A 57,671-nucleotide genomic window follows, 5' to 3' on the forward strand; every position below is an offset into this window, starting at 1 on the left:
ATCGCCGGATCCGCGAGCAGGAGCGGGGAGCCGGCACGGTCCATGATCTGCTGCATCCGCTCCAACGGGTAGGCGTCGTGCAGCGGCAGGTAGAAGGCGCCGACCTTGAGCGCGGCCAGCATGGAGACCACGACGTCGGGAGAGCGCTCCATCAGGACCGCGACCGGATCCCCGGGCCGGACCCCGGCCCGCAGGAGGCCGCGGGCGAACCGGTTGGCCCGCTGGTCGAGCTGGCGGTAGGTCAGCGTGGTGTCGCCCGACGCCACCGCCACCGCGTCCGGCGTCCGGCGCGCCTGGTCGGCGAAGCGTGCGTGAATCGAGGTGGAGACCAAGGTGTTGTCCAATCGCTCGTCCCTGCCGACTCGTAGCCGCACGGAACGGTCAGGTCTGCCGGAACGCTCACACAGCCCGATCGGGCCCTGCATCTCTTGGATTGCCGTCGTCGCGTGCCACGTCCCCGGCCTTGTGCGCGCACGCAGAGGACGCTTCCCAACACCGCACGGCAGAAGATGGCACGGCAAATGAGCCACGCCCATCCTGAACGAGCCACCGAGACGTAGAGGAGCTCTCCGCAGTGAATGCCAAGCGGGCCGCGGAACCGGCCCACCAGACCCAGCGCGTCGGAGGACTCGACGGTGTTCGCGCGCTGTGTGCCCTCGGGGTGGCCGGCGTGCACACGTCGTTCGCCGCCGGAGTCATGGGCGCCTACGTCATGCCGCCGGGCAATGAGGCACTCGCCACCCTGCTGGCCGGCCTGAGGCCGCTGGCGCTGGGCCCGTTCTTCGTCCTGTCCGGAATGCTGCTCTACAAGCCGTTCGCCCGCTGGACCCTCACCGGGAGCAAGCGTCCTCAGATCGGCCCGTTCCTCGCCAAGCGTCTCGCGCGGCTGTGGCCGGCGTACGTGCTGCTCGCACTGGTCTGCGTCTTCCTGCTCAACTTCGACGCCATCGACGGCCCCTGGTACGTGCTGCGGCCGATCCTGATGCTCCAGGTGTACGACTACACGTGGATCGCCGGCATGGACCCGGCGTGGACCGTCCCGGCCGAAATGCAGTACTACCTCGCCCTACCCCTACTCGCAGGGATCATGCACTGGCTCGCCAAGGGCGTGAGCGACCCGGTGAGCAAGGCACGCCGCATGATGATCCCCCTCGGGCTCATCACCATCGGTTCCGCCGTGTGGACCTACTACATCCACCGCCCGGAGATGGGCATCTACCCGCAGGAGTACTGGTGGCCGCTGGCCGTGGGCGGCGCCTTCGCCCTCGGCATGGCGATGGCCGTCCTCCACGTCCTCGCGGAGATCAAGCCGGACCACAAGCCCGCCCTCTACCGGATCGCCGGCGACCACCCGCTCCTGTTCTGGATCGGCGCCCTGGCCATCTACGCCTTCAACTGCTCCCAGCCGTTCGGCCGTCCCGGATACGGCGACTACGAGGGCGTCGGCCTGGCCCTCACCCAGTACTTCCTGCTGCTGGCCTTCTCCTACCTGACGGTCATGCCGCTCTCCATCCCCGGCTCCAAGTCCCGGGTCGTCGACGCGATCGTCGCCAACCCGGTCTCCCGCTACCTCGGCCGGATCTCGTACGGCATCTACCTCTGGCACTTCGCGATCATGTACTTCTGGTTCGAGACGGGCAGCGTGTTCGGCACCGAGCCGGCTCTCATGAACCAGCTCCGCGGCACGATCGGCTTCCCCGAGCTGATGACGGCGGTCCTCGTCGGCAGCATCCTCGCGGCGACCGTCAGCCACTACCTCGTCGAGCGTCCGATCGTGAACGCCGTCGGCCGGTGGGCCGCCCGCAAGGAGCGCGCGACGGCCGCGCACGCCGCCGCCTCGCAGGACTCGTACACGGTCGCCGGACCGCGCTGACCCGAACGACACCCGACACGGAAGAGCCCGAAGGCCAGGACGGCCTTCGGGTTCTTCCCGCGTGCGCGGTCCGGACGTAGCAATTCCGAAGATGCGTCCGCCGCCCCGCCGTCCTCAGGCTGGACCAGGCACACCCCACACCCCATCGGTCCTCCGCCCGACCGCGGACCCGAGACCCAGGAGAACAATGAACACGGTTCAGTCCGCCGACGGCACCACGATCGCCTACGACCGCTCCGGCGAGGGCGAACCCCTCATCCTCATCGGCGGTTCCTTCAGCGAGCGCGCGCACCCGGTCATGACGCAGCTGGCCGGCGAACTCGCCCCCCACTTCACCGTCTACAACTACGACCGCCGTGGTCGCGGCGACAGCGGCGACGCCGCCGAGTACGCGGTGGAGCACGAGATCGAGGACCTTGCCGCGCTGATCGCGGAGGCCGGCGGCTCGGCCAAGGTGTTCGGCATGTCGGTCGGCGGTGCCCTGGCGCTGAAGGCTGCGGCCGCCGGTCTGAACATCACGCAGATCGCCCTCTACGATCCGCCGTACGTCGTCGAGGAGACCGGCCCGCGTCCTCCGGCCGACTTCACCGGGAAGCTCGCCGAGCTCAGCGCGTCGGACCGGCGCGGCGAGGCCGTCGAGTTCTTCATGGTCGAGGGTATGGGCGCGCCGGCCGAAGCGGTCGCCGGCATGAAGTTCGCCCCGTTCTGGCCCGGCCTGGAGGCCCTCGCGCACACCCTGCCGTACGACACCACGATCCTCGGCGAGGACTTCGCCCTGCCGACCGAGGAGCTGGGCTCCGTCACCGTCCCGGTGCACGTGGTCCACGGCGGTGAAGCGGACGCCTGGCTGCAGGCCTCTGCCAAGGCGGTCGAGGAAGTCGTTCCGGCGGCTTCGCGGCACTCCCTGGTCGGTCAGGGGATCGCCGTCGACCCGGTCGTCCTCGCGCCCGAGCTAAAGAACTTCTTCGCCAACTGAGTCACGACGCCCGCCCGGTGCCGGGCCGGCGTACCGCCGGCATCGCATCCGGACAGCGCCCGTGGAGCCACGCTCCACGGGCGCTGACGCGCGCGCGGAACTGCGCAATCCCGAAGATGCCCGCGCGGTTGAACACCCGCCACGATGAACCGTCCCCCGCCGCGCGGCCGCTCCGCGTGAGGCCGCGGAACATCCCCCGAAGGAGATCCCTCATGCGAGCATGGCTCGAGCGAGGCGCCGCCGTGCCCGGCGGCCGCCGCGGAAAATGGCTGGTCCTCGCGATCTGGCTGATCGCAGTCATGGCGCTCGGCGCGCTGGCCGGAAAGCTCGGCGAGGTCCAGGACACCAGCTCCAACGCGTTCCTGCCGCGCGGCGCGGAATCCGCCCGTGTCAACACGGAACTGGAGAAGTTCCGTACCGACGAACTGATGCCGGCCGTCGTCGTCTACAGCGGCCAGGAGGCGCTCGGCGAAGCGGCCCGCGCCAAGGTGGAGGCCGACCGCACCGCCTTCGCCAAGCTCGCCGCCCACGGAGAGCAGGTGTCGCCCGCGATCGCGTCGAAGGACCGCAAGGCCCTCATGGTCGTCGTGCCCCTGCTCGGCGAGGAGCAGGCCGACGTCGCCGACACGATCGACAGGATGCGCGACGTCGCGGACGCCCACGCGCCGCCGGGGCTGGACACCCAGGTCGGCGGCCCCGCGGCCTCCATCGCCGACGCCTTCACGGTCTTCGGCACCCTCGACGGCACCCTGATGATGGCCACCGGCCTCATCGTCGTCATCCTGCTCCTGCTCACCTACCGCAGCCCCGTCCTGTGGCTCTTCCCCACCCTCGCCGTCGCCTTCGCCTCGGTGCTCACCCAGGCCGGCACCTATCTGTTCGCGAAGTACGCCGGTCTCCCGGTCGACCCGCAGAGCTCGGGTGTCCTGATGGTGCTCGTCTTCGGTGTGGGAACGGACTACGCGCTGCTGCTCATCGCGCGCTACCGCGAGGAGCTGCACCGCCACGAGGACCGCCACGAAGCGATGCAGGCCGCCCTGCGCCGCTCCGGCCCGGCGATCCTCGCCTCCGCCGGCACCGTCGCCGTCGGCCTCGCCTGCCTCGGCTTCGCCACCATCAACTCCTCGCGCTCCATGGGTCTGGTCGGCGTGATCGGTGTGATCTTCGGTTTCCTCGCGATGATCACGATCCTGCCGGCGCTGCTCGTCATCGCGGGCCGCTGGGTGTTCTGGCCGCTCGTGCCGCGCCACGGCGCCGCCGTCCGCACCTCCCGCCCGTTCTGGGAGCGCGTCGGCAAGTCCGTCGCCGCCCGACCGCGCCGCTCGTGGATCGCGTCCCTCGCGGTCACCGGAGCCCTCGCCCTGTGCTCGCTCGGGCTCGACATGGGCCTGGGCCAGACCGACTGGTTCCAGACCAAGCCGGAGTCGGTCGTCGCCCAGGAGAAGCTCTCGGCGCACTTCCCGTCGGGCGCTGCCGACCCGGCGACGATCATCGTCAGGACGTCGGACGCGGACCGGGCCACCCGAGCCGCCGAGGCCACGGAGGGGGTCGTCGAGGTCAGGACCGTCGCCAAGACGCCGAACGGCGAACTCACCCAGCTCGCTGCCGTCCTGGCGGGGACCCCCGACAGCGCGCAGGCCAAGAACACGGTCGAGGCCCTCCGCGAAAAGACCGACGGACTCGTCGGCGGCACGGCGGCGCAGGCCCTGGACAAGGAGACCGCCACCGCACGCGACCTCAAGGTCGTCGTTCCGCTCGTCCTGCTCGTCGTCCTGCTCGTCCTCATCTGGCTGCTGCGGTCGTTCGTCGCACCGCTCGTCCTCCTGGCCACGGTCGTCGTGTCCTACTTCGCCGCGCTCGGCACCTCGAACCTGATCTTCGAGAACGTCATGCACTACTCCGGCGTCGACTGGTCGATCCCGCTCCTGGGCTTCGTCTTCCTCGTCGCACTCGGCATCGACTACAACATCTTCCTCATGCATCGCGTGAAGGAGGAGGCCGCCGTCCACGGTCACGACAAGGGAGTTCTGACCGGTCTGATCAGCACCGGCGGCGTGATCACCTCAGCCGGTCTGGTGCTGGCCGCGACCTTCGCGGTCTTCGCCGGACTGCCGCTGGTCGCCATGGCCCAGATGGGCTTCGTCGTCTGCATCGGCGTCCTGATCGACACCTTCCTGGTCCGCACGGTCCTGGTGCCCGCGCTCGCGCTCGACCTCGGCCCGCGCTTCTGGGCGCCGGGCGCCCTGTCCAAGGCCGGCGCGTCCGGCCCGGCAGCGGAGCCTTCCGGCGCCGTGAAGGAGCGTGAGCTCGAGAGCGTCTGACGACCCGTCGCCCGTCCGGCGCCGCCGCCGTCCCCGCCCGGGGACGGCCGCGGCGCCGCGGCGTGAGCGGTCCAAGCCAGCAGCGCAATAAGGGAGATGGGACGCACGTGCCCATACGCGACGATGAAGGACGCGGGCTCGCTAGGAGCCCTCTGACGAGGGAGGACATGCCGTGTTGGGTGACGAGGACGGCTCGGCCGCCAAGCTGTGGGCCATGGCGAGCCTGGGCACGCCGATGGCGATACGGACCGCAGCGACGCTGCGCGTCGCCGACCACATCGCCGCCGGCCGCCGCACCGCGGCGGAGCTGGCGGAGACCGTCGGCGCGCACCCCGGGGCGCTCGAACGACTGCTGCGGTACCTGGCGGTCCGGGGGGTCCTGGACGTCGACGACGCCGGGCGCTACACCCTGACGCCACTGGGCGAACCCCTGCGTGAGGACCACCCCGCCGGAATCCGCGCCTGGTTCGACACCGAGGGCGCGGGCCGCGGCGAGCTGTCGTTCGTCGAGCTGCCGCACAGCGTCCGCACCGGCGAGGCTGCCTTTCCGGTCCGCTACGGACGCGAGTACTGGGAGGATCTGACCGCCGACGCCGACCGAGCGGCCTCCTTCAACGAGCTCCTCGGTGCCGACGTGGCCGTACGGGCGCCCGGTGTCGTCTCCGGATTCGACTGGGCATCGGTGGGTCACGTCGTCGATGTCGGCGGCGGCAACGGCTCCCTGCTGGCCGAGCTGCTGAAGGCGAACCCGACGCTGCGTGGCACCGTCGTCGACCTGCCCGACGCCGCGCTGGCCGCCAAGGAGCGGTTCGCCGACGAGGGAATCGGCGACCGCGCTGACGCCGTGGCCGGCAGCTTCTTCGACGCGCTGCCCGCGGGTGCGGGCGGGTACGTCCTCTCGCTGGTCCTGCACGATTGGGACGACGAGGCCGCCACCGCCATCCTGCGGCGCTGCGCCGAGGCCGCCGGGGACGCCGGCTCGGTCTTCGTGATCGAGTCGATCGGCGCGACCGGCGAGGCGCCGCACACCGGAATGGACCTGCGCATGCTCTGTGTCTACGGGGCCAAGGAGCGCGGCGTCGCCGAATTCTCCGCTCTGGCCGCGGCCGCGGGACTCGACGTCGCCGCGGTGCACCCCGCCGGGCCCTCGGCGATCATCGAGCTCACCGCCGCCCGATGAGCCGTCCCACATCCGTCGGCAGGGCGTCAGTGAAGGAGGCGTTCGCCGAGCTGGGCACAGTCCGGGGCCGCCAGCACCCCTATCCCCTGTACGAGGTGATCCGGTCCCACGGCGCCACGGCCTGGCTCAAGCCGGGCCGGCTCGTCGTCACCGGATACGAGGAGTGCGACCGCGCCCTGCGGGACACGCGTCTGCACGTCCAGGACGCCGCGGGCTACGACGCGACCTCGCCCGGATGGCGGGACCACTCCTCGCTGCGCGCCTTCACGAGCTCGATGCTGTACAGCAACCCGCCGGACCACACCCGGCTGCGTGCAGTGGCCGGTTTCGCGTTCACGCCACCGAAGATCCGCCGGCTCCGGTCCGTCGTCGTGGAGATGGCCGACCGGCTGCTGGACCGCATGGCCCGCCTCGGCGCCGGCGGGGCGCCCGTGGACCTGATCGCCGAGTACGCGTCCCGCCTCCCGGTCGCCGTGATCAGCACCATGCTCGGATTCCCGGAAGAGGACCAGGTGTGGTTCCGCGACATGGCCTCCACCGTCGCCGTCTCCACCGACGGCTTCGGGGACCCCGCTGCCCTGGAACGGGCCGACCGGGCGATGGACGACTTGACCGCGTACTTCACCGACCTCGTCGACCGTCGCCGCCGCGACCCGCGCGACGACCTCGTCACCCTTCTCACACGGACGCACGACGACGACCCGCGACGCCTCGGCCACGACGAGCTGATGGGCACTCTCATGGTGCTGCTCACCGCCGGCTTCGAGACGACGAGTTTCCTCATCGGCCACGGTGCGATGCTCGCCATGGAGCGGGCCTCCCTCGCCGGACGGTTGCGCACCGAGCCGGACTTCGCCCCGGCCTATGTCGAGGAGATCCTCCGCTTCGAACCTCCCGTGCACGTCACCAGCCGCTGGGCCGCCGCCGACACCGAGCTGCTCGGCACCCCCGTCCCTGCCGGGAGCCGGCTGACTCTGATCCTGGCCGCCGCCAACCGTGACCCGCGGCGCTTCGCCGACCCCGCCCGCTTCGACCCGGACCGCCCCGACAACCGCCCCCTGAGCTTCGGGGCCGGCGGGCACTTCTGCCTGGGCGCCCCGCTGGCCCGTCTGGAGGCCGCGCTCGCGCTGCCCCGACTGTTCGCCCGGTTCCCCGGCCTGACCGCGACCGAGCCGCCCGTGTACCGCGACCGCTGGGTCGTCCGCGGCCTCGACACCTTCCCCGTCGCGGTCGCCGCGTGAGGAGAGGGAGCCAGTACCAGGTTCCGGCCCGCAGATCCATCAAGCATTTACGAAGATGCTTCGATCGGCGGCGGGACACGACGATTTAGGGGAGTCAACGGGCCGAGAGGGCGGCTGGGGAACGCGCCGCGCCGGATCCCGGTGGCGTCGGCCGGATCCTTCCTAAGGAGACACCTCGTGACAGCACGTCTGAAGATCCTCGCCATCAACGGGTCGGAACGCGACGGCAACACCGCCGACGTCCTCCGGCACGCGGCCGAGACCGCAGAGCAGCGCGGTGTCGACTTCGAGGTCGTGGACCTGCGCAACACCTGGATGGAGCGCTGCGGACCCTGCGGTGACTGCAACGACCGCACGATCGCCTGCGAGCTGGGCGACGGAGTGTCCGGCGTCGTGCGGAAGATGATCGAGGCGGACGGGATCGTCTTCGCCGCCCCCGTGCACGGCTTCGGCACCGCGAGCCTCATGCAGACGTTCATCGAGCGGGCCGGCGTCGGCTATCTCCGCTTCGACAGGCCGCTGAGCAACAAGGTCGCGGGCATCATCTCTGTCGCCCGCCGCTACAGCGCCGGCGAGGTATGGGCACAGCTCACCGTCAACGCCCTGCTCAACCGGATGATCGTGGTCGGCAGCGGGTTCCCCGCGACGGTCCACGCGCTGCACCGGGGTGACGCGCTCAAGGACGACGAGGGCATCAAGAACGTCACGCGCATGATCGACCGCATGGTCGACATGATCCAGCTGCTCGACGAGCACCGTCGGCTCACCGGCCGGGACGACCTGCTGCCGTCCGGCGACGTCAACGAGCGAGTGGGCCTGGCCCTGAACGAGATGACGGTGTCGGCGTGACCACTGCACCGGTCGCCCCTGCCTGCGGCCGCCGGGCTCAGGACGACTTCCTCGACGTGTACGAGGAGGTCAGCAACGCCTTCTACGCCTCGACCCTGTCCGACACCGAACTGGCCCGCTGGCGACGCGAGAAGCTGACCGGAGTCCTGCGCCACGTCACCGAGCGCTCACCGTTCTACCGCCGCCACCTGGCGGGAGCGGACATCGAGGCCGTCACCCCCGGGGACCTATCGTCGCTTCCCTTCACCACCAAGGACGACCTGCGCCGCGAGATGCACGACGTCTTGTCGGGCCCGCTGTCCGAGGCGAGCATCTACTACGAGACCAACGGGACCACCGGCGCCGCCACCCCCTGCCCGCGCGGGGCCAAGGACATCGTCACCTCCAACGCCGCCGTCGAGGAGTCCTGGCGGCGCATGTTCCGCGCTCACTTCGGCGACCGAATGCCGGTGGTCGGTCTCATGGGCCCCTCCGAGCTGTACGCGTTCGGCGACGTGTTCACCGCCGTCGCAGGCTCCCTGGGCGCCTGTCACGTCAAGATCTGGCCCGAGTCGCCCCGTGTGGGCTTCCGCAAGGCGCTGCGTCTGATCGAGGAGCTCGGCGTCGAGGTCGTCGTGTGCGCGCCCGCGCTGTGCCTGAGCCTCGCCAAGGCGGCGCTGCACTACGGCTACGACCTCGCCCGGCTCCCCGTGAAGCTGTTCCTCGTGCTCGGCGAGATCTGCACCCCGGAGTTCGCCGCCAACGTCTCGACCGTGTGGCCGCACGCCGTGGTCCGTCCCGCGCTGTACGGCTCCCAGGAGGCGCTGTGCATCGCCACCGGGGGCGACAACGGCCGGCTCCACCTGTCGGTGCCCAACTACCTGGCCGAAGTGATCGACCCGGAGACAGGAGCCGTCCTCGGTGACACAGGCGAGGGCGAACTCACCCTGACCATGCTGGTAGACGGCATCAAGCCGCTGATCCGGTACCGCACCGGCGACCTGGTCCGCATCACTCCGGCACCGCCGGGTTCGCCGCTGCCCGGACCGGTCGTCGACGTCGTCGGCCGGGTCGCGGACCGGATCCCGCTGGGCGGAGCCCTGCTGTACCCCGGTGAGCTGGAGGCCGCGATCCTCGACGGCGTCCGCGGCTGCCTGGGGTACCAGGTGGTCGTCGACCACACACTCGACGGTGTCGACGAGGTCACCGTACGCATGGATCTGCTGCCCGGATCCGCCGACCCGGACGCCACCGGCACGGCCGTGGCCTCGCGACTGCGGGCGCTCACCGGAGCCGTCGTCCGGGTCGTCGTCGACAGCGACCTCGACCCGGTGACACACACCGGCTCGTTCGTGAGCTGGAAGGCGGCCCGGGTGCTCGACCTGCGATCGGGCCCCGACAGCGCGGTCGAGACCGCCCGGCAGGTCGCGCACCGCTACGCGATCACCACCTGAGCCCGAAGGACCCCCGATGACCGACCCGCACCCGGCACCTGCCGTGATCCGTGTGACCACCCGGACGCACGCGCTGCCCCCGGTGCCGATGCTGCCCGCCTACCGCGCCCTGGCCGGACGCTTCGGACCCGACGAGGTCTACCTGCTCGAATCCGCCGGGGGACCGATCCGCGACCGCCGCTACCAGGTCGTGGGCTTCGGAGCGCTGTTGTCCGTGGCGGTCGCCGACGGCGTCGTCCGCGTCGACGGCGTTCCCGCGCTGCGCCTGCCCCTGCTGGAACGTATCCGGCCGTTGCTCACCGAGGACGCCGACGGCACCCTCCGGCTGCGGACCTTTACGGACCTCTGGCCGCTGCTGCGCGCCACCCGCGCGCTGTTCGACGCCGAGGGGTCGCCGACCAGCTTCCGGTTCGGGTTCCTGAGCTACTTCGGCTACGACACCGTGCGCTACGTGGAGGAACTGCCGTACCTCATCGAGCAGCGGCCCGATCTGCCCGACGTCCAGCTCGTCCTCCATCAGGGCTGCGTCGTCCGCGACCTCGCCGACGGACGGACCGAACTCCTGCTCCACGAGTCCGACGCCTGGCCCGCCCTGGCCGCGCCGGAGATCGAGGCTCTCCTGGAGCGCGCCGAGGACACCCACCCCGAACCCGCCGCGGACACCATCCCCGAGTCGACCGTGAGCGACGACACCGCCCCCGAGGCCTTCCACCGCGATGTGGAACGCTGCCTGGAGCACATCGCGGTCGGCGACATCTACCAGGTGCAGATCGGTCACGAGCTGACCATGCGCTCCGACGCCGACCCCGTCGACGTCTACCAGCGGCTGCGTCGGCGCAACGCCTCCCCGTACATGTACCTGGCGAGCGTCGGCGGCCAGTGCGTCATCGGCGCGAGCCCCGAGCTGTTCGTACGTATCGAGGATGGCGCCATCACCATGCGGCCGATCGCCGGGACGCTGCCGCGCACCGGCGACGACGAGGCAGGCGCGAAGCGGCTGAGCTCCGACCCGAAGGAGATCGCCGAACACACCATGCTGGTGGACCTGTGCCGCAACGACATCGGCCGGATCGCCCGTGCGGACACCCTCGCCGTGCCGGACGAGTTCGTCGTCGAGCGGTACTCCCACGTCCTGCACCTCGTGTCGACCGTCACCGGTGAGGCCGAACCCGACAAGGACGCGTTCGACGCCGTCGCCGCCCTGTTCCCCGCCGGCACCATGACCGGCACGCCCAAGATCCGGGCCATGGAGATCATCGAGTCCCTCGAGCACAGCCGCCGGGGCCTTTACGCCGGTGCGCTCGGCCTGATCGACGTCGGCGGATACACCAATCTCGCGCTGTGCATCCGCACCCTCTTCCACCACGCCGGCGTCTACCGCACGCGCGCCTCCGCCGGAATCGTCGCCGACTCCGAACCCGCGAGCGAGTGGCGCGAGACGCTTGCCAAGATGAGTGCCGCCCACTGGGCGGTCACCGGTAAGGAGCTGTTGTGACGCCCTTCCTCGCCGACGCGACCGCGGCGCGGCCCCGCGTCCTGGTCGTCGACGCCTTCGACAGCTTCGTCGACATCCTCCGGCAGTACCTGATGTCGGCCGGAGCCGATCCGGTCATGGTGCGCTCCACCGCAGTGCGTCTGACGGACGTCGAACGGGACCTCCCCGACGCGATCCTGCTGGGCCCGGGCCCCGGCCACCCGGACGAGTCGGGCCATGTCGAGATCGTGCAGGCCTTCGGTGGACGTCTGCCGCTGCTCGGCGTCTGCCTCGGCCACCAGGCCATCGGCCGCGCGTACGGTGCCGAAGTGGTGCCGGCGCGTCGGCTGATGCACGGCAAGGCCAGCCCGATCGACCACGACGGACGGGGCCTGTTCACCGGGCTGCCCGCCGGTTTCTCAGCGACCCGGTACCACTCCCTCGTCGTGCCGGAGTCCACGGTCCCGGACTGCCTGGAGGTCACGGCGCGCTCCGCCGACGACGCCTACGTGATGGGGCTGCGCCACCGGACCCTGCCCGTCGAGTCCGTCCAGTTCCACCCGGAAAGCTTCCGCACCGACCACGGGATGCGCATGATCTCCAACTTCCTCGAGGGCGTACGCCTGTTCTCCGCCGTGGCCGCTCCCGCCCGGGCGGCCGCCTGAGCAGGGGCGCCACGACGGGACGCGGGAAGACCGCACGCGGCGAGATGCGCGGCCGACGGCGGGCGTGATGGGCTCGCTCGCGTCGGCGTCGCGCAGCACGGAGGCGTAGTGGAGTACTGGAACGTCACAGCGGAGACCATGCCCCGCGAGGAGCTGGAGCAATGGCAGTGGCGCAGGCTGAGCCGCGCCCTGGACCACGCCCGGCGGAACTCGCCGTTCTGGGCGGAGCGGATCCCGGACGGCATCACCTCGATGGCCGCGTACACGGAGCGGATGCCGCTGCTGTACAAGGCGGACCTGCTCGCCTCGCAGCAGGCCGCACCGCCGTACGGAACGTGGCCCTCGCTCGACCCGGCGTTCGGCGTACGCCACCACCAGACCAGCGGTACCAGCGGCAACCCTCCGGTCCGTACGTTCGACACCGAACGCGACTGGAAATGGATCACAGACACCTTCTGCACGGCCCTGTACGCCAACGGGGTGCGCTCGCACCACAAGGCCCTGGTGTCCTTCGGCTACGGCCTGTTCGCCGGGTTCTGGGGCATGCACTACGCCCTGGAGCGCATGGGGTGCACCGTCGTCCCGGCCGGCGGTCTCGACTCCAAGACGGTGGTCCGTCTGCTCGTCGACTACCGGATCGAGGTCCTCGGCCTCACCCCGAGCTACGCGATGCGGCTCATCGAGACGGCCGCCGAGATGGGCGTCGACCTCGCCCGCGACGCCAACGTCCAGGTCATGCTGGCCGGCGCGGAGCCGCGCTCCGACTTCACTACCCGGACCATCGAAGAGGCCTTCGGAGCCCGCGTCTTCAACGCCGCCGGGACCACCGAGTTCGGCGGGGTCTTCATGTTCGAATGCCCCACGCGACGCAATGCCTGCCACATCAACGAGCCGACGGTCATAGAGGAGGTCCTGCACCCCGAGACGAAGGAACCGGTCGGCTACGGCGAGGAGGGCGTCCGCGTCACCACCGGCCTGTATCGCGAGGGCATGCAGCTCTTCCGCCACTGGACCGAGGACATCGTCGTCAAGCGGCCGTACACCGACTGCGGGTGCGGCCGGACCTGGGACTTCCTGGACGGCGGCATCCTGCGGCGTTACGACGACATGCGCAAGATCCGCGGGGTCTCGGTCACCCCGGTGATGATCGAGGACGTACTGCGTGGGTTCACCGAAGTCAGCGAGTTCCGCTCCTCCATCCGCACAGTCCGCGGGCTCGACACCATCCACGTCCAGGCCGAGGCGGCTGACGTCACGGGCGCGGCCGCGCCTGTCCTGTGTGCCCGGATCGCCGAGGAGTTCAAGCGCGAGATCGGCATCCGGCCCCAGGTGGAACTCGTCCCCGCGGGCAGTCTGCCCCGCACGAAATGGAAGGCGGCACGGCTTCATGACGAACGACAGCTCGCTCGCGCCTGAGCAGCAGGGTCGGCTCCTGGAGAGCTACCGCACCCTCGTGGACCTGGCCGAGGGCTGCCGCGTGCCGGCGGTGTCCGCCGCCCTGCGCGGCGCCCTCGCCGAACTGCGCGTCGCGCTCGACGGGCAGGCGGTGGAACTGGAGGACTACTACCGGCCGGTCGGCGCAGGCGCGAGGAACTGAGCCGCAGGCGTACACCCGGCCACAGACGGCGAAGGGGCGGGACCGACAGGTCCCGCCCCTTCGCCGTCTGTGGGCTACTCCTTCGAGGCCCCCTTGACCGCCTCCTCCAACTGGGCGCCGGTGTAGGCCTCCGCGTCGCGGAAGTACTCCACCCGCAGGCTCTCGGGCCTGCGCACGCCGTTGTCGACGCGGTCCTTCTCGTACGCGTCGAGCAGCGCCTGCGCCTCGGCCGTGGCGTCGGCGAACCGCTCGGCGGGCAGGTCGCCGCGGCTCAGCACGTCGTCCATGGCCCGGGTCATGACGTCCTGGGCGCCGGCGAAGTCGCCGAAGAGGGCCCCGCGGCACGGCGGCACGCCGTCGCCCTGGCCCTCGTCGTACGAGCTGAGCTGGGCGCTCGCAAGGCGGTGGTACGGGTTCGCCTCGAACCAGCCCTCGTCCTCCAGGAGGCGGTACGAGGAGCGGGTGACCGGGACGAAGCTGCTGGCGATGTGCCGGTCCGCGGCGTTCCGCGGGTTGTTGAGGAACTGCATGAAGGCGAGTGCGCCGTCCTGCGTGACCTCGTCCAGGCCGTCGGCCAGCCACAGCGAGGTGCCCGCGATGATGTTGCCGCCGTAGGGCACGCCGTCCCGCTGCGGGAAGCGGCCGACGGACATCTCGAAGCCGGCGTTCTCGGCCGCCATCGCCATGTAGTTGAGGTCGTTGGACGAGGTGACGCGGATCGCCACGTCCTGGTCGGCGAAGGCCTTGATGTTGCCCTCCCAGTCCGGGATCTTCCCGGTGTAGAGGTAGTGGCCCTTGCGGTGCAGCTCACGCCACCACTCCGCCCAGGTCAGCATCGCCTCCGAGGACAGATCCAGGCGGGTCGCCCGGCCTTCGCGGCCGTTGGCGTTGTCGGCGAGCTCACCCCCCTGGACCGCGAGCGCCTGCTGGAAGAACAGCCCGTGGTTGGCCCACGTGACACCGTGGGACGGGCCGCCCTCCAGGGCCGCCACGGCTTCGCAGGCCGCCTCGATCTCGGCCCAGGTCGTGGGCAGGGAGGTGACCCCGGCCCTGTCCAGCGCCGTCTTGTTGCCGTAGATCAGCATGGCGGTGACCACGGCCGGCATTGAGGCGAGGTCGCCGTCCACCGAGTAGTACTCGCGTACCGAGGGGATGAGGTCGTCGAGGACGACCGGCTCGCCGAGGATCTCCGTACGGCCCGCAATCGCCTTCTGCACCGAGGTGAACAGCGGCTTCCCTTCGCGGGTGCGCGAGTCCCTGGCGGCCTGGGTGACCGCGAAGTAGTACTCAGCGACGGCCGGGGGACGGCCCGCGTCGGCGGCCTCGGCGATCTGCTGGGACAGCAGCCGGAAGTCACGGCCCTCGATGTTGATCTCGTACTCGGGGTGCGCCTTCTCGAACTCCGCCCCGAGCCGGTGGAGCCGGTCCATGTAGCCGGGGAACGTCAGGTCGGCCACCCAGACGTCGATCACGGTCTTGGCCGTCATGCCATGCCTCATCTCTCTCGTAGAAGTGCGAACGGTTCGGCGACGCGCGTCAGGCGGCGGCGGGGACGGGCCGGAGAGCCCGCGCGAAGGCGCGGATGTCCCCGGTCAGCGCGGCCGGCTGCTCCAGAGCCGCGAAGTGACCGCCCTGCTCGAATTCGGTCCAGTGCGCGATGTTCGGAAGGTCGCGGTCGGCGAAGCGGCGGATCGGCACGAAGATGTCGTCCGGGAACACGGCGACGCCGACCGGCACGGTCACCGGCGGCGGCACGGCGCCGCTCGCCGCGGCCCGGACCCCGGCGGCACCCTCGTAGTAGAACTGCGCGGACGAACCGGCGGTCGCCGTCAGCCAGTAGATCGTCACGTTCGTCAGCAGCCGGTCGCGGTCGACCGCGTCCTCCGGCAGGTCCGTCGCACCGGTCCAGTCGAGGAACTTCTCGACGATCCAGGCGAGCTGGCCGACGGGGGAGTCGGTGAGCCCGTACGCGAGGGTCTGCGGGCGGGTCTGCTGGAGCTTCATGTATCCGGAGAGCTCCGCGTCGAACCGGGCCAGCTTGCCCAGGCGTGCCTGGTCACGCTCGTCGAGGCCCTCGAACTCGGCGGGGTCCCCGGACGGGAAGGTCATCAGCATGTTCACGTGCACGCCGAGGACGTGTTCGGGGTCGATGCGGCCGAGTTCCAGGGAGATCACCGCTCCTGCGTCGCCGCCCTGCGCGATGTACTTCCCGTAGCCCAGGCGGGCCATGAGCTCGGCCCAGGCGCGGGCGATCCGCGCGGTGTCCCAGCCGGGCTCGGTCAGCGTCGAGAAGCCGTATCCGGGAATCGACGGAATCACCAGGTGGAACGCCTCCGCCGGGTCGCCGCCGTGCGCACGCGGGTCGGTCAGCGGACCGATCACGTCCAGGAACTCGGCGACCGAGCCCGGCCAGCCGTGCGTGAGGAGGAGCGGGGTCGCGTCCGGCTCGGGGGAGGTGACGTGCAGGAAGTGCACCTGCGCGCCGTCGATCTCCTCCACGAACTGCGGGTGCGCGTTCAGCTGGGCCTCGGCCGCCCGCCAGTCGAACGAGGTCCGCCAGTACTGGGCGAGCTCCTTGAGGTAGCCGACCGGAACACCCCGGTCCCAGCCGACGCCCGGCAGCTCGTCCGGCCAGCGCGTCGCGTCGAGACGGCGGTGCAGGTCGTCGAGCTGGGCCTGCGGGATGTCGATGCGGAAGGGATGCATGAGGCGCTCCGGAGAAGGCTGACCGCCGGTGGCGGGTCATCGGTCGAAGGGTGGCGGGCTCGCGGAGCCGGGACCCGTCCCGGAACACCCGGGGCGCCCAGCCGTATCGTCCGCCGCCGCCGAAACCGCACGCATCTTGCGGATTGCTCCACCTGCGCCGATTGCGGCTACGCCAGCAGAAGGGCAGCCAGGAAGATGCGGCAGTCTCCCGGCCGCTGGCAGCGTGACGGTCGCCCGTGGCGCTGGCGACCGCCGCACAGACCCTGGAAGGACACGGAGATGAACGTTTCCACCGCCCCTGCTGCTGTCGGCCTCGCCGACGCCCTCGTCGAGGCCGCGCCCGACGGCGTGGCCGGGGAGTTCCGCGCGCTGGTGGACGCCCTGTGGGAGGACGGCAGGGCCGACGGGCAGGCCCTGGCGGCCGTGCCCGTGCTCGTGGCGGCCCTCGAGCGGGCCGGAACCGACCGCAAGGGGCACCTCGCCGTCCTCCTGGGCCTGCTGTCCGAGACGGAGTACCCGAACCTGGACGGCCCGCTCGCGGGTGCCGTCCGCGGACACCTCGACACCTACCTGGAGCTGCTTGCCGACCCGGGCATCGGTAAGCCGCTCACCCTCGCCCTGCTCTACCTGCTCGCGCACTTCCCCGGCGAGCGGGAGCGGATCCTCGGCGCGGTCGCCGGCATGGAGCTGGAGGCCGAGGACCTCTCCCGCCTGGACCGAGCGCTCAGCACGCTCGACCCGGAGCGCCCTGACCTCGGCCGGGTGTGGCCCTCGCCTTCGGCGTGGACCCTGAACGAGGACGAGCGCGCCTTCGACCAGGGGTGGATCAAGGAGCTGGCACCCGAGCAGCTTGTGGCGAACTGGGAGAACGACACCCGCACCGTCCTCGGCTGCACCGGTGCCCGCGCCTACTGGGCCGTGTGCAACGGCGACCCCCGCAACCTGCCCGCCGCTCCGGTCCCCGAGCGTCGTGAGGTCACCGCCCCGGTCGCCGACGCCGCTCTCTTCGCCCCGCACATCGGCGCGCTGCGCTGCCCTTCCTGCCAGGGATCGCTGGAGTCCCAGGACGGCGTCGTGCTCTGCGGCGGCTGCCAGGCGCGCTACCCGGTCGCCGGCGGCATCCTCGACCTGACCGCGACGGCGGCCGAAGGGGACGACGCCGCGGCCGATTTCCTGGAGAAGCTGTCCCGCGTACCCAGCATGGGCCTGTTCTACGAGGCCGTGGCCCGCCCGGCCTTCCTGCGGGTCTCCGGCTCGGACTGGGGCGGCGCGGTCGCTCCCGAGGACGAGGACCGGTACATCGCCGAGCAGGTACGGCCCGTCGAAGGGCCCGTCCTCGACCTGGGGGCCGGGGCCGGCCGGTGGACCGCTGTCATCGCCGAGACGGTCGGAGCCGAGCGCCTCATCGCCCTCGACGCGGCGCTGCCGATGCTCAACGTGCTGCGCGGGCGACTGCCCGAAGTTCCCTCCGTCCTCGCCTCCGCCGCCGAACTGCCCTTCGACGACGCCTCGCTGGGCGCCGTCGTGTGCTGGAACGCGCTCCAGGCCTTCTACGCCGACGCCGGCGCGGCGATCGCCGAGGTCGGCCGCGTCCTGCGGCCCGGCGGCACCTTCACGCTGATGACGTTCCGCCGCTCCGAGGACCCCGTCTACCGCTACTTCCAGTCCGCCCACCGCTTCCCGCAGCACCAGGGCGGCCTCCAGCTCTTCGACCTCGACGACCTGAAGCGCTGGCTCGCGGACGCCGGCCTGACGATCCGCGAGGAGAGCGGCCCGGGGACGTTCGTGTTCCTCACGGCCGTGCGCGAGCACTGACACAGACAAGGAAGAACCGCTGACATGAACCAGCACGACGTCCTCCAGGAGTCCTTCGCGGCGCCCGGCTCCCCGGAGTACGACGAGGCCACGGCCGTCTTCAACCTCGCCGCCCCGGTGCGCCCCGACGAGGCCGTGACCGTCCGCACCGTCGACGAGGTCCGCGCCGCCGTGCGGGAGGCGGGCACGGGGGACCTGCCCGTACGGGTCCACACCACCGGTCACGCCTCCGGCGCGAGACCGCCCGTCGACCGCGGCCTTCTCATCCGCACCCGCCTCGACGGCGGCGTCGAGGTCGACGCCGAGCGCCGTGTCGCCCGCGTTCCGGCCGGTACGACCTGGGGCGAGGTCGTCGCGGCGGCAGCGCCGCACGGCCTGGCCGCCCCGCACGGCTCGGCGGCCCACGTCGGCGTCGTCGGCTACCTGCTCGGCGGCGGCGTCAGCTTCTACGGTCGGCACACCGGACTCGCCGCCAACAGCGTGCGCGCGGTCGAACTCGTGACCGCCGACGGCGAGCTGGTACGCACCGACGCCGAGAACGACCCCGAGCTGTTCTGGGCGCTGCGCGGCGGAGGCGGCGGATTCGGTGTCGTCACCGCCGTTGAGGTCGGGCTCTTCCCCGTGGCGAAGGTGATCACCGGAGCCACCTACTGGTCCGCGGCCCATGCCCGCCCGCTGCTCGCCGCCTGGCGCGACTGGGCCCGCACGGCACCGCGCTGTGCGACGACCTCGCTGCGTGTGATGAACCTGCCGCCCGTCCCGGGAGTGCCGCCCGCCCTGGCGGCCGGTCCCGTGCTGTGTGTCGACGGCGCGGTGTTCGCCGCGACGCCGGACGAGGTGCCCGCTGCGGAACGTGACGCCGAGGGGCTGCTGGGGCCGCTGCGCGCGCTCGCCGAACCGCTCCTCGACACCTGGGCGCTGACGGACGGCGCCGGGGTGCTCGACGCCCACATGGACCCCGCCGACCCGGTTCCGTTTATCGGCGACCACCTGCTGATCTCGGAGCTCTCCGACGAGGCGGCGGAGACGTTCCTGTCGGTCGTCGGCGAGGGTTCCGGGTCGCCGCTGGTCGTCGCCACCCTCCGTCAGCTCGGCGGGGCGTTCGCGGACCCCGATCCGCGGGGCGGTGTGCTGAACCGGGTGGACGCGGCCTTCGCGTACATGGGGTCCGGCCCTCCGTTCGGACCGGTCACCGTCGAGGACCTCGAAGCCCACTGCGTCAGGGTCCGTGCCGCGCTGGAACCCTGGGACACCGGGACCACCGTGCCCTCCCTGGTCGAGGGGTCGGACCGGCCGCAGCGTCACCTCGACGCGGATGCGGTGGCCGCCGTGGACCGGGTCCGGGCACGGATCGACCCGCGTGGCCGTTTCGCCGGGGACATCGCTCCCCGAGCGACCGCGGCGGGCTGAGCCCACCGCCACCACACGCCGGACGGCGCGACCCTCTCGGGGCCGCGCCGTCCGGCGTTCCTGCTCCCGTCCGCGACGCGATACGCCGAGCCCCCGGCCGTCGGCTGGCGGCCGACGTGCCGGGGGCTCCGGAGGGGGGACGTCCTTGCGGGACGGGCTTACTTGAAGGTGACCAGCTGGCCGCCGCCCTCGCCGGCGTCGCTGCCCAGGCCCACCTGGGTCTGGACGGCCTTGGCGTCGACGGTGCCCCAGACGGTGCGGTCGGCGCCGACGACGGCCTGGAAGGAGCTGTGCACGACGATGGTCGTGTTGATCTTGCCGGTCGCGTCCGAGACGACGTCCTTGGCGGTGGTCGCGTCACAGCCGTACTTGCCCGGCTCCACGAACGCGCACTGACCCAGGTGGAAGACCGTGTTCGGGGTCAGGCCCGAGGCGGTGACCGTGACCTGCTGGCCGTCCGAGAGGGACGACGCCGGCGAGACCGACACGACCGGCGCGGTGGCGGCGGCCATCGCGGACGGCTGCAGGGTCAGGGCCAGACCGGCGGCGACTGCGGTGGCGGCGGCGACGCGGGTGGCGAGGACGAGCTTCTTCTTGACGATCATTTGTTACTCCATGTCATGTGTGAGGGGATCTCAGGACCTGGGGACCCGGCGTGCTTCCGTGGGGCCGTTTCCCCCTGTCCGCCAACGACATTAGAAGTCGAAGATCATCGTCCGCATCTTCGAGGTTGCTTCATGAAACTCACTCCCGTGCCCCGTCAGGACGGCATTCTGCGAGATGCGTCCGCGGTTCCGGCCGGGAGACCCTCGGGGGCGGGCGCGCGCGGCCATCGGCAGAGGCGCGGAAAGCCCCTCCACACACGACGATGGGAAGAACAAGCACATGACTGCAGGCGGTGCTCCCAAGGCCGGGCGGAAGGAGTGGATCGGGCTGGGAATCCTCGCCCTTCCCACTTTGCTCGTGGCCCTTGACGTTTTCGTACTCCTCCTCGCGCTGCCGCATCTGAGTGCGGACCTCGGCGCGGACAGCAACCAGCAGCTGTGGATCATGGACATCTACGGCTTCCTGGTCGCCGGCTTCCTGGTCCCCATGGGCACGCTCGGCGACCGCATCGGCCGCCGCAAGCTGCTGCTCATCGGCGGCGCGGCCTTCGGCGCCGCCTCGCTGCTGGCCGCGTTCGCCACCAGCCCGGGCATGCTGATCGCCGCCCGCGTGCTGCTGGGCATCGCCGGCGCGGCAATCAGCCCGTCCACGCTGGCGCTGATCTCCACGATGTTCCAGGACGCCAAGCAGCGGGCCGCCGCGATCGGCATGTGGGCCAGCTGCTTCACCCTCGGCGCCATCATCGGCCCGATGCTCGGCGGCGTCATGCTCGAGCACTTCTGGTGGGGCTCGCTCTTCCTCCTCGGCGTCCCGGTCATGGTCCTGCTGCTGATCGCGGGCCCCAAGGTGCTGCCCGAATCCGCCAACCCCGAGGCCGGCCGCATCGACCTGCCCAGCGTCGCCCTCAACCTGGGCACCACCCTCCCGGTCATCTACGGAATCAAGGAGACCGCCCGCAACGGCTGGAGCCCGCTGTCCGCTGCCGCCATCGTCGTCGGCGTCGTCCTTGGCGTGCTGTTCGTCCGCCGCCAGCGGGCCCTCACCGCCCCGCTCCTCGACGTGACGCTCTTCCGCCACGGCCGGTTCAGCGCCTCACTGCTCGGCCTGCTCGCCTACAGCCTCATCGGCGGCACGGTCATGCTCCTCATGACCCAGTACTTCCAGGCCGCCCAGGGTATGACCCCGATCGAGGCCGGCCTCGGCCTGCTCCCGGGCATGGCTGCCGCGACCGTCTCCTTCATGGTCTGCCCGATCATCGCCCGCAAGGTCCGTCCGGCGTACGTCATCGGCGCGGGCATCGCCGGCGTCGTCGCCGTCCTGCTCGCCTTCTCGCAGCTGAGCGCCGACAGCGGCACCGCCACCCTGATCGCGGGCTTCGCCGTCTTCTCCTTCTGCGGCGCCCCGATCGTCGCGCTCGGCACGAACATGGTCGTCGGCGCCGTCCCGCCGGAGAAGGCCGGTTCCGCTGGCGCGCTCTCCCAGATCAGCAACGAGTTCGGCTCCGCCCTCGGCGTCGCCACGCTTGGCACTCTCGGCCTTGCCGTCTACCGCGACCAGGTGGAGGGCGCCGTCCCGGCGACCGTCCCGGCCGGCGCGGCCGACGCCGCCCGCGACAGCGTCTCCGGCGCCGCCTCCGCCGCGCAGGGCCTGCCCCAGCAGGTCGCCGACGCGCTGATGGAACCGGTCCGCGTCGCGTTCACCGGTGGCATCCACACGGTCGCCACCGTCAGCGCGATCCTGATCGCCGTCGCGGGAGCCTTCTTCGTCGCGCTGATGCGCCACGTCCCGCCGATCGGCCAGGAGGAGGCCCCGGCCGACGCCACGTCCTCCGACGAGCAGGCCCTCGCGGCCTGATCTCCGCCTGTACGCGGAAGAGCCCCCACCCGGTCGGGTGGGGGCTCTTCCGCGTACAGGCGGAGATCAGCGCAGCTCGACGTCCGTGTACTTGGCGAGCGCGGTGAGGAACTCACCGCGCGACAGGGCAGCCGCGACGAGTTCGATGTCGTCGGCCATGTAGCGGTCCACGCCCAGCGCCGGCACCAGGGAGCGCACGGCGTCGTACGTCGCCTTGGAGGCGGGGCTCAGGTCCTCGTAGCGGCGCGACACGTCGACGGCCTGGGCTGCGGCGAGGAACTCCACGGCGAGGATCCGGTTGTTGTTGCCGAGCACCCGACGGGCGTTGCGGCCGGCGATCAGGCCCATGCTGACGACGTCCTGATTGTCGCCGTTGGACGGGACGGACTGCGTGGAGGCCGGACCGATGGTGCGGTTCTCGGCGACCAGCGCGGTCGCCGGGTACTGGGCTCCGGCGAAACCGCAGTTCAGGCCGGGCTCGGTGGCCACGAGGAACTCCGGAAGTCCGTAGCTGAGGTGACGGTTCAGCAGACGGTTGAGCTGCCGCTCGGCGAGGACGCCGAGCTGCGTCAGGGCGATCGTCACGAAGTCCAGGACGAAGGCGATCGGCTGACCGTGGAAGTTCGCGCCGTGGAAGATCTCCTTGCCCTCGAAGAACAGCGGGTTGTCGTTGGCGGAGTTGAGCTCGATCTCCAGCTTGTCCTGGGCGTGGTAGAGGGTGTCGCGCACCGCGCCGAGGATCTGCGGGACGGCCCGCAGCGTGTAGGCCTTCTGGAGGTAGGTCTCGGTGCGCTGGACCTCCTTGCCTTCCTCCTTCACATCCTGCACCTGACGGCGCAGCTCCGCGTGTTCGGCGATGAGATTGCTGCCGGCCAGCAGGGCCCGCATGTTGGCGGCCGAGTCGATCTGGCCCCGGTGCGGCCGGGCCACGTCGTGGCCCTCGGCCCCGAAGGGGCTGGCGGAGCCGCGCAGCACGTCGTTGAGCAGGGCGGAGACCAGCTCGGCCTGCCGGGTCTGGGCCAGCGCGCGTTCCACGACGAGCGAACCGAGACCGGTCATCGCCGACGTGCCGTTGATGAGCGCGAGACCCTCCTTGAACCGCAGCTGGAGCGGCTCTATGCCGTGCTCCCGCAGGACCGTGGCGGTCTCCACCGGCCTGCCGTCGCGCAGCACGTAGCCCTCGCCGATCAGCGTGCTCGCGATGTGCGAGAGCGGGACGAGGTCACCGCTGGCGCCCAGCGAGCCGATCTCGGGGATCGCAGGGATGATGCCCAGGTTCAGGTAGAGCGCGAGGCGCTCCAGGATCTCCGGGCGCACCGCGGAGTGCCCCTTGGCGAGGGTGTTGAGACGCGCTGCCACGATGGCCCTCGCCTCGTCCTCGGCGAACAGCGGCCCCACGCCGGAGCTGTGGCTGCGCACCAGGTTGGTCTGCAGCTCGACTTCCTTGGACTTGTCGACCTGCATGTAGATCATCTCGCCGTACCCGGTGGTCACGCCGTAGATGGGGACGTTCTGCTCGGCCAGATCCTCCAGCATCGCCCGGCTGCGCAGCGTCTTGGCGACCGACTCGGGTGCGACGTCGGCGTGCGCCCCCTCCTCGGCGATGCGCCGGACGGCGTCGAGGGTGAGGGTCTGGCCGTCGAAGGAGACGGGGGCGGTGGCGGTCTCGACTGAGGTCAACGCTTTCACTCCAGGGCGTAGATGCGGTGCGGGGCAGAGACGAGCGGGCGAGTGGGAGGCGGGCGCCGTCCCCGTTCAGTGCAGGGCGTCGTCGGCGGCAAGCGCGCGGATGGTGCGGCGCAGCAGCTTGCCCGTCGGATTGCGAGGCAGCCGGGTGACGAAGGTGACGTCTTCCGGCACCTTGTACCAGGTCAGGGACGAGCGGCAGGAGTCGAGCAGTTCGTCGCGCAGCGCCTGGGCGGTGGCTTCGTCCACAGAATGACGTAGGACGGCGTAGGCGCGCAGCACGGAGATGCCCGAGTCGCGCCGCACCGCGCACACCGCTGCCTCTTCGACGGAAGAGTGCGCCATGAGACGGTCTTCGATCTCCGTCGGGTGGACGTTGATGCCCGCCACGATCTCGATGTCGTCGAGGCGTCCGTGGACCCGGACGAACCCGTCGGCGTCCATGACCGCGGCGTCGCTCGTGGCGTACCACGCGTCGGGGGTCAGCCTTATCGGCTCGTCGTCGCCGCTGGGGACACCGAGGCCGATGGTCGGACCCGACACCTCCAGGCGCCCCTCGACGCCGGCCGCGACCGGCTCGCCCCGGTCGTCGACGACCCGCAGGCGATAGGGGGCGAGCACCCGGCCGAGGGTGAACTCGCGCATCCGGACCGGCCCGTTGGCGAGCAGGGCGTGCCCGATCTCCGTCGTGCCGTACACGTTCAGGAGCCGGGGCCCGAGGACTCCGCGCAGCTCACGCTCCAGCGACTCGGGCAGGACCTCGCCGGCCACGACGGCCACCCGCAGCCCGTTCAGCACCCGATGGGCGTCCGGGTGGCCGAGCATGTGGGCGAAGAAGGTCGGCTGGCTGTAGAAGACGGTGACGCCGTACTTCTCCAGAACGGCCAGCGAGTCGCCCGGCGCGAGCCGCCGGGGTGTGAGCACTGCGGAGCCGCCGGTCAGCAGCGGGAAGAAGAGGGAGTTGCCCAGGCCGTACGCGAAGTTCATGCGCGGAACGGAATAGCTCACGTCGTCGGCGGTGACGCCCACGGCCGCACCGGCCGCCCGGGTGAGGATCTCCGGGTCTCCATGGGTGTGGAAGCAGAGCTTCGGCCCGCCGGTCGTGCCGGAGGTGAACGCTGCGAACGCCGGGCTGTCGTCCGTCACGGGAGCGTACGGAGGAACGAGGGTGTCGTTGCCCCGCAGTGCGTCCGGAGTGAGGACGGGCACCGTGAAGCGGTCCGCGAACTCGGGGTCCGACACCACGGCCGCGGGCCGGGCGATGTCGGCGGCTCGGCACATCTCGTCCGGGTGGAACATGGAGTTCACCGGAACGGCCACCGCCCCGATGCGAAGGGCGCCGAGGAAGGCCCAGACGAACTCGATGCCGTCGGGCAGGGCGATCAGGATGCGCGCGCCCTGTCCCAGACCGTGGGAGGCGAACGCGGCCGCCGCGCGGTCCGCGCCCGCGAACACGTCCTCGAATCGGTAGACGCTCTCGTCCACGAAGTACGCGGGGCGTTCCAGCCAGCCCCGGGACAGGGCGGTCTCCGCCAGGTGCCGGACGAAGTTGGTCATCTGCAGATCCCCTCGATCTCCACCAGCAGGTCGGGACGGCAGACGTCCACGTTGAAGAAGGCGAGGTCCGCTTCGGACCGGAACGCCTCGGCGCACCGGGCGCGGACCGCCGGCAGGTGCTCGGCATCGCGGACGTAGACCTTGACGCAGTCGAGGTTCGCCAGGCTGAAGCCGCCCGTGAGCCCGTGGCGTCGCAGGTTCTCCGACGAGATCAGCGCCTCGATGTTGTTGAGGGTGACGTCGCACTGCCGCTCGACGTTGTCGTGGTGGACCGTGTCGTCGCCGATGATGCTGGCCGTCCCCGAGACGTACAGCGCCGACCGGGCACCCGAGCCTGACTCCAGGACCGTGGCGCGCGCGAAGCTCGGCGACTTGGGGCCGTACTGCGTCGGGTACTGATGCGCCGGAGTCTGGCGCGGGTTCTCCAGGTGGCGGGCCCGACCGGGGCGGCAGGCCAGGAAGTACAGATCGATGCCGGGGCGCAGCGAGCCGATGCCGGTCGCGGCCGGCATGCCGTCCACCCGGTCGGACCAGGCCTCGAACGCCTCGGCGCGGCCCACGCAGAAGTCCCGGTAGTTCTCCATGCCGTCGGCGTTGGCCTCCGTGATGGCGCCGACCATGTTCCACATGCGGAGCAGCTCGGTGTAGCCGAGTCGCCACATCAGGGTGAAGGCGTTCTCGTACACCGAGCGCACGGTGTCGCGGTAGACGCCGCGCTCGTCGATCCGGACCGCGCAGAAGAAGTGTTCGCCGTCTTCGGCGTACACGAGGTCGCCCTCGCGGCCGGACCGCACCGGACGGTCGCTGGTCCACACCTCGGTGATCCGCTCGGTGGCGTCACCGGCCATGGCGATCCGTACCAGAGGGGCGCCGTTGTGCAGCAAGGGCGGCCGGCCGCCGGGGCCGTAGGTCACCCGGCCGAGCACGTGCCCCCGGGTCGTGCGGGCCCGTTCGTCGTCGCCGGGCCTCACGAAGAAGCAGTCCAGGGCGGCCGTCAGGGTCGGCGCGCCGGGGTGCGTGACTGTCACGATGTCCTTCCCGCCGCGCCGGGCGCGGCATGGCGAGGGTGGTCGAAGAGCGGGTGGTTACGCGGCAGCCGCCGGCCAGGGGAGGTCCCGGCCGGCGAATCCGTCCGCGTCCACCCACAGCGCCCGCAGTCCGCGCAGCGCGGTGGCGGGACCGTAGGAGGGGCTGCCGAGGGCGAAGCGTGGTCCGAGGACGCGCTGGGCGAAGCGCACGAGCACGGTCCGGGCGATGAGCCGGGCCAGCGGAGCGCCGAGGCAGTGGTGGCCGCCCGCCCCGAAGGCCAGATGCGGCGAGGCGCCGTCGGGAGCGAAGACATCGGGGCTGGGTGCGAGGGCCGGGTCACGGTGGGCCGCCGCGAGGAGCAGCACCATCACGGTGCCCCTGGGCACCGGCGTCCCGCAGAGGTCGAGGTCGGCGTCGGCGCGGCGTTGGACGACCTGGACCGGCGGGTCGAGGCGGAGAGTCTCCTCCACCACGTGGCGTGCGTGGCCCGGATCCTTCCGCAGGGTGTCGATCTCGTGCGGGGCCCGCAGCAGTGCCAGGACGCTGCCCGAGACGAGGGCGGCCGTGGCCTCGTATCCGGCGCCCAGCAGGAAGCGGCCGAGCGAGGCGGCCTCGGCGTCGGTGAGTCGTTCCCCACCCTCGTCCACGAGGGCCGACCGGGACAGCAGGTCGTCGCCGCCGGCCCGGCGCCGCCGCTCGACGGCTTCGGCGAAGTACGCCTCCAGTTCGATCTCCGCCTGCCGGAACTCGGCCCGGACCGCAGGCCCGGCCGTCCCGGTACCCGCAGGACGCAGGTCCAGGGCAGGGGAGAGCGCCATGGCCCGCCGGTGCAGCCACTGTGCGTCGGAGGACGGCAGGCCCAGCAGGTGGGACAGGACGGCCATCGGGACCGGATGGGCGAGGTCGCTGACGGCTTCGAGGCGGCCGCGGACGGCCACCGAGTCCAGGCGGTCGTCGACGAGACGGCGGACGAGCGGGGCGAGGTCCGTTACGGAGTCCGCGGAGAAGGCGCGGTCCGCCGCACGGCGCAGCCGGTCGGCGGACACCGGACAGGCGCCGGTGGAGACCGACGCGGTGTCCGTCGCCCGCAGCGCGGCCTCGCATTGGGCACGCGAGGAGAGGACGACCAGGTCGTCGCGGACCCAGACGGGCCCCGCCTGCCGGATGCGGTTCAGCACGGGGTACGGGTCGGAGCCGACGCCGCCGTCCAGGAACCGCAGCACGAGGCCGCGAGCCTCGTCGTGGTCGAGCCCGTTCCTGGAGAGGAGGTGCACCGTCGAAGGACCGCTTTCCATCGCACAGCCTTTCTGCGTCTGGTTGCGTCGGCAGCCTGTGCGACCCGCTCCAGTGACGTCCATGCCGAGTTGCGCAAGCGTTCCGCGGCTTCTCCGGCCCGCGAAGACTCAGCCAAGTCCGCTTGCCCCGCGCCGCGGTCGCTCCTGGGATGGCGGCAGGACACGTGTGAGGGGAATGCGACACATGGCGGAAGAACTCGTCGGCGACAAGCCCGGGGTGCGGCTCGGGAACCGGCCCGCGAGTGGCGGGCCGAGCACGGCTCCCCCTCCGCTGAACCCCCGGCGTCGACAGGCCCTGGCGTTGCTCCTCGTCGGCCCGTTCCTCTCGCTGTTCGACCAGTTCTGCGTCAATCTCGCGGCGCCGTCCATCAACCAGTCCTTCCGCCTCAGCCCGTTCGAGTTCCAGGCGGTGGTCGGGGGATACGGGCTGGTCTACGGCCTGGGCCTGATCACCGGCGGGCGGCTCGGCGACCTGTTCGGGCGACGGCGCATGTACCAGGCCGGCATCGCGGTCTTCGCCGTGACCTCGCTGGCGTGCGCGCTCGCCTGGTCCCCGAGCTCGCTCATCGCGGCCCGGCTGGCGCAGGGCGCGGCCGCGGCCGTCCTCCAGCCGCAGGTCCTGGCCCTGATCCGGACCCAGTTCCCGCCCGCCGAGCAGCAGAAGGCCCTGTCCTGGTTCGCCCTGTCGATGAGCCTGGGCATGGTCCTCGGCCAGATCCTCGGCGGGGCCCTGCCGACCTGGGACCTGCTCGGCCTGGGCTGGCGCCCGGTCTTTCTCGTCGCCGTGCCGTTGTGCCTGGCGGTCTTCCTGCTCCTGCCGGCCACGCTGGACGCCGACCGGCCCGCCCTCGCGGGACGGGGGATCGACATCACCGGTGCCGTGCTCAGCGCCGTGTCGATGGCTTGCGTGCTGCTGCCGCTCGCGGCGGTCCGGGAGTGGTCGTTCCTTCCCGGCGGTCTGGTGGTGTGCCTCGTCGGTTTCCTGCTCACCGCCGTGTTCGTCCGGAACCAGCGGGCCAAGGTCCGCCAGGGCCGGTCGGCGGTCCTTCCCACGGGCCTGTTCGCCGTGCCCGTCTTCGTCCACGGCGTCCTGCTCAATTTCCTGCTCTACATGGCCAGCGTGCCCTTCGCCGTCGTCCTCGCGCTGTACCTCCAGGACGAGGCGGGCCTGAGCTCCGCCGAGGCGGGCCTCGTGTTCACGCCTGCCGCCGTCGCCATCGCCGTCGGATCGAGGATCGCCGTACCGCTGCGGGCGCGCTTCGGCGGGAGCGTGCTCGTCGCCTCCGCCGCCCTGATCGCGCTCGGTCTCGCCGCGGCGCCGGCCGCCTCCGCGCTGGACAGCGACGGCGCGTCGCTCGCGCTGCTGCTGGTCGGCATGGCCGTCTACGGATGGGGCAACGGCATGATCGTGCCTCTGCTGACGGGCACCGTGATGAGCCGGGTGCCACCGCAGGACGCGGGAGCCGGGGCCGGCGTGCTCGCCACCACGCAGCAGCTCGCGGCGGCCCTCGGCATCGCCGTCGTCGGCATCGTTCTTTATCCGTCCGAGCCGGCGTCGGGGCTGCGCTACACGCCGGCGCTGATCGCAGAGGTCGGCATCGCGGCGCTCGCGGTCGTTCTCGCCGCCCGCCTGGCCGCCGTCGTGCGGCGCGGGGCGACAGCGTAGTCCGGCGCTCCGCGCCGGCGGGGCGTCAGCCGATGTCGAGACCCGCCCGGAACCACGCCTCGGCGACCCGGATGCGCTCCTCCGTCGCCGCCCGGTCCGCACCCTCGATCACGAACGCGGCGAGGAAGTCCCCGGAGTGCGAGGCGTCCTGGACGGTCTGGCCGACCTCCGCGTACGTCGTGTACTTCACGACCCCGGCCGGCAGCGTCGCCGGGTCGGGCAGGGACCGCAGCACGCCGGGCCGCTTGGTGAAGAGCAGCTGACCGGCGAGCCGGTCGGGGTCCCTGCGCCCCCCGGTGTCGGCGGGCAGCCCGAGCTGCCTGCGGACCGGGTACTCCATCGGGTCGAAGCCGAACAGCACCCGCTGCACGTCCCGCACCCCAGCCCCGCCGGCCCGGGAGGCGGCCTCGCACAGGACGAGCTCATCATCGGCGGTGTGGAACACCTCGATGTGGAAGGCAAAGTGCTCGGGTCCCCCGAACGCCTCGAGGACCCGCTCGCCGAAGTCGACGAGCCGCCGGGCCAGCGGGTCGGCGGTGTCGAGCGCGATGTCGACCCGACCCTTGCGGTCCCGGAAGTCGGCCAGCGCGTACTGGTACTGCGAGGGCCACAGGGTCGCGATCCGGCCGTCCAGGACGTTGCCGTCGATGTGGCACATCGAGCCGACGACGAACTCCTCGGCCAGCCAGTCCGGTTCACCGTCCGGAGCGATCAGCTCCACGTCCCGCGCCCACACGTCGAGCTCCTCCCGTGTGCGGAGGACGGACACGCCGACGGAGAGCAGCCCCTTGCGGGGCTTCACCACGACCGGCAGCCCGTGCTGCTCGGCGAAACGGTCGAGGTCCTCGCGCGCCCGGAGCAGCACATGGCCGGCGACGGGGATCCCGGCAGCCCGGGCGGCCTGCTTCATCTCCCACTTGTCGCGGTACACCCGAGCGGACTCGGGCCGCTGCCCCGGCAGGTCGTAGCGCTCGCGGAGCGCGGCAGCCCGCTCGATGTCGAACTCCTGGCAGGCGACGACGTCGGTGACGCCGAACTCCTCTATGAGGGCGGCGGCCCGCTCGGCCACGTGCGGCCCGGTGTCGTAGTCCGTCAGCACCTCCGCGTGCAGATACGGCGCCTCGGTGGGCAGCTCCTCGCCGAACAGGGCGAGCTGCTCGGCGGAGCCCAGCAGGACGATCTTCTCGCCGCGGTCGGCCAGCCACCGCTCGTAGGGGTTGGCGCGCAGCGAGCCGCGGTGCAGGACGAGCGTGGTCATGCGAGGGTCCCTTCGTTCCAGATGCTGACGTAACGCTCTCCGGTGTCGGGCAGGATCGTCACGATCGTCCTGCCCGCGTACGCCGGATCCCGGGCGAGCAGCATGGCGCCGTACACCGCGGCACCGGAGGACAGCCCGGCGAAGAGGGCCTGTTCACGGGTGAGCGCGCGAGCCGTCTCGAGAGCCGCCTCGTCGGAGCAGGTGATCACCCGGTCGATGAGTGCGACGTCCGTCGTGGGAGAGACGAAGCCGCCGTTGAGACCGGGGATCCGGTGGGTTCCGGCGTAACCGCGGGAGAGGACGGGTGAGCCCTCCGGCTCGACCGCCACGATCTCGACCTCCGGATTGCGCTCCCGGAGGAAGCGGCCGACGCCGGTCAGGGTGCCCCCCGTGCCCACCCCGGCGACGAGGACGTCGACCCGGCCCCCCGTGTCCGCCCAGATCTCGGGTCCCGTGGTCTCGTAGTGGGCCTGGACGTTGTCCGGGTTCTCGTGCTGACGCACGTACCAGGAGCCGGGCGTGGCGGCCTGGATCTCCTCGGCCTTGGCTATGGCACCGGCGAAGCGGTCGGCGCTGGGCGTCTGCACGATCTCCGCGCCGAGGGCGGTCAACAGGCCGATCCGCTCGGGCGTCGCGCTGTCGGGCAGGACGACCACGCATCGGTAGCCGCGCAGGGCGCACAGCCCGGCGAGGGCGATGCCCGTGTTGCCGGAGGTGGACTCCACCACGGTGCCGCCGGGGACGAGTTCACCGCGCTGCTCGGCGCCGCGGAGCATGGCGAGGGCGGCCCGGTCCTTGCTGCTGGCGAAGGGATTGGCGGCCTCGATCTTGGCGAGGACCTCGGTTCCGGGGCTGCCGTCGGGGAGGGCGAGACGGACCAGAGGGGTGTTGCCGATGAGTTCTTCGAGGCCGGCGGCGATACGCCGCCGGGCGGGTGCGGTCAGGAGATCGGTGGTCACCAGAGGACTCCAGGGGGCGTGAAGAGGTCGGGGGAGGCGGGGGAGCGGGTCACCAGGAACCCGCCGAGGCGAGCAGCCGCACCGCGTCGGGCACGGGCGCGGAGGCCGGCGTGGTCTGCCCGTCATCGGAGGCGGCGTCGGGGACAGGCCGCAGCGCGGGCGCGGGCCGGACGACGGAACGCGCCGCGTACACCCGGGCTCCGGGCGGCAGGTCCTCGGTGACGGTGGCCATGGCGCCCACCAGGGCGCGGTCGCCGATGGTGACCGGCCCGAGGACGGTCGCGTTCGCCCCGAGGATCACGCCGTCGCCGACGACCGGATGACGCCGGGCACCGGGCGGGCGGTGGTTGTCGGTCCACCAGCCCACCGCCCCCAGCGTCACCTGCTGGTAGATCGTCACGTCGTCGCCGACGACGGCGGTCTGGCCGATCACCACGGAGGCGCCGTGGTCGATGAAGACGCGGCGGCCCAGCACCGTGCCGGGATGGATCTCGACGCCGGTACGGCGGCGGGCGACCCGGGCTACGGTCCGCGCGGCGTAGCGCAGCCGTCGCCGGTACAGCCGGTGCGCCACGCGGTGGGCCCACACGGCGGAGAGACCGGTGTGGCCGAGGGCCTCCCAGCGACCGCCGAGGGACGGGTCACGGGCGACGACGACATCCAAGTCCTCGATCAGGGTGCGCAGCAGACCGGGCTGTCCGGGCATGCCGTCGGCTCCTTTCGGCGGGGCCATCGGTCAGGCGGCCAGGGCGGGCGTGTCCGCGGCCGCCGGCTCGACGTCGATGCGGATCCCCTCGCGCACCAGGCGCTCGCACAGCTCCACCGCGCTGTCGGTGTCGGCGGCCGTGGCGACGACGCTGCCGAGGCGGTCCCAGTTGTCGTTCAGGGGACGTACCGTGTCTCCCGCGCGGACGGAGACCTGTGCTGCCAGCACGTCCGGCCGGGCTCGGACGTCCTCCACTCCCGACACCGCGGTGACGGTGCCCGGCTCGCGAAGCACGGCGCGCATCACGGCGGCCCCCTTCGGGGCCGGCGCCTCGGCAAGCGGCTCGATGAGCCCGAGCGGCCAGGCGGCTCCATAGGCGATCATGTCGACGCCGTACGCGGCCTCCACGAGCTCCGGGATGTTGTCCCCGCCCAGCCGGTTGTGGGACTCGATGACGACCGGGCCACGCGAGGAGAGCCGGATCTCGGTGTGGCTGGGACCGTCCGTGACGTCCATGGCGGTCAGGAACTCCTCGACGGCGCCGGTCAGCCGCTCCCGGTCGGGGTCGGACAGCCGGGCGGGCACGGCGTGCCCGAGCTCGACGAAGTGTTCCTCCGACGTCAGCTTCTCGGTGACAGCGACGACGACGTGGCGTCCCGCGAAGCTCAGGGCCTCGACGCTGTACTCCGGCCCGTCGATGTAGGACTCCATCAGGAAGCCGTCGACGGTGAACATGGTCGAACCGCGGTCGGTCCGTCCGCCGTCCAGCTCACGGACGCGCGCCCACACCCGGTCGAGGTCATCCGGGCCCTCGGCGCGCAGCAGACCGAAGCCGGCGGTCGTGGAGACGGGCTTGAGGATGAACGGGAAGCCGGCCCGCTCGCCGAAGGCGTCGAGTGAGGAACGCCCCTCCACCAAGGCTGCGTGGGGCACCGGAAGACCCCGCTCGGCGAGATGGCGGCGCATCAGCCACTTGTCGCGCATGCGGCGGCTCGCCTCGTAGCGGCGGCCGTCGGTCAGGCCGAACAGGTCGCCCAGCCGGCTCGCCGGGTTGAGACCGGGTTCGGTGAGCGAGACGACGGCGTCCACGCCGTAGACCGCGCGGGCGGCCTCGGCGAACGGCCGCACGACGTCCCAGTCGGTGTAGTCGACGACGAGCAGCACGTCGGCGGCGTGCGTCTGGTAATCGGTGACCTTGTCGGGGTGCTGGATCAGGACGATTGTGACGCCGAGCGCGGTGAAGCGCTCCACATGGGCGTCGACGCCGCCGATCAGCAGGACGGTCTTGGCGTTGCTCACGAGAGGGATCCCTTCGGGGCGGCGAGCACGGCATCGCGGACGTTGGCGCGGAGCAGCCCGCGGACGCGGGCGAGGCGGTCGGCGGCCTCGGCGGGGGACTCGGCGTCGACGACGGCGTAGCCGTGGCGGGTGAACGAGCTTGTGGTGGCCGGCAGTTCGTCCCCAGGGGAGAAGGGGAAGTGCACCGCCTGGACGTAGGGCAGCGCGCAGACGGCGTCGAGGCCCTCAAGGGACTGCAGCCGGCCGGCGGGGAAGGAGAAAAAGCCGACGGAGGCGGTATGCCGGGGGGCGGGCGGATCGACCGGCTCCCCCGCGAGGGTGCGGAAGATCGCCGCCTCGATGTCGTAGTCCGAGGCGGTCTCGATGAGCAGCGGGATCCGGTCCCCGCCCAGCCGGGCCTGGGACTCGACGATGCGCGGGCCGCGCGGGGTGAGGATCACCTCGGTGTGCGCGGGGCCGAAGCGGTAGCCGGCCAGGTCGAGCAGCCCGATGACGACCGCGTGGATCGCGGTCCGCTCGTCCTGCCCGAGGGGAGCCGGGTGGACGTGCGAGGTCTCGACGAAGAAAGGGGCGCCCGTGGTGTGCTTGGCCGTGATGCCGATGACGTGGTGCACGCCGTCGGCGGAGAGGGTCTCCACGCTGAACTCAGGCCCCTGAAGGTACTCCTCGACCAGGTAGGGGCCCGCGAGACCGGCCTCCGCGACGCGGTCCGTCCACTCCTTGAGGTCCGCCGCGTCGCGGATCAGGGCGACGCCGCGGCTGCCGGAGGCCCGGGCGGGCTTGACGACGACGGGCAGCGGCAGCCGGTCCATGGCGGCCGCGACCTCCTCGACGCTGACGGCGGACTCCGCGCGGACGACCGAGAGCCCGTGCTCGGCGAGGAGCGCGCGCATCGCGGCCTTGTCGTTGAGGACGGTGACGGCGGACGCCGGGTTCGGGGAGACACCGAGCGCCTCGGCCTCTGCGACGGCCGGGGACATCGAATCCTCGGAACCCAGGTGGAGAACCGTGCCGATGTCGTGGGCGCGCACGGTCTCGGCGATGAGCGCGCGCAGTCCGGTCTCGTCGGAGAAGTCCGTCAGCAGCAGCTCCTGGGCGTGCTCGGCGACCTTGTCGAGGTACTCCTGCTCGCGCAGCGTCGGGTCCCAGATCGCCCAGACCTCGAAGCCTGCCTCGGCGGCCTTGTGGACGAACTGGCTGTAGGGCATCACCATCAGCAGCCGCCTGGGTGCGCCGGTGGAGGTCATGTCGGGGGCTCCGTTCTTGTGGGACTGGGGTCCGGCGCGGCGGAGTGCACATGGCCGGAGGAGGGGGCCGATGGCGGCGACTTCCCGAAGAAGCGCCGAGGCCCGCCGATCGTTTTTCGGGGAGGGGGCGGGTCGGTATCGTTGCGTCAGAAGTCGGGACAGAGCTCGGTCGGGAGCGCTGTCCCTGTCGGCTGTGGGGCCGGCCGGTGTCCGTCGGGGGGCGGCACCGGCCGGGTCTCCGTGGGGCGTCGGCTCAGCTGTCGGCCCGGTCGAAGCGCGTGAGGACGCGGGTTCCCTGAACGACGAGTACCCGGGCGAGCGCCTCGTGTTCGTTCGGATCGCCGGTGTCCAGCGTGACCAGGGCACGCTCGGCGCCGAGCTCACGGAGGTCGGCGAGGGCGGCGGTGAGCAGGGCCAGGCCGATGCCGAGGCCGCGGAAGGCGGGTGCCACGCACAGGTCCAGGACACGGCCTTCCGTGCCGGAGGCCTGGGCCAGGATGTAGCCGGCCGGACGGCCCGCCACCTCGAGCAGCAGCGCCACCTCGCCCCTGGCGCGCAGCCGGTCCCGGCTCGCGCGGAACGCCGCCGAGTCCCGTGTCTTGGGCCCCTTGGACAGACTGCGCAGATGCAGCGCGTGCATGGCCTCGTCGTCGTCCCGGCCGGCCGGCCGGAGGGTCCCGTCGTCGGGGAGCAGAGGCGGAAGAGCAGGAACCTTCAGATCGATGTCGTACTGGCCCGAGGTCGCGCCGGGGACGAACCCTGCCTCCTCCAGGACCGACGGGACCACCGTGTCACCGCGCAGGACGCCGCCGACGGTGACGGCGTACGGCCTGCCGTGCTCCGCCTCCAGCTCGTCGACCCGGTCGAGGACGAGGCACAGCAGCGTACGGGCCGCGCTCTGGCCGAGCGGGCCCGGCAGGGCCGTCAGCGCGGCGTCGACCGTGTTGCCGCGCGGCGCCAGGGCTGCCCAGGCGAGCACTTCGTCACCGGGGCCGGTGAGGCACCAGCTGTTCTCCTCGTATCCGGGGTGGCCGGTCTCCAGGAGGATGTCCTCCCGCGTGCAGGTGGCCACCCCCGTGATGTTCTCCTCGTAGGACCGCACCAGGCGGACCAGGCTGTCGAGCGGGACGTCGGCTGGTCGCCTGACGGCGAGCTGTCCGTGCGGGGCCATGTGTGGTGCCCCCCTTCCTGGGGGAGTCGGGTCCGGCGGTCGGGCCGGAGTGTCGGGGGCCGGCGCCGGGTCGGCGGCGCCGGGGCAGGTGGATCAGGCGAACGCGGGCAGGGCCTCCTCGCCGAGGGGGGAGGTGTCGCGGAACCAGCCGACGGTGCGGGCCAGGCCCTCCGCCAGCGGGGTTCTCGGCGCCCAGCCCAGTTCTCTGCGGGCGGCCGAGACGTCGGGGCGGCGCAGGCTCGGGTCGTCCTCGGGGCGGGGTACGAAGGTCAGGGGACTCGCCGATGCACACACCTCGCGTACGGCTAGGGCGAGGTCACGGACGGTCACCTCCTCGGGGTTGCCGAGGTTGACGGGACCGGAGACGCCCGCCCCCAGTGCCGTGACGAGCCCTTCGACGAGATCGTCGACGTAGCACAGCGAGCGGGTCTGGCTGCCGTCGCCGGTGACCGTCAGCGGCAGCCCGGCCAGTGCCTGCGTGAAGAAGGCGGGGACGGCGCGGCCGTCGTCGGCGCGCATCCGCGGGCCGTACGTGTTGAAGATCCGCACGATGGTGGTCCGCACCCCGTACGTGCGCCGGTAGGTCGCGGTGAGGGCCTCTCCGAAGCGCTTGGCCTCGTCGTAGACCGAGCGCGGACCGATCGGGTTGACGTTGCCCCAGTAGCTCTCCGGCTGCGGGTGCACCTGCGGATCGCCGTACACCTCCGAGGTCGAGGTCAGGAGGAAGGCGGCGCCTTCGCGACGGGCCAGCTCCAGCGCGTTGCGCGTGCCGTACGAGCCGACGAGCAGGGTCTCGACCGGCAGCCGCAGGTAGTCGAGCGGGGAGGCCGGCGACGCCAGGTGGTAGACCGCGTCCACCCGGCCGGTTATCTCCAGGCCCTCGGTGACGTCCTGGTGCACGAAGCGGAAGCGCGCGTGGTCGAGCAAGTGGGCGATGTTCTCGGCCCGGCCGGTGGACAGATCGTCCACGCAGACGACCTCGTCTCCCTGCACCAGGAGCCGTTCGCACAGATGCGACCCGACGAAGCCGGCGCCTCCGGTGACTACTGCTCGCACGGTCATTCCCTTCTGATGAGTGTCTCGGTCCGCTGCCGCGCCGTCGGCGGCCTAGGGCGCTCCCGGGCCGGCGGCCGTCCCGGAGACGACCTTCACGGGCAGTGCGGACAGATCTGGCAGCAGTCCCGGATCGGTGAGCACGTACCGACCCTCGTCGCCGTCCGCGGTGAACCCGGTGTTCAGGAACAGTTCGCGCGCGGGGGTGTTGCGGTCCGTGACGGCGATCCGGCCACCGAGCCCCGCAAGGCGGACCGGCTCGCCGTCGGACCCGTCCCGCACCGCAGCGGCCAGGAACGGCACCGCGACATCGAGACCGATGACCCGGCAGCTCAGAGCGAATGCCGCGACCTCCCCGCCGCGCACCAGACAGGCACCGGTCATGCCGTAGTCGGCGAACCGGTCGGAGACGTGAGCCACGTACACGCGCGCGTCCGCTTCGGCGAGGACGCGCCGCAGCTCCTGCGGAGTGGTGCGCCAGGCCGTCGTCGTGAACTGGTTGGTCCGGTTGAACAGCTCGGCAACCCGGTTCAGGTGTTCCTCTCCGGCCCGTGCGACGCGGACCTCCACGTCGAGCGAGCGCAGGAACGCGTCCCTGTCCACGTCGGCGGCCAGCTCCTCGCGGCGCAGCATCGCCCGGGTGGTCTCGGTCCGTCTCGCGGCCTCCTGCGTGCGCCGGCCGCCTTCCAGCGAGGGATGGGACAGCAGCAGTTCACGGAAGCCGTGCACCGGTCCGCCGGCGATGTGCAGACCAGGCAGCGCAGCGGCGACCTCGGCCCGCTCGACCGGGTTGTCGTCCAGGAAGAGGACCTGCTCGGGCGCGAAGCCCAGCCGCGCGCAGATGTCGGCGATCGCGGCGGACTTCGCCTCCCAGGTGATCCGGTGGACGACGAAGTCGTCCGGAGCCAGCAGCAGCCGGCTGCCCGCCTTCTCCCACACGCCGAGCGTCGCGTGCGCGTCGCCCTTGCTGGACGTGGCGAGGAGCACACCGCGGCTCCTGAGAACGGACAGGGCCTGATGCAGGCCGACATGCATCCAGCGGCTGGTGGTGTCCGAGTCGAGCCAGCCGAAGCCGTCGTCGGCGGCGATGCCCGGCCACAACGTGCCGTCGAGGTCGGTCACGATCAGCTTGATCCGTCCGGCGGCGCGATGGGCGCGCAGGCAGGCCAGGTACTCGCCGGCCAGGGCGCGACCGAGCGCCGGAAGCTGGTGGGGCCGCTCGTCGAGCGGGTCGACGGAGCCGCCGTGGTGGCCGAAGGGGAAGACGAGGTCGTCGAAGAGGGCGGGCGCGCCGTACCGGGCGACCAGCCGTTCCTCGTCGACGACCATCAGGTTGGCGTGCGGCCGTACGCAGTGGTCGATGTGGGCGTTGAGCTCGGCGACGACGCGGCGCAGCCCGAACTCCTCGGCGAAGTCGAAGCGGCCGAACGGGGACAGAGCGGGCGGCCCGAAGTTGTGGACGACGCCCAGGGAACCGTCGAGCGCTTCCGCGAGTGCACGGACCGCGACCGTCAGGGCGCTCTTCATCAGGGCCAGCGTGCTGGCCCGCTCCTCGTCGTCGAGGGTGTGAGCGCCGTCGAACAGACGCGTGAGGAAGGGCTGGACACCCGGCTGATAGACCGTCAGGTCAGGGCGGGAGCGGGTGATCGCGCGGGCCAGTTCGGCGGACGGGGCGGGCCACATGTGCTCGGTCTGCACATCGAGGCCCAGGTCGTGTCCGAGGGCATGCAGCGGCTCCTCGGTGAACTGGGTGACGCAGCCGCCGATCAGGAGCACACGCACCCGTTCGCCCGGACCCCGGTCGGCCGCGGCCGACGAGACCAGACGCTGGGGCAGTCCGTAGCGGGTGACCGGCCAGGAGCCGGCGGACGTACCTGCCGGGTCCTGGCCGGAGCTCTCCGGGCGGTCCGCGAACGAGGCGCGCAACTCCGCCGCCTCGTCGGTGCCGTCCGGCACGATCAGGCGCCGGTCCGCCAACGCCCGGAAGACGCCCGGGGCGGCGGCCGCATCCGGCGCGAGCGCGGCGAACGCCTCCAGGTCGAATGACGCGCCGACCAGCGTGCGTACGAGGTGCTCCCACGGAGCCTCCAGCACGATCCGCGTCTGGTGCGGGCCGTGGGAAAGCAGAATTCCGGAATCCAGAACGACCGTGGAAAGGAATACGCTGAAACGGAATGCACGGGGATCCACAGCGATTCTCCCTTCTCGCGATCGGCTGGATTCCGGCATCGGCACGGGGGACGAGCCGATGTGTTCCGGATGCTACTGGCCCTCTCGGCACGCGGGTTCTCCGAGAATGCGGAGTGGGTGCGGCCCTCTCCGAAGAGAGCACGAACCGAGATGCGCGGGGGCATCCGCGCGGGAGACGCTTCCTGATCGAGCCCGAAGGTAACGGGCAGGTGCAAGGGGGTACGCGCATGCGCAGCGGCGTCATCGAGACAGGGCCGGGGAGGACGTTCCCGGACGGTTCGACGGATCGGCCGGAGTACTCGCCGAGACAACTGCCCGAGACCATGGAAACGACCATCCCGGGGATTGTCGACGCGCTTCTGCGGAACCGGGACGCATTGCACTCCGTGCTCACCCGCGTCGCCACCGCCGAGGCTGCCACGGACGAACTGTTCCGTTCGATGCGTGCCCTCTCCGGCGCCCCGTGGGAACTGCTGCGCAATTCCCCCGCGCGGCTGGGTCGCCTCGCGACGTTCCTGCCCTCGAACAACCTCCTCTACAGCTACATCCTCTTCGGCGTGATTCCCTCGCTCTACACCGACGAGGTCCGCATTCGTCCCTCGGCGCGGGTCGCGTCCGCGGCCATGGCCGTGCACGAGATCCTCGGGCCGCAACTGCGGGGCCTGGGCGGCGGACGGATCATCATGGCGCCTTCCTCACAGCGGGAGTTCCTCGCCGACTGCGCACGCTCCGACGCTGTCGTCTTCACCGGGCAGCCGGACAACGGGGAGGCGGTCGCCGCCCACCTCCCCGCCGACGCGCTGCTGCTCACCTTCGGCTCCGGTCCCAACCCGCTCGTCGTCGGCCCGGAGGCCGACCCCGAAGCTGTCACTCGCACGGTGCTGGACGCCCGGCTCTACAACTCGGGGCAGGACTGCCTCTGCACCGACATCGTCCTGGTCCACCGCTCGCTCGCGACCGAGCTCGTGCCCCGGCTCGCCAACGCGCTCTCCGAGGTCCGTGTGGGCGACCGCCGCGACCCCGGGACCCGAGTCGCGCCGCTGGTCTACCCGGACGCCGTGGAGGACGCGGCCACATTCCTCGCGGCGCACCGCGAGTTCACGGTCCAGGGCGGCGGGGTCGACGTGGCGCGTCACATCGTCGAACCGACGCTGCTGCACCTGCCCTGGCAGGACGCGTTCCACCCTCCGGAGTTCTTCTCCCCCATCGTGTGCGTCATGGAGTACGACGACTCCGATCAGATCACCCGCTGGCTGCACTCTCCCGAGGAGACCGCCCGCGGCATGTACGTCCAGTCCTTCGGGGAGCCCGCCCTCGCCGGATCCGCGCGCATCGCGACCAGCGTCGTCTGCCACGACCGCATCACCTTCGACGCCGAGGACGGCAACCGGCCGTTCGGCGGCTACGGCCCCCGGGCCGGCAGCGTCCGCCGCCACGGCACGGCCACCGGCCGCCCCCTGCTGCTGTCCGCCGAGGCCGGTACCCGGGCAGGATCGTGAAGGCCGTCCTGGACGCTCCCGTTGTCCGGGGGCGTTCCGCCGGCGATCCGCCGCCCCAGCCCGCCACCGGCGCCCGCCGCCTCCTCGCCGACCCGGAGGCCGCGGACGCGGTCGGCGAGGCCCTTGCCGCGCTCCACGGCACCGGAGGGCCACACGGCAGCGTGCCGGTGGTTCTCGCCGCCACCGACTACTGCGTGCGTGCCGCCGACGCGTTCGCCGCCCACTGCGACGATTCCACGCGGCGGCTGCGTCCCTCCGACTCCGTCGCCCTCGAAGCCTCCGGTCTGCTTCAGCGGTTCACCGCCCTGACCGGTTGGCAGGGCCCCGGTTACGCGATCGCCGAGCCCGACGGAGACGGCGCTGCGGCCCTCCGCTTCGCCCGCGCCCTCGTCGAGTCGGGCCGGGCACCGTCCGTCTACCTGTGCGAAGTCCTCCGCCACGCCGACACAGGCGCGTTCTGGGCCGTTGCGACCCGCGTCCACCAGGATCCGGCGGACCGCCCCGGCCCTCGATCCGCCGACGGCGGGGACCGCCCGCCGGTCCCGGCAGGCGGCCCCGCCCCCGGGCTCGACCCCGTCACCCGTCACCGCAGCGCAGTCCTGCGGTCCGTCCGCCCGTCGTCCCCCGATCCAGCCGAGGAGCAGCTGCCGTGAGCGCGACCACCGAGACCCACCCCTGGCACGTCGCCGCCGCGACCCTCGCGGACGCCGGATGCGACGTCGTCGTCGGACTGCCCTCCGACGAGCCCGGCCTGATGGACGCCGCGCGCGCCGTGCCGGGGCTGCGGGTGCTCGGGGTCCGGGACCAGCGGGCGGGAGCCTGCGCGGCCATCGGGCACGCGGCCGTCTCCGGCCGGCCCGCCGTCCTCGCCGTCAACTCCGGACCGAGTTTCGCCAACGCCCTCACAGGCCTGCTGGAAGCCTCCTCGCTGGGCGCCCCCGTCGTCGTCGTCACCACCCGCGTACCGGCCCTCGGTATCGGACGCGGCGGCTTCCAGCACACCGACCAGGCGGCCATGGCCGGGCCCATCGCCAAGTGGAGCTTCCTTGTGGAGGATCCGCGACAGCTGACCTGGGCGCTGCGCCGGGCCGTCCACCTCGCGGTCAACGGTGCCCCGGGCGTCGTCCTGGTGGAAATCGCCGACGAGGTGCTGAGGGCCCCGGCGCCCGAGCCGCGGCCCGCCCCGCCGGTGCGCCGCCTGCGCTTCGCCGCCGACGCGGAGGAGGTGCGCCGCGCTGCGGCGCTGCTGGCGGCGGCGCGGCTGCCGATCGTCGTCGCTGGCGGCGGCTGCAAGCCGGCGGGCGCAGGTGCCGCCGTGCGCCGACTGGCCGAGATCCTGGGGGCGCCGGTCTTCACGACGGCCGCCGGACGCGGGGTCCTCGACGAGGAACACCCGCTGGCCTGCGGACTGGTGGGCCTCTACACCACGCCTCCGGCCGACCGCCTGCTCGCCGACGCCGATGTGGTTCTCGCGATCGGGTCCCGCCTTGAGGAGACCGCTCGCATGGGCTGGGACGGCCTCGACGAGAAGCGGCTCGTACACGTCGACGTCGACCCGGCCGTCTTCCTCACCGCCCTGGAGCCGGAGGTCGCCCTGCTCGGCGACGCAGCCCTCGTGGCCGGCCAGCTCGCCGCGGCACTGGAGACCGCCCCACCGGCCACCACCGAAGTCGGTGCCGCCCGTCAGGCCGAGATCGTCGCCGTACGCGAGGAGATGAGCACCCGCCACACCCTCGCCACGACGGACCGACCGGAGCTGAACGTCCCCGAGGCGCTGCGGCTGCTCCAGCGGTCCGTGACGCGCGACGCCACCCTCGTCCAGGAGAACGGTCTCCACGACATGTGGGGATACCACCACCCGGTGGTGTCCGTCGGCGATCGGGCCCGCGTCATCACCCCTGGCGAGCAGACCATGGTCGGGTTCGGCCTCCCGGCGGCCGTCGGCGCCGCACTGGCCGACCGCTCCCGGAGGACCGTCCTCGTCTGCGGCGACGGCGCATTCGAGATGGGCCTCGCCGCCCTGCCCACCGCCGCCGAGCTGAACCTGGGGCTGACCGTCCTGGTCCTGGACAACCGCGGCTACGGCTGGCCCCGGTTCGTCCGAGCCGAGGAAGAGGCGCCCGACGAGCTCACGCGTTTCACCGCACCCTCGCACACCGACGCCGTCGTCCGCGCGCTCGGTGGCGTTACCGCGCGCTGCACCACGGCCGCCGAACTCGCCACCGCCCTCGACGACGCGGCCAAGGCCCATGCCGAGGGCCGTACCACCGTCATCACGGTGCCGGTCCGAGACGACGACGTTCCCGTCGGCGTTCGCCGCGTCTTCGACAGCGCCCCGGCCACCGGGGCCGACGCGTGAGCCCCCGCTCCGGCGCCTCCGTGCCGCCGCTGACCGTCGACGGGGAGCACGTTCCGTCAGGCCGACTGGCCCGCCTCGCGGCCCGTACCGCGCGGGAACTTGACGCGGCCGGAGCCGGACCCGGGCGCGCCGCCGCCCTCGGCTGTGACCACCCCCTGACCGCCGTCGTCGCTGCGCTCGCCGCCGAGGCCGTCGGCGCGCCGTTGCTGCTCGACGGGGCCGCCCCCGCCCGGCGCCTCCCCCCGTCCGCCGTCGTCCACGCCACCTCCACCGGGGAGCCCGTCGTCACCCGGGCCTCGCGCCCTCTCGGCATCCCCGAGGAGACCGCCGCCGTCTTCTGGACCTCCGGCAGCTCCGGCGATCCGAAGGCAGTCGCCGTCTCCGCCGCCGCCCTCGCACACCAGGGCCGTGCCACCGCCACCCGCATGCGGGTCACGGCCGAGGACAGGCTGCTGCTCCCGCTGCCCCTGCGGCACGCCTACGGCTACAGCGTGCTGAGCGTGTGGCGTGCCACCGGCGCCCATCTGTACGTCGAGTCGGGCTTCCACCTGCGCGGCACACTCGCCCGCCTCGCCACCGGCGGCATCACCTCCCTGGACGGCGTGCCCACCATGTACCGGATGCTCGCCACCGAGGCCGCCCGGGACGCCGAGGCAGCCCGGATGCTCGCAGCCCTGCGCATCCGCGGCTGCGGCGGTGACGTCCTCACACCCGCGCTCTACGACGACTTCCTCAAGGCCACCGGCGCACCCCTGCACGACGGCTACGGACTGAGCGAGGCCGGGCCGAACGTCGCGCTCAACGCCCCGGGCGACGTCCGGCCGGGCACGGTCGGGAAACTCCTCGACGGCGTCACGGCCCGGCTGGCCGGCCCGGCCCACGAGATCCAGATCGCGAGCCCGAGCCTGATGCTCGGCTACCTCGACCCGGCCACCGGCGACCTCGACCGGGGCGCGTTCACCACCGACGGCTGGCTGCGCACCGGGGACACCGGCGCGGTCACCGCCGACGGCTGGCTCACCGTCGGCGGCCGTATCAAGGAGGTCCTCGTCGTCCACGGCGAGACCGTCGCCCCCACCGTCGTCGAGGACGCCGTGCGGACGGCGGACGGCGTCACGGACGTCGCCGTCGTCGGCGTCCGCCGTGGCGACCGCGGCGACACCGTGTGGGCGTTCGTGGAGAGCCCGGACGCCGACAGGACGGCACTGGCCGGCCGGGTGGCCGAGGCCTGCCGGCGACGGCTGCCCCCGCACGCCCGCCCCCGCACGGTCCGGGTGGTGCCCGAGCTGCCCCGCACCGGCAGCGGCAAGTACGACCGGGTCCGGCTGCGCGCCTGGGCGTCGGACGCGACGGCGGCCGCGGCATGACCGCCGTCGCCCTGGCCGGCACGGGCCTGATCAGTCCCCTCGGCCCCACACCGACCACGTTCTGGAGGGGACTCCTGGACGGGCGGCGCGCCTTCGGCGAACTACGCGGAATCGAAGGAGAGTTCCGCAGTCGTGTGGTGGCCGCCGTGCCGCTCGCCGACTGCCCCGCCCCCGCCGGCCGGCGCAAGGAGACCCTCGCGATCACCGCCGCCCGCCAGGCGCTCGACGCGGCCGGCCTGCCCGGCCTGCCGGACGGCTCCCTGCTCGTCGTCGTCTCGCAGACCCCCGTGCTGACCGCCCCGGACGCCGAGCAGAACAGCGACTTCGCCGGTCCACGCCCGGAAGCGCTGCTCGCCGCCTGCCGTGCCGACGCCCGCCGCACGACCGTGGTCCACCTCTCGCACGCCTGCGCCTCCGCCGCGTTCGCCGCCTCCTTCGCACGCGACTGGATGCTGTCGGGCCTGAGCACCACCGCGCTCGTCGTCGGGGCGAGCGCGCTCAACCGGTACGAGTACGCCAGCATGGACGTCGTCAAGACACTCAGCCCGCACGGCGCCCGGCCCTTCGACGCCGACCGGGACGGCATCACCGTGGGCGAGGGCGGCGGGGCGTTCGTCCTGGAGACCGCTGCGGCCGCCCGCGCCCGGGGCCACCGGCCCGAAGCCTGGCTCTCCGGAGCCGCCTGTCTGGTCGACACCTCCCAGGCGGTCGCTTCCGCGCCCGACGCCATCCGGGGCTGCATGAGCGCCGCACTCGACGACGCCGGAGTCCGCCGCGTCGACTACGTCCACGCGCACGCCACCGGCACCGCGCAGGGCGACGCCGCCGAAGCCGAGGCCGTCGCCGAGCTCGGCCACGGCCTCGGCGCCGCCGCACCCCTGCCGATGAGTTCCCACAAGGGCGCGATCGGGCACCTGCTGCACGCCTCGGCCTTCCCCGCTCTGGTCGCCGCGGCCGGCTTCCTGCGCGAGGCGTGGATTCCCGGCACCCCCGGGCTGCGTCGCCAGGCGCCCCTGCCCGACGGCGTGACGGCGGTCGCCGCACCGCTCAGGGCCACCACGGCCGAGCACGTCTTGGTCAACAGCTTCGGCTTCAGCGGGAACAACGCCTCGCTGGTGCTGTCCGCCGTCCGCAGCTGAACCGCGCAGCCACGAGGAGAGAACCCATGACCGTCACCGTCGTTACCCCGACCAAGGGGCGGCTCGCCCTGCTGGAGCGGGCCCTGCGCTCGGTCGCCGCCCAGGAGGGTGTGACCGCCGCCCACGTCGTGGTCGGCGACGACTGCCCGTTCCTCGGGGACGAAGTCATCCGCCATACCCTGGAAGTGGAGTTCCCCCACGCCCGATTCGTCAACGTCGAGCCGGCCGAACACCCGCTGATGCCCCGCGGCTACCTTCCGGCCCGGCTCGCCTACCTGCGCAACCTCGGCATCTCCCACGCGGAGACCCCGTACGTCGCCCACCTCGACGACGACAACGCCTACGCCCCCGACCACCTGACCTCCCTGGTGGACCTCCTGGAGCGCACCCCCGGTGCCGAAGTAGCCCACAGCTGGCGCCGCCTGCTCACCCACGGTGGCGCCGACTTCGTTCCGGACGGCGAGGACCCGTGGCACCCCATCGCTCGTCAGCGGGCCGCGTCCTACCGCTCACTGGCCGACCAGGGCATCTTCGTCCCCGGCTCCTCCGTGGTCCGCGACGCGATGCGCGTGATCGACGGAAAGCTCCTGAGCCGGGTCGACACCAACGAGCTGCTGGTGCGCCGCGAGACCCACGCGCGGATCCCCTTCCCCACCGAGTACACCGTGTGGCAGCGCATCCTGGAGACCACCGAGGACATGGCACTCTGCCAGGAGCTGCTGCGGCACGGAGTCACCGCGGTGTGCAGCGAACGACCCACGGTCGACTACTACATGGGCGGATTCTCGAACGCGGCCGCCCTGGCCTGAAAGGTCACGCTCACAGGAGGGCGGCGAGACGCTCCACGGCCCGGGAGTCCAGGTCGTGGAGGCTCGCCGCGCGCTTTGCGCACAGGCCGAGCGTCTCGGCCGACCAGGAGCGGCCGAGCAGGAAGACCAGCCGGGCCAGCTCCACGAAGCCGTCGGAGGACGCCCTCAGCAGCTCCGCCGCCTCCCGGGCACCCGGGGCGGCGTCGCCGTCGAGGACGGCCGCGAGCAGATGACGGTCGCCGGCGACCTGCCGCTGCAGCGGCCCCGACACCCGCATGCGCAGGACCGACGACCGGCTCGGGTGCTCCTCGAGCCCCGCCAGGACCTCGGGCAGGGTGCCCAGTCCGGCGAGACCCTCGCCCGGTGATTCCGGTTCCGTCATGTTCCGCACCGAGCGGGCCAGCAGTGTGTGCCGCTCGTCCGCCCAGTCCGCGGTGGGCGTCCCGGCGTCCCACACCAGCACCGGCGCCCCCGCAAGGCCCCGACGCAGCTCCTCGGCGGGGACGGTGCCCCGGTTGTCCGTGAATCCGGCGCTCTTGCGCGTGTTGCGGTCGGCGGCCCGCACCGTGTCCGGGCCGAGGCCGTGGACGAGAAAGGTGTGCGGGTAGCCGAACCACGGCACCCGGTAGAACTCGGAATGGCGCATCCCAGACAGGTCGGGCGAGACGGGGACGGCGTGGCCCCGGGACAGCTCACGCTCGACGAGGTCGAGGGCGTTCTCCGGAGATTCCGGGGAGGTCTCCCAGCGCGCGGAGACACCCCGCTGGAAGCGGGGCTCGTGGTACTCGGTGTCCAGGCCGCCGTACAGGGTGAGGAGGTCCCCATCGGCGGTGCGTTCCACGGCGAAGTTGACCGGCTGGGCGAGCGCCCGGGCGGTGTCCCGGAACCCGACGGCGTACAGGCTGTCGCGCAGGCAGTGCACCCAGCAGGAGATCCGCGCGTGGGCGACGTCCTCGACGGCGTCGAGCGAGGGACTCAGGTAGGGGAAGTCGTCGGCGTTCACGCCGGCGCCTTCTCGGAGGTCCGGAACTCCTCGGCCTGCGGCGCCTTCCCGGCGGTCCGGAACGCCTCCGCCTCCAGGGCCTTCTCGGCGGTCCGGGGTTCCTCCGCCTCCGGGGCCCGCTCCTCCGCCTCCGCTTCCGCAGCGGCCGTCGGCCGCTCCGGCACGAGACGGGTGACCAGCACCAGCACCGGCACGGCCATCGCGAGGCCCACCAGGGCGGCGCTCCAGGAGACGCCCGCCCGCTCGACGAGGACGCCGCCGAGCACGGTGCCCGCAACGAGGAAGACGTCGGAGAGCGGTACGAGCGTGGCGTAGTACCGGCCCTGGAGACCGGCCGGCAGCCGCTTCTGCACCTCGGCGAAGTACACGACGGAGGCGATGGACTCGAAGGCACCCGCCGCGAAGAGCAGCGCGAGCGCGAGGTACCACTGCCCCGTCGCGAGGAGCGCGATCCAGCACAGTCCCTCGAGGGCGTTGCCGAGGATGTACACCCAGCCCTGGTTCCAGCGTCGGAAGGCGGCGGCCCCCAGCGCGCCGAGCGCACCGCCGAGCCCCATCGCGGCGAGCAGGTAACCGAGCATCGCGGGCACGGAGGCGAAGTCCCGCAGAGAGTATGCCGCGAGGAAGGTACGGCCGAGCCCCAGTGCCACCATGTACGTGAACGCCGTCACCGTCAGCGAGGACAGCCGGCCGTCACCGCGCACCATGCGCACCAGGTCCCGTGCCCCGGTCGCCAGGGACCGGGCCCAGGCGGCGAGCCAGCGGCTCACGGCGGCGACGGCACCCTGTCGGCCCGCACCGCTCTCCGCGCGTGGCGTCTCCGCCTCGCCGCTCGGGGCGGCGGCCTTCGCCGCTCGGGGCAGCCGGGTCAGTAGGGCGGCCGCGGCCAGCGCGGTCGCGGCTTCCGCACAGAAGAGCCAGCCGATCCCGGCGGCGGCTGCGATCGGCCCCGCGAGCGCCGGTCCGAGCAGCTTCGGCACCCGCTCCGCCGTCACGATCAGCCCGTTGCCCTCGAGCTCGCTGCCCTCAGGAATCACCTGCGGGCGCAGCGCCATGGTGGCAGGGAAGCCGAACATGTAGCCGACGCCGATGGCCAGCGCCAGGAGCTGGATCTGCCACATGGCCGTGGTGAAAGGAAACAGGAGAGCGGCCACGCCGCTGCCGAGCGCGGCGAGCATCGCCACCCGGCGCGGGTCGTTGCGGTCCACGATCTGACCGGCGAGCGCGCCCAGCAGGATGTTGGGCAGGAACCGGGCGGCGAGCGTGAACCCGACCTCCAGGCCGAGGCCGTACCGCTGCATCACCAGCAGCGGCAGGCCCACCGTCGTCATCGCGGAGCCGGTCTCCAGGACGAACAGCGAGCCGACGAGGCGCAGGGCCCCGGGACTGCGCAGGACCCGGGCGAAGCTCCCGCCGGGCGCCTTGGTGGTCTGGGTGTCGTCGGTCATGTCCCTCACCTGTTCTGGGCGGCGGCCACGGGGGTGCGCAGGGCGGCGTCCTGGGCCGCCCTGCACGCGCCGAGCACGTGCTCGGCGAAGTCTTGGGGGAGATCGAGCTGCCGCAGGCGCACGGCGATCGTCGCGAGCAGATCTCTCGCGGAGGCGGCCGCGGCGGCTGCCCGCTGCGGGGTCGTTCCAGGAGAGATGCCGACGACGGCCGCGAGGGGCATACCCGTCTCGATCAGCTCGTTGATCGCGTCGGCGTGTCCCTCCTTCGCGCCGCGGCGCAGGGCGTGCAGACCGAAGCTGACGTGCCGGGACTCGTCCCGGGTCATGGCCGTGAAACCGGCACGCATCCCGGGCAGCAGGGGGATGCGCTGGAGGCTCCTGACCAGTCCGCGCTGACCGTGCAGGGCAAGGACGCCTTCGGTGATCAGATGGAAGAACGTGACGGCCCGCAGCCACAGGGCGTAGTCGTGCGGCGAGGAGTTGAGCTCACGCAGGATCGTGTTCTCCAGCGTGTGCACGGCACGGTTGGCCGGGCTCAGCGTCGACCAGGACGTGATGAGCTGATTCCGCAGGGAGGCGTCGAGGCCGAGGAGTTCCTCGGCGAGGCGGCTGACGAACACGGTGTGCCGCGCCTCGTCGGCGGCCTGGGTGCCCAGATAGACGAGGTACTCCTCGTCCGGACAGGCGGCGAGGACCGGACTCATCAGGTCCAGGCCCGTGTACTCGCCGATCAGGAAACTGGTGACGAACGCGGACAGGGAGTCCCGGGTGCCGGGGCTGAGCAGGTTGTTCCAGTGGTGGCGGTCCCGCTCCAGGTCGATGTCCGAGGCGATCCACTGCTGGCGTTCCCAGCGGCGGTAGAGCTCACGGGGATCGAACCGCCGCTCCAACGTGTCGCCCGCGCCGCCCAGCAGCGCTTCCGGGCTCAGCCGGGACAGGCCGTCCAGATCGGCCTCGTCGAACAGCAGCGTCGTCCAGCGCACCGTCTGCTCCTCCTCGTCGTTCCCGTTCCGCCCCGCGCGGGGTGCCCACCCCACGCGATCAGCCGGCCGGTTTCCGGGAGACCCGGTGACCGGCCGGCAGAATCACTGCGCCGAAGGGCGAGTCACATGACCTTGCCCATGACGAAGCCCTCGATCTCGGCGGCGACGCCGGCGTAGAGCTCCTCGTGCGAGTCCTTGATGCCGTCGAGCCAGGCCTCGAACGCGGTGGCGTCGTCGGTGCTCGGAGCGGCGGCGCCGGTCTCCTGGACGATGAGCTCCTGGATCTCGGTGCTGAGCGCGGTAGCCACGTAAGCACTCCTTTTCGTCGGGCGGGCGACTGCCCGCGCGGGGAAGGCGGAGACCGTCGGCCTCTGCTCTGTGGGGATGCTTTCAGCGCGGCTGACCCGGCCGCATCTTCTGAACTGCTATGACCGGCGGGCTGAACTGCTACGACGCCGCGGAGCGCGCCGGGTGCGGGGTGACTGCGACGTAGCCCGCGAGCAGCCCCTCCACCGTCACCGGCTCGAAGTTCACCGCGCTGGACCAGCCTCCGACGGCCAGCCGGAACCAGACCGAGCTGGTGATGATCCCGTCCCGGTGCTGGTCCTCGACCACCTCGTCGCCGGGCGACCAGCCCACGGCCTCGTAGCCGACGGAGACGTCCGGGAACACCAGGTCGATCACGGGACTGTCCAGCGACGGACCGGACCGGATGTTGGCGTCACGCCACACGGGCCCCAGCCCGACGGACAGGACGTGGTACTCGGGGGGAGTCGCGGACATGCGCTCGCTCCGTTCTCCGGCGTGCTCGTCGCACGCTCGGTGGTGAGGTTTCTTCGGGGGTACGGGACGGTGGACGTGCTCAGGCCACGGCGCCCAGGGCAGCCGGCCGTCCCGCGGCGGCGCGTGCCCCGCCCAGCCAGACCACCTGGGACACCATCTCGACGAGCCGTGCGGCGTCGGGATCGAGCTCGGGGCCGTTCCCGGAAGGCTGCTGCGGAGCGGCCGCGACGGCCACGCCCACCGGCGTCGGCCAGCCGCGCAGCGCGTGCCCGATGGTGCGCAGCGTGGCCAGGGTCGACACCGCGCCCTGGGCGGCCGCGCCCACTGCCACCGTGCCGATCGCCCGCCCCTCCAGATAGGGCACCGGTCCGCCGATGTCGTTGACGTAGTCGAGGGCGTTCTTCAGCAGCCCCGAGACGGTCGCGTGGTACGTCGGCGACACGAGGATCACGCCATGGGCGGCACGCAGTTCGCCCAGGAAGCCGGCGACGGCCGCGTGCGACCCGGCCAGTCCGGGCCGGTACGCCGGGAAGTCGATCTCGGAGCCGGTGAACACGCGGACGGACGCGCCCTGTTCGGCGCCCCGGTCGGCACACCATGCTGCCACTCGGTCGCAGGTGGAACCCTGGCGCAGCGATCCGCTGATCACGACGATGCGTGGTGCCCCCATGGGGGTGTCCCCTCTGTTAGTTCGGACGGCCGCCGGTGTGGCGGAGACCGGTGGGGCGGAGGCCCGTTCCGGGCGCCGGTGGCCCGGCCGCCAGGCGAGAACATCGGCGATCTCCGCGTCCTTGCGTCCGGCGGACTTGAAGCGCGCGTTGCGCCGTTCCTCCTCGGCACGGCCGGCGCCCTGGTCGAGGGCGCCCTGGCGGCGGGAGGCGAGCACCACGGCCCCGGCGCGGTCCACCCGCTCGCGGGCGTATGCCGCGAGTGCGTCGGACACCGTGGCCGCCGACGCAAGCGCGTCGGCGAGGACGGCCGCGTCCTCCAACGCCATGTTGGCGCCCTGGCCGAGAGCCGGGACCATCGGATGCGCGGCGTCGCCGAGCAGCGCCACCCGGCCATCCACCCACCGCGGAGCAGGGTCGCGGTCGTGGATGTCGGTGACGACCACCTCCTCGGGGACCGTGTCCCGCACCAGGCCGACGACCGGCGCGAACCAGCCCTCCAGGGCGTCGAGCAGCGCCACCCGGGCACCGGCCGCACCCATGGCGGGCCACGCCCCGGCCGGTGCGGTGATCTTGGCAGTCCAGTACAGGGTGTCGTCGCCCACCGGGGCGACGAACAGCTGGATGCCGCGGCCGTTGACGACGTACCCGCGCTGCCCGAGGGAGGAGCCGGTCGTGCGACCGCGGACCGAGGTGTAGCCGCGGTACGTCGGCGGCCCGTCGCCCAGCATCCGGGCCCGGACCGCCGAGTGGATGCCGTCGGCGCCGATCAGCACGCCGCAGTCGACGGCGGCCCCGTCGGACAAGCGCACGGTGACGTGGCCGGGGTGTGTGGTGTAGTCCGTCACGGTGGTCGCCAGTCGGACGGCCGCCCCGGCGGTGAGCGCCTCGTCTAGCAGCATCCGGTGCAGGTGGGAGCGCAATACGGGGATCTGCGGCACGCCCAGGTCGTCGGCCGCGGCACCGATCGGCTCCTCGGCGAGCACCGTCCCGTCCGCGCTCATCAGCACCCGCACCTCGTCGGGCCGGGTGATGTGCCCGACCTCCCGCAGCCGCGCGCCGATCCGCGGCCCCAACGCATCGGCGGCCCGCACCCCGTTCGGATAGATCACCAGCCCGGAGCCGCCACCGCCGATATGCCCCGCCCGCTCGACGATGGTCACGTCGAGACCGCGCGCGGCCATGCCGGCGGCCGCCGCGAGTCCTCCGATCCCGCCGCCCGCGACCACTACGGACCGTTTTCTGGCCATGTCATCCCTCCCGGGCGGCGAACGCCGCCGTCCGTGTCCTGTCCGCGGACGTCAGAAGACGGCCGTCGTACGCGCCGAAGGTGCTCGAGGCGGCGTCCCACACCGTGCGGCCGGCCCGCAGGGTGCGTTCGACACGGCCGGTGAACGTCCAGCCCTCGTAGGCCGACCAGCCGCACTTGCTCTCCACGTCGTGCGCCGAGAGCATCCAGGACGTGTCGGGTGCGAAGACGACCAGGTCGGCATCGGCACCCGCCTCGAGCCGTCCCTTGCCAGGGAGCCGGAACAGCTCGGCCGGCGCCCCCGACAGGTGCCGCACCAGACGGGTCACCGCTGCGTCCGGGTCCTCCTCGGGCCACCTGCGGCGCATCCCGGTCCACACGGCGACAGCCAGCTCCTGCACGCCGGGCAGCCCCGGCGGCGAGGCCGCGACGGAGCGCGTCTTCTCGGCGACGGTGTGCGGCGCGTGGTCACTGCCCAGCGTGGCAAGCTGACCCTCCGCCAGCGCCAGCCACAGACGGTCCTGGTCGGCCTGGTCCCGAATCGACGGCGACAGCCGCGTCCGGGCACCCAGGCGGGAGGTGTCCTTGTCGGTGAAAGACAGATGGTGGCCGGTGACCTCGAACGTGACCGGGAACCCTGCGGCCCGCGCCGCGCACACCAGATCGGCCTCCTCAGCGCTCGACAGGTGCAGGATGTGCGCCCGCGTGCCGTACCGCCGCACCAGCTCGATCACCTTGGCGACGGCGACGATGCCGCCGGTGCGCGGGCGGCGCCGCTCGTACTCCAGATAGCTGCCCGGCTCACCCCACCAGGCATCGAGGAGCGCGAAAAGCCCGTCGTCTTCCGCGTGCAGGACGAGCTGCACCCCTCCCTCTGCTGCCGCGGCGAACGCCTTCTCGAGCACGGCCGGATCGCGGACGACGGTGGGAGCGGTGTGGTGACCGGCCATGAACACCTTGGCGCTGGTCGCCACCTCGGGGTCGAGGTCCGCGAGGAGTTCGGGGCGCGCCGGGTCGAGACCGATGTGGAAGCGCAGGTCCACCAGCGAACGCCCCTCCACCAGCCTGGCCTTGTCGAGCACCGCCTCAGGGTCCAGCGTCGGGGGCACCGTGTTTGGCATGTCGAGCACGGTGGTGACACCGCCGCGGACCGCCGCCCGGCTGGCGTGCTCCCAGTCCTCCTTGTACGTCAGGCCGGGAGTGCGGAAGTGCACGTGCGAGTCGATGAGCCCGGGCAGTACGTAGTGGTCGCCCGCGTCGATTCGCTCCGCCGACGCGGGCGCCGTGTCGGTGTCGCTGACGGCCGTGATCCGTCCGTCGGCGACAAGCACATGGCCCGGACGCACGCCGTTCGGCGTCACCAGCCTGCGGCCGCTGACCACGAGGTCGGGCGCGGGGATCAGTCGGTCCACGACGCCGCCACCAGGTCCCGGCACAGGTCGTTGGTCGGCCCCATGAACGCGATGCCGCGCGCGTCGGCGAGCAGCCGCCCGATCGGGGCGCCTTCGCGGTATCCGGCCGAGCCGAGCATCCGCGCGATGTCCAGGCAGATCTCCTCTGCGGCCACACTCGCGTGGAGCTTGCTGTGCAGCGTGGTCAGGCCCGGCGCGGCCGACGTCCGCGCCCCGGCCCCGGCCACGACGGACCGTGCCGTCTCGACGCGGGTCGCCAGTTCCACTAGCCGGTGCCGCACGCCGGGCAGGTCCAGCAGACCGCGCCCCCGCGCGTGACGGACGGCCAAGTCGAACGCCGCCTGGGCGATGCCGACGGAAACGGCGCCGAGGCTGGCCCCCGACTCCCGGACCCCTGCGATGATCGACGCGGCCGCCCCGGCCGGACCGAGCCGGTCCGCATCCGGGACGACACAGCCGTCCAGGGCGATCAGACCAGTCGCCGAGCCACGCATGCCGGCGAGGTCCAGACCGAGATCCGGTACGAGTCCGGGGTTGCCGGCCTCGACCAGGAAGAACGTCTGGCCGTCCGCCCCGTATCCCGTCCCGGTGTCGGTCGGCGGCGCCGTCTGCACCAGGACCAGATAGAGGTCGGCGACCCCGGCCCCGGTCGTGAACGTCTTCGAGCCGTCCAGCCGCCAGCGGCCGTCCGCGAGGCGCTCGCCGCCGCTGGCCAGGTTCCGCTTGGCAGCTCCCGCTCCGGTCTCGCTCCAGGCGGAGGCGGCGAGCCACCTGCCGTCGGCGAGGCGCGGCAGCCACCGCTCCCGCTGCTCCTCGGTGCCCCACTCGGAGATCCGGGCGCTCACGGCGAAGTGCTGGAACGCGATGATCGCCACCGACGGGTTGACCTGGGCGATCTCCTCGACGACGCGGTTGACCGCCACGGCGTCCCCTCCCGCGCCGCCGTGGCGGACCGGAACGGCTGTACCGAGCAGGCCGCTCGCCCGTAGCGCCGCCAGCGCCTCACGGTCCGCCTCGCCGGCGTGATCGGTCTTGTCGGCGGATTCGGACAGCCGGGCACGCAGCCCGGCCGTCAGCAGCGGCCTCATGCCGCCCCCGACAGAGCCAGACATTGGGCGACCTCCTCGAATTGCAGATGGCTCAGGGGCGCCAGGACGAACGACCCCTGGAAGGTGACGTGCTTGCGCGCGACGGTCGCCCACAGCAGAGCGCCCTCACCGGCGCTGCCGGGGACCGTGGTGACCGCGGTGACGGCCGTCCGACCGCCTGGAGTCGCGATGTCGATCAGCCCGGTGTCGTCCCCGTTCTCGCGGGCGATGCTCCAGGGCACGGTGCCGGGGATCCGCACCGCGGTGCCGAGGCAGACGACGCCGGTCAGGGCGATCGACGGATGCCAGCGCGGCACGGTCACGGCGCGGGCGGCTATCCCGCCGTCCTCGGACGGCAGCACCGCCGCGATCTTGGGAAAGGCGCCCTCGCGGTGCCAGCCGAGACGGTCGGCTGCGGCGCCCCGGATCGACTCGAGCCGACCGAGCAGCTCGTCGCCCGCGGCGAACAGGGCGGCCTGGTCGGGCACTCCGAGGCCGCGCGCGTCCACGAACGCGTAGGTGTTGGCACTGTTGACGAGCGAGACGTCCACCCGCCCGCCGTCGGCCTCCAGCGTGGTGCATGGTCGACCGGCGGGCAGCAGGTCACCGAAGGCAACCGGGGACGCCTGAACGAAGGTGACGGTGAAGCCGGCCCCGTCCCGCTCGACCCGGTCGACCTCGCACACCACGCTGTCCCCGTTGTTGAGGACCTGGACACGGATCCGCGCACCCGGCACCAGACGGGGAAGCATCCCCGAACGAGAGGCCGCCACCACCGCCGACAGGATCGAATGACCGCACGAGCCGCGCAGGTCGAACCGGTCCGGAGCACCCGGAAGGGCCTGGACGAAGCGGTAGTCGAGGTCGAACATCGGATGCACCGACGGTTCGACCAAGGCGATCTTCAGTACATGCGCGCCGCCTGCGTCGACCAGGTAGCGGCGGGCCTCGGCGAGGTGCGCGAGCAGCGCCTCCTCGTCGCGCGGAAGGCGCGCGGCGTCCAATACGAACGTCGGGCAGGGGCTGCCCGACGCGTACGCGAGGTGCCCGATCACGCCGCCACCACCAGCGGTCTCGTCGCACCCGGCGGAACCCCGGCCGCACCGGGGCGCCGCACGGAATGCCGGAACTGCTCCTCCCACACCTCGTGCACGAGCAACGCCCACAGGGCCAGCGACGCGGTGTCGTCGGGACGGGCGGCCTGCGCGGCGAACAGGGCATCGACCGCTCGCCCGTCCAGCCGCCCGGCGGCCGAGACCCGGCCGGGCGCCAGCAGGTCCCGGGCGTACTCCCACAAGGAGGTTCCGGGCCGCAGCATCGCCGTCACCGGCAGGGTGAACGGCTGCTTGGGACGGGACAGCACCCGGTCCGGCAGCAACCCGGCCGCCGCGGCGTAGAGGGTCCGCTTGACCTGACCGCCCTGGATCCGCTGATGGTCGGTGAGCGACCGTCCCAGGGCCACGACCGACCGCTGACAGAACGGCACCCGGGCCTCCACCGAGGAAGCCATGCTGAGATGGTCGACGCGGCGGAGGTGGTAGGCGGGCAGGCGGTAATCCAGCTCGAAGCGGGTGACACGGTCGAGGACGGTGCCCGGGCCGTGGAGCAGATCGTCGCGGGCCGCCGCGGGCAGCGCCGGATCCGTGGCGACATGGGCCCGGTAGGCTTCGGTGTAGAGCCCGTTCCGCACAGCGGCAGGCGCCGCGGACAGGGCGTCCAGATAGCCCTGCGACCAGTCCTCACCCGCGGCGGCTCGCTCCGCCGCGACGCGCATGCGCTCGTACCCGCCGAACACCTCGTCGGCGGCGTCGCCCGTGAGGGCGACCGTGAACCCGGCGTCACGGACCGCCCGGAACAGGGCGAACGTGCTCAGGGCGATCGGGTCGGCGTTCGGCTGGCCCAGGTGCCACACCGTGTCCTCAAGGAGCTCGGGGAAACCGGCCGGGTCGATCTCCACCTGATGGTGCGTCGCCCCGGCACGCTCGGCGACCTCGCGGGCGAAGTGCCGTTCGTCGAACGGCCAGGCACCCCGGTAGGCGATGTTGAACGTGTGCACCGGGCCCTGTTCCGCCGCAAGCGCCGTGACCAGACTGGAGTCCAGCCCGCCGGAGGTGATCAGGGCCACGGGGACGTCCGCGACGAGCAGCCGGCCTACCTCGGAGCGCAGTGTGTGCCGCACCCGTCGGGACGCGGTGAATCCGTCACCGGCCGGTACGGGGGGCACCTCCGCCGCCCGCCGCCCGAGGCGCGGGGTGCCGCCCAACTCGCACACCCACGTCGTGCCTGGCTCCATCACCTCGACGTCTTCGTACATGGTCCGCGTGCCGAACGGGGTGCGGGTAGACAGGTAGGCATCCAGGGCGGACTCCCGTACCCGGCCGCCGATCCCGCCGAACCCGAGGAGTGCCGGCAGCTCGGAGGAGAACCGCAGGGAGCGGCTCGCCGCGTCCCACCGGTAGTACAGCGGCTTCATCCCGATGTGGTCGGTGGCAAGGAGCAGCCGGGGCACCTCGCCGCGCGTGTCGAGGAGCGCCAGCGCGTACATGCCGTCGAGTTGCTCGGTGAACTTCTCGCCGTACTCCAGGTAGAGGGCGGGCAGAACGGAACCGTCGCAGCGGTCGGGAAGCGAGTGCCCCCGTGCCTCCAGGCGGCGGCGCAGTTCCTCGTGGTTATAGATCTCCCCGTTGAACACCACCTGCACCGGGCCGCCACGACCGTACGGCTGCTCTCCGCCGTCAAGGTCGACGA

Annotated in this window: 47 protein-coding genes (2 of these 47 cut by a window edge); 21 read left to right on the plus strand and 26 right to left on the minus strand. The window is 72.3% G+C overall.

Features of this window, described 5'->3' with window-relative positions:
* Positions 1-344: the 5' portion of a non-ribosomal peptide synthetase gene (locus tag AMK27_RS38170; RefSeq protein WP_241847747.1), read on the minus strand. Its footprint begins 1,441 nt before the window's first position; the window shows 344 of its 1,785 coding nt (coding positions 1-344); its start codon is at positions 342-344; its stop codon lies beyond the left edge, outside the window.
* Between the two features lie 230 nt (positions 345-574).
* On the opposite strand from AMK27_RS38170, the gene AMK27_RS38175 reads away from it, so the two are divergent.
* The 11 genes from AMK27_RS38175 (at position 575) to AMK27_RS38225 (ending at position 13,609) form a co-directional block, all read left to right on the plus strand.
* Entirely contained in the window at positions 575-1,873 is a 1,299-nt protein-coding gene (locus AMK27_RS38175; RefSeq protein ID WP_073918763.1) for an acyltransferase family protein, read from the plus strand.
* 187 nt (positions 1,874-2,060) lie between these two features.
* Positions 2,061-2,849 carry an alpha/beta fold hydrolase gene (locus AMK27_RS38180; protein ID WP_073918765.1) on the plus strand — a complete coding sequence of 263 codons (789 nt, stop codon included), beginning with the start codon at positions 2,061-2,063 and terminating at the stop codon, positions 2,847-2,849.
* 212 nt (positions 2,850-3,061) lie between these two features.
* A complete protein-coding gene (locus AMK27_RS38185) occupies positions 3,062-5,170 on the plus strand; it encodes an MMPL family transporter (RefSeq protein WP_073918767.1) in 2,109 nt (702 codons plus the stop codon).
* A 175-nt stretch (positions 5,171-5,345) separates the two neighbouring features.
* Positions 5,346-6,350 (plus strand): methyltransferase, encoded by a 1,005-nt coding sequence (locus tag AMK27_RS38190; protein WP_073918769.1) that lies wholly within the window; start codon positions 5,346-5,348, stop codon positions 6,348-6,350.
* The gene (locus AMK27_RS38195) at positions 6,347-7,591 is read left to right on the plus strand and encodes a cytochrome P450 (protein ID WP_073918771.1); all 1,245 of its coding nucleotides are present in this window, start codon (positions 6,347-6,349) and stop codon (positions 7,589-7,591) included. Before AMK27_RS38190 ends, AMK27_RS38195 begins: the two co-directional genes overlap by 4 nt.
* Before the next feature lie 177 nt (positions 7,592-7,768).
* Positions 7,769-8,440: a flavodoxin family protein gene (locus AMK27_RS38200; RefSeq protein ID WP_073918773.1), complete on the plus strand. Its 672-nt coding sequence runs from the start codon at positions 7,769-7,771 to the stop codon at positions 8,438-8,440.
* The gene (locus AMK27_RS38205; protein WP_073918775.1) at positions 8,437-9,873 is read left to right on the plus strand and encodes a phenylacetate--CoA ligase family protein; all 1,437 of its coding nucleotides are present in this window, start codon (positions 8,437-8,439) and stop codon (positions 9,871-9,873) included. Before AMK27_RS38200 ends, AMK27_RS38205 begins: the two co-directional genes overlap by 4 nt.
* Positions 9,874-9,889: 16 nt before the next feature.
* Positions 9,890-11,368 (plus strand): anthranilate synthase component I family protein, encoded by a 1,479-nt coding sequence (locus tag AMK27_RS38210; protein ID WP_073918777.1) that lies wholly within the window; start codon positions 9,890-9,892, stop codon positions 11,366-11,368.
* Complete coding sequence (locus AMK27_RS38215; protein ID WP_073918779.1) at positions 11,365-12,012, plus strand: anthranilate synthase component II; 648 nt, start codon at positions 11,365-11,367, stop codon at positions 12,010-12,012. The genes AMK27_RS38210 and AMK27_RS38215 overlap by 4 nt, the downstream gene beginning before the upstream one ends.
* Positions 12,013-12,120: 108 nt before the next feature.
* The gene (locus AMK27_RS38220) at positions 12,121-13,428 is read left to right on the plus strand and encodes a phenylacetate--CoA ligase family protein (RefSeq protein WP_073918781.1); all 1,308 of its coding nucleotides are present in this window, start codon (positions 12,121-12,123) and stop codon (positions 13,426-13,428) included.
* Positions 13,400-13,609, plus strand: coding sequence for a DUF6052 family protein (locus tag AMK27_RS38225; RefSeq protein ID WP_073918783.1), 210 nt, complete (start codon positions 13,400-13,402; stop codon positions 13,607-13,609). Before AMK27_RS38220 ends, AMK27_RS38225 begins: the two co-directional genes overlap by 29 nt.
* Positions 13,610-13,683: 74 nt before the next feature.
* Here AMK27_RS38225 and AMK27_RS38230 read toward each other — a convergent pair whose 3' ends face one another.
* Positions 13,684-15,096 (minus strand): extracellular solute-binding protein, encoded by a 1,413-nt coding sequence (locus tag AMK27_RS38230; RefSeq protein ID WP_073918785.1) that lies wholly within the window; start codon positions 15,094-15,096, stop codon positions 13,684-13,686.
* A 49-nt stretch (positions 15,097-15,145) separates the two neighbouring features.
* Positions 15,146-16,315: an epoxide hydrolase family protein gene (locus AMK27_RS38235; RefSeq protein WP_073918787.1), complete on the minus strand. Its 1,170-nt coding sequence runs from the start codon at positions 16,313-16,315 to the stop codon at positions 15,146-15,148.
* 279 nt (positions 16,316-16,594) lie between these two features.
* On the opposite strand from AMK27_RS38235, the gene AMK27_RS38240 reads away from it, so the two are divergent.
* Together AMK27_RS38240 and AMK27_RS38245 are read left to right on the plus strand one after the other, a co-directional pair.
* The gene (locus AMK27_RS38240) at positions 16,595-18,130 is read left to right on the plus strand and encodes a class I SAM-dependent methyltransferase (RefSeq protein ID WP_073918789.1); all 1,536 of its coding nucleotides are present in this window, start codon (positions 16,595-16,597) and stop codon (positions 18,128-18,130) included.
* A gap of 24 nt (positions 18,131-18,154) precedes the next feature.
* Positions 18,155-19,540: an FAD-binding oxidoreductase gene (locus tag AMK27_RS38245; RefSeq protein ID WP_073918791.1), complete on the plus strand. Its 1,386-nt coding sequence runs from the start codon at positions 18,155-18,157 to the stop codon at positions 19,538-19,540.
* Positions 19,541-19,698: 158 nt separating this feature from the next.
* Here AMK27_RS38245 and AMK27_RS38250 read toward each other — a convergent pair whose 3' ends face one another.
* Complete coding sequence (locus tag AMK27_RS38250; RefSeq protein WP_073918793.1) at positions 19,699-20,145, minus strand: enediyne antibiotic chromoprotein; 447 nt, start codon at positions 20,143-20,145, stop codon at positions 19,699-19,701.
* Between the two features lie 280 nt (positions 20,146-20,425).
* On the opposite strand from AMK27_RS38250, the gene AMK27_RS38255 reads away from it, so the two are divergent.
* A complete protein-coding gene (locus tag AMK27_RS38255) occupies positions 20,426-22,000 on the plus strand; it encodes an MFS transporter (RefSeq protein ID WP_073918795.1) in 1,575 nt (524 codons plus the stop codon).
* A gap of 66 nt (positions 22,001-22,066) precedes the next feature.
* Here AMK27_RS38255 and cmdF read toward each other — a convergent pair whose 3' ends face one another.
* From cmdF to AMK27_RS38275, 4 genes are all read right to left on the minus strand, one after another.
* Positions 22,067-23,680 carry a tyrosine 2,3-aminomutase gene (gene cmdF, locus AMK27_RS38260; protein ID WP_073918797.1) on the minus strand — a complete coding sequence of 538 codons (1,614 nt, stop codon included), beginning with the start codon at positions 23,678-23,680 and terminating at the stop codon, positions 22,067-22,069.
* Positions 23,681-23,755: 75 nt separating this feature from the next.
* Positions 23,756-25,243, minus strand: coding sequence for a class I adenylate-forming enzyme family protein (locus AMK27_RS38265; protein WP_073918799.1), 1,488 nt, complete (start codon positions 25,241-25,243; stop codon positions 23,756-23,758).
* Complete coding sequence (locus AMK27_RS38270) at positions 25,240-26,271, minus strand: FkbO/Hyg5 family chorismatase (RefSeq protein WP_073918801.1); 1,032 nt, start codon at positions 26,269-26,271, stop codon at positions 25,240-25,242. The genes AMK27_RS38265 and AMK27_RS38270 overlap by 4 nt, the downstream gene beginning before the upstream one ends.
* A 57-nt stretch (positions 26,272-26,328) precedes the next feature.
* Positions 26,329-27,567: a cytochrome P450 gene (locus tag AMK27_RS38275; RefSeq protein ID WP_073918804.1), complete on the minus strand. Its 1,239-nt coding sequence runs from the start codon at positions 27,565-27,567 to the stop codon at positions 26,329-26,331.
* Positions 27,568-27,751: 184 nt separating this feature from the next.
* Between AMK27_RS38275 and AMK27_RS38280 the strand changes: the two genes are divergently transcribed.
* Entirely contained in the window at positions 27,752-29,233 is a 1,482-nt protein-coding gene (locus AMK27_RS38280) for an MFS transporter (RefSeq protein ID WP_073918806.1), read from the plus strand.
* A gap of 25 nt (positions 29,234-29,258) precedes the next feature.
* Here the strand turns inward: AMK27_RS38280 and AMK27_RS38285 are convergent, their stop codons facing one another.
* From AMK27_RS38285 to AMK27_RS38320, 8 genes are all read right to left on the minus strand, one after another.
* On the minus strand, positions 29,259-30,491 hold the full coding sequence (locus AMK27_RS38285) for a NikS protein (protein WP_073918808.1): 1,233 nt from the start codon (positions 30,489-30,491) through the stop codon (positions 29,259-29,261).
* Entirely contained in the window at positions 30,488-31,450 is a 963-nt protein-coding gene (locus tag AMK27_RS38290; RefSeq protein ID WP_073918810.1) for a PLP-dependent cysteine synthase family protein, read from the minus strand. The genes AMK27_RS38285 and AMK27_RS38290 overlap by 4 nt, the downstream gene beginning before the upstream one ends.
* Positions 31,451-31,499: 49 nt before the next feature.
* On the minus strand, positions 31,500-32,156 hold the full coding sequence (gene epsC, locus AMK27_RS44260) for a serine O-acetyltransferase EpsC (protein WP_073918812.1): 657 nt from the start codon (positions 32,154-32,156) through the stop codon (positions 31,500-31,502).
* Between the two features lie 30 nt (positions 32,157-32,186).
* A complete protein-coding gene (locus tag AMK27_RS38300; protein ID WP_073918814.1) occupies positions 32,187-33,455 on the minus strand; it encodes an ATP-grasp domain-containing protein in 1,269 nt (422 codons plus the stop codon).
* Positions 33,452-34,702, minus strand: coding sequence for an ATP-grasp domain-containing protein (locus AMK27_RS38305; RefSeq protein WP_073918816.1), 1,251 nt, complete (start codon positions 34,700-34,702; stop codon positions 33,452-33,454). Before AMK27_RS38305 ends, AMK27_RS38300 begins: the two co-directional genes overlap by 4 nt.
* Before the next feature lie 253 nt (positions 34,703-34,955).
* Complete coding sequence (locus AMK27_RS38310; RefSeq protein ID WP_073918818.1) at positions 34,956-35,873, minus strand: GNAT family N-acetyltransferase; 918 nt, start codon at positions 35,871-35,873, stop codon at positions 34,956-34,958.
* A gap of 93 nt (positions 35,874-35,966) precedes the next feature.
* Positions 35,967-36,935, minus strand: a complete 969-nt coding sequence (locus AMK27_RS38315) for a UDP-glucuronic acid decarboxylase family protein (protein WP_073918820.1) — start codon at positions 36,933-36,935, stop codon at positions 35,967-35,969.
* A 45-nt stretch (positions 36,936-36,980) separates the two neighbouring features.
* Entirely contained in the window at positions 36,981-39,020 is a 2,040-nt protein-coding gene (locus AMK27_RS38320; protein ID WP_073918822.1) for an HAD-IIIC family phosphatase, read from the minus strand.
* Between the two features lie 419 nt (positions 39,021-39,439).
* Between AMK27_RS38320 and AMK27_RS38325 the strand changes: the two genes are divergently transcribed.
* Genes AMK27_RS38325 through AMK27_RS38350 form a run of 6 tightly spaced genes read left to right on the plus strand, consistent with a single transcriptional unit; the run spans position 39,440 to position 46,289 of the window.
* Positions 39,440-40,615: an aldehyde dehydrogenase family protein gene (locus AMK27_RS38325; protein ID WP_241847749.1), complete on the plus strand. Its 1,176-nt coding sequence runs from the start codon at positions 39,440-39,442 to the stop codon at positions 40,613-40,615.
* Complete coding sequence (locus tag AMK27_RS38330; protein WP_073918826.1) at positions 40,612-41,268, plus strand: hypothetical protein; 657 nt, start codon at positions 40,612-40,614, stop codon at positions 41,266-41,268. The genes AMK27_RS38325 and AMK27_RS38330 overlap by 4 nt, the downstream gene beginning before the upstream one ends.
* Positions 41,265-42,974 carry a thiamine pyrophosphate-binding protein gene (locus AMK27_RS38335; RefSeq protein WP_073918828.1) on the plus strand — a complete coding sequence of 570 codons (1,710 nt, stop codon included), beginning with the start codon at positions 41,265-41,267 and terminating at the stop codon, positions 42,972-42,974. The genes AMK27_RS38330 and AMK27_RS38335 overlap by 4 nt, the downstream gene beginning before the upstream one ends.
* Entirely contained in the window at positions 42,971-44,341 is a 1,371-nt protein-coding gene (locus tag AMK27_RS38340) for a class I adenylate-forming enzyme family protein (RefSeq protein WP_073918830.1), read from the plus strand. Before AMK27_RS38335 ends, AMK27_RS38340 begins: the two co-directional genes overlap by 4 nt.
* Positions 44,338-45,480, plus strand: coding sequence for a beta-ketoacyl synthase N-terminal-like domain-containing protein (locus tag AMK27_RS38345; RefSeq protein WP_073918832.1), 1,143 nt, complete (start codon positions 44,338-44,340; stop codon positions 45,478-45,480). Before AMK27_RS38340 ends, AMK27_RS38345 begins: the two co-directional genes overlap by 4 nt.
* A 26-nt stretch (positions 45,481-45,506) precedes the next feature.
* Positions 45,507-46,289: a glycosyltransferase family 2 protein gene (locus AMK27_RS38350; RefSeq protein ID WP_073918834.1), complete on the plus strand. Its 783-nt coding sequence runs from the start codon at positions 45,507-45,509 to the stop codon at positions 46,287-46,289.
* Between the two features lie 10 nt (positions 46,290-46,299).
* Here the strand turns inward: AMK27_RS38350 and AMK27_RS38355 are convergent, their stop codons facing one another.
* The 10 genes from AMK27_RS38355 to asnB form a co-directional block, all read right to left on the minus strand.
* Positions 46,300-47,292 (minus strand): hypothetical protein, encoded by a 993-nt coding sequence (locus tag AMK27_RS38355; RefSeq protein WP_073918836.1) that lies wholly within the window; start codon positions 47,290-47,292, stop codon positions 46,300-46,302.
* Complete coding sequence (locus AMK27_RS38360) at positions 47,289-48,740, minus strand: MFS transporter (RefSeq protein WP_073918838.1); 1,452 nt, start codon at positions 48,738-48,740, stop codon at positions 47,289-47,291. The genes AMK27_RS38355 and AMK27_RS38360 overlap by 4 nt, the downstream gene beginning before the upstream one ends.
* A gap of 5 nt (positions 48,741-48,745) precedes the next feature.
* Positions 48,746-49,777, minus strand: coding sequence for a ribonucleotide-diphosphate reductase subunit beta (locus AMK27_RS38365; protein ID WP_073918839.1), 1,032 nt, complete (start codon positions 49,775-49,777; stop codon positions 48,746-48,748).
* Positions 49,778-49,845: 68 nt separating this feature from the next.
* A complete protein-coding gene (locus AMK27_RS38370) occupies positions 49,846-50,031 on the minus strand; it encodes a hypothetical protein (RefSeq protein WP_073918841.1) in 186 nt (61 codons plus the stop codon).
* A gap of 139 nt (positions 50,032-50,170) precedes the next feature.
* On the minus strand, positions 50,171-50,506 hold the full coding sequence (locus AMK27_RS38375) for a hypothetical protein (protein ID WP_073918843.1): 336 nt from the start codon (positions 50,504-50,506) through the stop codon (positions 50,171-50,173).
* A gap of 79 nt (positions 50,507-50,585) precedes the next feature.
* Entirely contained in the window at positions 50,586-52,424 is a 1,839-nt protein-coding gene (locus AMK27_RS38380; RefSeq protein WP_073918845.1) for an NAD(P)H-dependent oxidoreductase, read from the minus strand.
* A 1-nt stretch (position 52,425) separates the two neighbouring features.
* Positions 52,426-53,835 carry a dihydroorotase gene (locus tag AMK27_RS38385; RefSeq protein ID WP_073918847.1) on the minus strand — a complete coding sequence of 470 codons (1,410 nt, stop codon included), beginning with the start codon at positions 53,833-53,835 and terminating at the stop codon, positions 52,426-52,428.
* Positions 53,823-54,923 (minus strand): acyl-CoA dehydrogenase family protein, encoded by a 1,101-nt coding sequence (locus AMK27_RS38390; RefSeq protein ID WP_073918849.1) that lies wholly within the window; start codon positions 54,921-54,923, stop codon positions 53,823-53,825. Before AMK27_RS38390 ends, AMK27_RS38385 begins: the two co-directional genes overlap by 13 nt.
* Positions 54,920-55,978, minus strand: a complete 1,059-nt coding sequence (locus tag AMK27_RS38395; RefSeq protein ID WP_073918851.1) for a PrpF domain-containing protein — start codon at positions 55,976-55,978, stop codon at positions 54,920-54,922. The genes AMK27_RS38390 and AMK27_RS38395 overlap by 4 nt, the downstream gene beginning before the upstream one ends.
* Positions 55,975-57,671 carry the 3' portion of an asparagine synthase (glutamine-hydrolyzing) gene (gene asnB, locus AMK27_RS38400; RefSeq protein WP_073918853.1) on the minus strand. Its footprint extends 145 nt past the window's final position, so the window shows 1,697 of its 1,842 coding nt (coding positions 146-1,842); its start codon lies beyond the right edge, outside the window; its stop codon occupies positions 55,975-55,977. The genes AMK27_RS38395 and asnB overlap by 4 nt, the downstream gene beginning before the upstream one ends.

It is taken from the genome of Streptomyces sp. CB02009, from assembly GCF_001905825.1.
In the GTDB taxonomy this organism is placed as follows: domain Bacteria; phylum Actinomycetota; class Actinomycetes; order Streptomycetales; family Streptomycetaceae; genus Streptomyces.

Coding starts and splice junctions, on each gene's coding strand:
- AMK27_RS38305 (WP_073918816.1), bottom strand. CDS start 34,702: ATGACCTCCACCGGCGCACCCAGGCGGCTGCTGATGGTGATGCCCTAC.
- AMK27_RS38375 (WP_073918843.1), bottom strand. CDS start 50,506: ATGTCCGCGACTCCCCCCGAGTACCACGTCCTGTCCGTCGGGCTGGGG.
- AMK27_RS38310 (WP_073918818.1), bottom strand. CDS start 35,873: ATGGCCCCGCACGGACAGCTCGCCGTCAGGCGACCAGCCGACGTCCCG.
- AMK27_RS38345 (WP_073918832.1), top strand. CDS start 44,338: ATGACCGCCGTCGCCCTGGCCGGCACGGGCCTGATCAGTCCCCTCGGC.
- AMK27_RS38225 (WP_073918783.1), top strand. CDS start 13,400: ATGACGAACGACAGCTCGCTCGCGCCTGAGCAGCAGGGTCGGCTCCTG.
- AMK27_RS38180 (WP_073918765.1), top strand. CDS start 2,061: ATGAACACGGTTCAGTCCGCCGACGGCACCACGATCGCCTACGACCGC.
- AMK27_RS38230 (WP_073918785.1), bottom strand. CDS start 15,096: ATGACGGCCAAGACCGTGATCGACGTCTGGGTGGCCGACCTGACGTTC.
- AMK27_RS38250 (WP_073918793.1), bottom strand. CDS start 20,145: ATGATCGTCAAGAAGAAGCTCGTCCTCGCCACCCGCGTCGCCGCCGCC.
- AMK27_RS38235 (WP_073918787.1), bottom strand. CDS start 16,315: ATGCATCCCTTCCGCATCGACATCCCGCAGGCCCAGCTCGACGACCTG.
- AMK27_RS38265 (WP_073918799.1), bottom strand. CDS start 25,243: ATGACCAACTTCGTCCGGCACCTGGCGGAGACCGCCCTGTCCCGGGGC.
- AMK27_RS38390 (WP_073918849.1), bottom strand. CDS start 54,923: ATGAGGCCGCTGCTGACGGCCGGGCTGCGTGCCCGGCTGTCCGAATCC.
- AMK27_RS38210 (WP_073918777.1), top strand. CDS start 9,890: ATGACCGACCCGCACCCGGCACCTGCCGTGATCCGTGTGACCACCCGG.
- AMK27_RS38380 (WP_073918845.1), bottom strand. CDS start 52,424: ATGGCCAGAAAACGGTCCGTAGTGGTCGCGGGCGGCGGGATCGGAGGA.
- AMK27_RS38285 (WP_073918808.1), bottom strand. CDS start 30,491: ATGACCACGCTCGTCCTGCACCGCGGCTCGCTGCGCGCCAACCCCTAC.
- epsC (WP_073918812.1), bottom strand. CDS start 32,156: ATGCCCGGACAGCCCGGTCTGCTGCGCACCCTGATCGAGGACTTGGAT.
- AMK27_RS38255 (WP_073918795.1), top strand. CDS start 20,426: ATGACTGCAGGCGGTGCTCCCAAGGCCGGGCGGAAGGAGTGGATCGGG.
- AMK27_RS38275 (WP_073918804.1), bottom strand. CDS start 27,567: ATGGAAAGCGGTCCTTCGACGGTGCACCTCCTCTCCAGGAACGGGCTC.
- AMK27_RS38240 (WP_073918789.1), top strand. CDS start 16,595: ATGAACGTTTCCACCGCCCCTGCTGCTGTCGGCCTCGCCGACGCCCTC.
- AMK27_RS38350 (WP_073918834.1), top strand. CDS start 45,507: ATGACCGTCACCGTCGTTACCCCGACCAAGGGGCGGCTCGCCCTGCTG.
- AMK27_RS38360 (WP_073918838.1), bottom strand. CDS start 48,740: ATGACCGACGACACCCAGACCACCAAGGCGCCCGGCGGGAGCTTCGCC.
- AMK27_RS38280 (WP_073918806.1), top strand. CDS start 27,752: ATGGCGGAAGAACTCGTCGGCGACAAGCCCGGGGTGCGGCTCGGGAAC.
- AMK27_RS38325 (WP_241847749.1), top strand. CDS start 39,440: ATGGAAACGACCATCCCGGGGATTGTCGACGCGCTTCTGCGGAACCGG.
- AMK27_RS38245 (WP_073918791.1), top strand. CDS start 18,155: ATGAACCAGCACGACGTCCTCCAGGAGTCCTTCGCGGCGCCCGGCTCC.
- AMK27_RS38195 (WP_073918771.1), top strand. CDS start 6,347: ATGAGCCGTCCCACATCCGTCGGCAGGGCGTCAGTGAAGGAGGCGTTC.
- AMK27_RS38185 (WP_073918767.1), top strand. CDS start 3,062: ATGCGAGCATGGCTCGAGCGAGGCGCCGCCGTGCCCGGCGGCCGCCGC.
- AMK27_RS38315 (WP_073918820.1), bottom strand. CDS start 36,935: ATGACCGTGCGAGCAGTAGTCACCGGAGGCGCCGGCTTCGTCGGGTCG.